The sequence below is a fragment of the Bacillus sp. B25(2016b) genome, assembly GCF_001679765.1.
GTDB classification, from domain to species: Bacteria; Bacillota; Bacilli; order Bacillales; family Bacillaceae_G; genus Bacillus_A; species Bacillus_A thuringiensis_K.
The window spans coordinates 357,639-415,309 of the sequence record NZ_CP016285.1; the positions used below are offsets into that span (position 1 = coordinate 357,639).

Sequence of the window (57,671 nt, forward strand, 5' to 3'; positions counted from 1 at the left end):
CCAACAAAATATTGAAGGAAACGCATTTTATCGTCTTATTAAAACAATGCTATTAATTGGGAAAGCACCAAATGTGAAGTGGAAAGTTGATTTCACACCAATTGATTTTGCTAGTAAATCAATTGTATCGTATTTACAAGATGCGCAAATTGTAGGAGAGACGTTACATATTTGTCATCCACATCAAATTGAGTTTGAACAATTTATACAGCTAATTGGAGAGTGTGGATACAATCTTGAAATGGTTCCACTTTCAGAATATGAAAATGCCGGACTGGAATTAGCAAAGGGAAATGAAGTAATAGCAGAGTTAATTGCTTCTCAAGTTGCAGGAGATGGAGCACAGCAATCTGAAATTGTAATGGGTACACGTAGAACGAATGAATGGATTAAGAAAAAAGAATTGAAAGTACCAGCAATTAATAAAGAATTTATACAGCAGTTATTAGCTTATGGTGAAAAAGTTGGATATTTTCCAAAAATAATGAAATGATTATGCATGCTTTTGTTTGTTCAATAAAATAAATCATGCTACAATGAAAACGAATTAAGGACCGGGGAGCCAATTGGCTGAGAGGATGTAAGTAAACATCGACCCTCAACCTGATCTGGATAATGCCAGCGTAGGGAGTTACTTAAAGTGATGTAGCATATGTTATTCTATAATAACTTGCATACAAGGCTTTCCTACGCAGTAGGAAAGCCTTTTCTTATTTTTGAAATTTAATTTTATAAGGGGGATTTTATTATGTCACAACAAGTTACAATGTCATTTTCAGTAGTACCACAAGCGAAAACGAAAGATGTATATTCTGTTGTCGATAAAGCAATTGAAGTTGTGCAACAATCGGGAGTTCGTTATGAAGTAGGGGCAATGGAAACAACTTTGGAAGGAGAATTAGATGTACTTCTTGATGTCGTTAAACGTGCACAACAAGCTTGCGTCGATGCTGGAGCAGAAGAAGTGATTACTTCTATTAAAATCCATTATCGTCCAAGCACTGGTGTAACGATAGATGAAAAGGTTTGGAAGTACCGTGATGAATATGCAAAACCAGAAGCAATCTAAACTTATTACAACTATTTGGCTTATCCTTCTCATTGCGATATGGGAAGGATCTGTTTCATTATTTAAAATCGAACCGTGGATTTTACCAAAGCCTTCTGCCATTGTTCAAGAATTAATTGGGATGAAAGATTTACTATTACCAAATACGATGCAAACACTGCAGGAAGTTATAATTGGACTATTCTTTGCAATTTTATTGGGGACGAGCATCGCAATTATTATGGACGTTATACCGTTATTTCGTATTTTAATAAATCCATTGCTCGTTATTTCGCAAACAATTCCAATTGTTGTACTTGCACCACTATTTATTATTTGGTTTGGATATGGGATGTTGCCGAAAGTAATGGTCGTAATACTCGTTTGTTTCTTCCCAATTGCGCTTAGTATTTTAGAAGGTTTTCAAACAGTAGATAAAAACATGTTGAAGCTGTTACAAACAATGAAGGCGACGAAATGGCAAGTTTACCAGAAAGTAAAATTTCCAGCAGTGCTTCCATACTTTTTCTCAGGCTTAAAAATTGCAGTTACATATAGCGTAATGGGGGCAATTATCGGAGAATGGCTCGGTGCAAGTGAAGGATTAGGCGTTATGCTTACGAGGGCTACAAAATCCTTTTTGACTGCCCGAGTATTTGGTGTTGCAGCAATCATCGTTATGGTGACATTGTGTCTGTATTTTATCGTAGAGTTTATGGCAAGAATAACAGCACCATGGATATATAGAAAGGACGGCAGAAAATGAAAAAAGGTTTGAAAGTTATGTTAGCTGCCTTAGTAGCGGTAGGCGTGGCTGGATGTAATCCGGCGAAGAAAGAAGAAAGTAAAAGTAAAGATCAAAAAGTAAAAGTAGTATTAGATTGGTTTCCAAATACGAATCATACTGGCTTATATGTAGCACAAACGAAAGATTATTACAAAAAGCAAGGATTAGATGTAGAAATTATTCAACCGGGTGACAATGTAACAGCAGAGCAAATGATAGCATCAGGAAAAGCTGACTTCGCAATAAGCGCACAAGAAAATGTAACGTTGGCTCGTGTGGAAGGGATTCCTGTTGTATCTGTCGGAGCGATTATTCAGCATAACACTTCAGCATTTGCATCAATTAAGAAAGATAATATGACGTCACCGAAAGATTTTGAAGGTAAACGTTACGGCGGCTGGGGAGGACCAGCAGAAGAAGCGACATTAAAGACGATTATGGATAAGCATCAAGCTGATTTTAATAAAGTTGAAAAAATCATCTTAGGACAAACCGATTTCTTTAAATCAATCGGCCGTGATGCAGACTTTGAATGGATTTATTACGGATGGGATGGAATTGAAGCGAAGCGCCAAGGAAAAGAGTTAAATACGATTATGGTAAAAGACTTAGACCCAGCGCTTGATTTCTATAGTCCTGTTATTATTACGAGTGAAAAACATACGAAGCAAGATAAAGACTTTGTGAAAAAGTTTATGAGTGCAACAACAGAAGGTTATAATTTTGCAATTAAGGAACCGAAAGAAGCTGCTGATATTTTAATTAAAGCTGTTCCAGATGTAAATAAAGATTTAGTTCAAGAAAGCCAAAAATGGTTAAGTACGAAGTATCAAGATGATGCTAAAGCATGGGGAGTACAGAAGGAAGAAATTTGGACGAATTACATGAATTTCTTATATGACAACAAAGTTATTAAAAAGAAAATCGATGTAAAAGATGCTTTTACAAATGAATTCCTTCCAAGTGAAAAATGAGCGGATTACAAATAAAAAATATAGTGAAATCTTTCGATGGAAAGAATGTACTAGAGAAGATTAGTGCCTCTATACAAGAGGGAGAGTTTGTCTCCTTTGTAGGCCCGAGTGGTTGCGGGAAAAGCACATTATTAAACATGATTGCAAATGTTGAAAAACCAACAAGCGGGAACGTAACGTATAACGATAAGCAAGTACAAGAGCAAGATGTTGTTAGTTATATGCCACAACAAGATTTATTACTACCGTGGCGATCAGCTTTGCAAAATATCGTTCTTCCGTTAGAAATTGAAGGAAAGCCGAAAAAACAAAGACTGACAGAAGGAATGGAAGCATTAAAGCAGTTCGAACTAGATGAATATGCAGACCATTATCCAGATGAATTGTCTGGTGGTATGCGTCAAAGAATTAGTTTTCTGCGCACCTATTTATGTGAAAAGCCAATTATGCTGCTTGATGAGCCTTTTGGAAAGTTAGATGCATTTACAAAAATGGAAGTACATAGCTGGCTTTTAAACTCTTGGCATCAAGAGAAGCAAACAATCGTTATGGTGACACATGACTTAGATGAGGCAATCTTGCTGTCTGACCGTGTATTTATTTTATCTCAAAGACCAGCGTCAATAGTTGGCGAGGTACAAGTGAAATTACCTAGGCCGAGAACGATGGATATGTTAACATCACTCGAATTAAAAAAGGATAAAGAAGAGATTTTAAGTGTGTTAGCTCCTTATATGAAAAAATAGAAAAAGCTGATGTTTTAATTTTAGACGAACCGACTAATCATTTGGATGTAGAAACTAAGATGGCTTTACAGGAAGCGTTACAACAATACAAAGGAACGGTTTTAATTGTCTCACATGAACCTTCTTTCTATGAATCGTGGATAACAAAAGTATGGAATATAGAAGATTGGAATGCTGAACAATATGAATAAAGAAAAGGCATTAGCTTTTATGGGCTAATGCCTTTTCTTTGTGATTAACATGATTTTCGAGAACTCTTACATGAGAATTGTATGAAGAAGCACTCTTATGGTGCGCTTATAAGCGTGCTTTTTCTTTTGTTATATTTATAATAATACGAAAGCCTTTCCCTAACAGGTGACTATCTTTCTTTATATATATAGATAGTTCAAAATGGAATAAAAATAATTCCTATATGTAAAGGATAATATGGATATTATAGGAAGACAATAGAAATTAAAGGGAATTCATTTAAAATTCAAATGAACTTCATATAAACTTCATATAGAAACTAAATATAATTATAATAGTTTATTTTATTTTTTGATTTTTCATAAAATTAAAAGTTTGAATTTAGGATGTATTGCTCAAACCTAAATTCAAACTTTAGTGAAAGAATTAATGGATATTACGTCTAGTTTTCGCTAATTACGGCATTTAAAAGTTCGGCAGGATTACCCGTTCCTGCACCGCCAATTGTAATAGATCCACTAGGAGGAATTTCGCCATTCCATCCTGCGTTCGTAATTACATAATGGTTATTTGTTTTACTACTAATTTTAGAATCCCAAACTTGTGTTAAATTGCCGCTATAATCAAATTCTAATTTCCAATTTTTAATAGGAGTCGTTCCATTATTTTTGATTATAATCGAGAAGTTATAACCGCTGCCCCAATTCGAAGTGACTGAAAATGTAGCAGTGCCATTTCCATCAGGAGGTGTCGTATTAGCTTCATCCGTTTTGACAGTAAGAGCGGTAGGTTGTGATTTATTTCCAGCAGCATCTTTGGCAATTACTGAAAATGTGTATTCTGTATTAGGTTTTAAGTTTTTAATTGTAATGCTATTTGTTGTTGTACTCCATTTCTCTTCTCCAGCAGTAATTTCATATTCCGTAACTCCTACGTTATCAGTAGATGCAGTCCAGTTTAATTGAACTGAATTTGAATTTTTATTCGTAACTACAATGTTTTTAACATTCGTTGGTGGCTCAGTATCTTTTTGACTAATAGGTCCACCAAGTAATTCTTTTACTAGCGTATCAAGTAATTTTGGACCACTGCAACTATATTTTGGACTTGTACGGCAATCTCCGCTTAGTTCCCAAAACATTGCTCCACTTAAACCTTTCGTCTTTATATAGTCTGTTTTGTATTTCATAGATTCATTGTCATCGTAGCTAATAAATGTGCCTGTAGTTGCATTATATAAATAAGGTACTTTAGCTGTGTCATTCCAGTAGCGTACAAAACCATTTTTATTAACGTAATTGGCTGCTAAATCACCGTAATCATACACACCCGTGTCACCGGTAGAATAATCATCCCAAGTACCTTTAGAAGCAAGTTTCCCATCACTACCTGGTTTGCAAGGTTGATATTGTCCGTTATTTTCCTTGCCACAACTTTTCCAGCCACGTCCGTAAAAGGGTACGCCTAATACTAGTTTATCGACTGGAACACCTTCATTTGTATAAACATTTATAGCACCATCTACGTAAAAATTCGTATTTGCTGCTGGGTCATTTGGATCCTTATATAGAGCTGCATTATGATTAGAAGTAGCTTCCCATCCGCCGTGGAAATCATATGTCATAATATTAATCCAATCGAGTATTTGAGAAATTTTCTTTAGCTCTGTATGATCAGCGTAGCGTTGGCTTGCGCCTGAAGCGATTGTTAGTAAATATTGTTTGCCATCTTCAGCACCTGCTTTATTCAAAGCATTTCGGACGTCTTGAAGAAGGAGAGTGAAATTTTGTTTATCTTCAGGACGATAACTACCACCAGGAATCGTTTCAACGCCCGGATATTCCCAGTCTAAATCTACGCCATCAAACCCATATGCGCGAAGAAAAGCTACTGTAGAGTCAGCAAATACTTTTCTTGTTTTTTCATCAGCGGCCATATCAGAAAAGCGGTTAGACCAAGTCCAGCCACCAACGGAAATAATTGTTTTTAAGTGAGGATATTTAGCTTTTAATCGTTTTAGTTCACCGAAATTTCCGCAACGGGCATATTTATCGCAATCTTCCCAAGTTGTCCCTGAGCCAGGATACGATTTGGTAACATCAGCCCATGGTTCCCCGAGTACGAGAGTACCATTAGGAACCTCTTTATTTTGCAATGGTACACCAGATTCTTTACAGTTCCACGTTTGTTTATTTGGATTATCAGGATGAGTAGAAGGGTTTCCATGTTTTCCATTCCAACAAATATCCGCGAAAGCATAGTTAAGGTGAGTAAGTTTTGATGCATCAATGTCAGCAACTTGATAATTACGTCCGTAAACCCCCCACGAAGGAAAGTACCCAACAATTTTTTGACTTTGCTTTGGTGAATCTGCTAATGCGAGATTTGGAGTAATAAAATTTGTGAGAAAAAGAGGTAAGAAAAGTAGTATGGATAGTAATAGCAGTGTGAATTTTTGAGACCTCATAGCCATTTCTCCTTTCAAAATAAAAGATATATTTAAAGGCATACGCCAATAAATCAAAATGAATCTAGACGTGTGAAACGTCTAGATAAAATGATCAGACATCACGAAGTCTATACAAGGGAGCTGGGGGTGATTAAATCGTAACAAATGTAAGATTTAGTGTAAACGCTTTATTAAGTTGAAAAAGACTTTCTCAATACAAAAAGGCTTGAATACAAACTATATATGAAAACGAAAAATCGGTATGGGAGGAAAAAGCTCATTATAAATAAATTTGAGAAAAAATTGTATAGAGCCAATTATTAAAGACGTAGAAAGATAAGGAAATATCATGTAAAATAATAGTAAAAATATGTAAAGGAGGGAATAGTGTGGATGTGTTTTTGAACATTGCTGAAGAAAAAATTCGACAAGCAATACGGAATGGTGATCTTGATTATCTTCCGGGAAAAGGAAAACCACTACAATTAGAAGATCTTTCAATGGTACCTCCAGAACTTAGAATGAGTTATAAAATTTTAAAAAATGCGGGAATGATTCCACCAGAAATGGAACTACAAAAAGATATATTAAAAATAGAGGATCTAATTGCTTGCTGTTATGATGAAGAAGAGAGAAAGAAATTACGAGAAGAGTTAACAGCAAAAACTCTGCGTTTTCAGCAGGCAATGGAAAAGAGAAAGATTAAAGATAGTTCAGCTTTTCGTATGTATTAAGACAAAGTATTTCGTAAATTACGCTGAGAGGGATAAGATGAATACATTTAAAACGATAGAAGAATTAGCGACCTATATCAAAGAACAACAATTGGTACTTCTGTTTATTAAAACGGAAAATTGTGGTGTTTGTGATGTTATGCTAAGAAAAGTAAATTGCGTATTAGAGAATTATGATTACGTAGAGAAAATAGAGATATTACTACAAGATATGCAAGAGATTGCGGGGCGATATGGAGTATTTACAGGGCCAACAATTTTATTATTTCATAATGGAAAAGAAATTCTTCGTGAATCACGCTTCATTTCACTTGAAAATCTAGAAAGAACCATTCAATTATTCGAGGAATAAGGGAGGCTTTTATATGGAATTTATTATTGTCATACTATTATTTGTTGTAGTTGGAATAATCGTAACAGCAGTTCGATCGAACAAAAAGAAGGTAAATCTTACAAAACAAAATAACATTCATAATTCATCTAACAGCTCATCACCATTATTTTTCTTTGCTGGATCTGATAATGATAGCTCGCATGATGGCGGCTCACATGATTGTGGAGGGTCTTTTGGGGGAGATAGCGGAGGAAGCTGCGGTGGCGGTGGTGATTGATGAAAATGCGCCTTATATAGGCGTATTTCTTTTTAAACAAACGTTTGATTAGTCGGCTTACATATGCATAAACACAGTTAAACAAACGTTTGATTAATATTTTTAACATACTAAGGGGAATGGAAATGAAAAGGGAACCGAAAGTGAAAAATAAGGGGAAAGTAGTGTTATTTTTATTAGCTGCGGGAGGCGTATTTCTTGTTAAATTAGCATTTAAATTTGGAACCATACATATGATTCGAACTTGGTTTGAAAGTACGTTTTCTTAAATAAGGAATATAGCCTCTTGCGATAGAGGTTTTTGATTTGTTATTATTAGACTGAACGGTCGGTTTAAAGAGGTGTGAATATGAGAAGAAGCGCAGAAGAGATAAAGAAAGAAATTGCATATAAAGCAGAAAGTCTATTTTCACAGAAGGGCTACGCAGCTACATCTATGGAAGAGATTTGTGAAATTACAGAGCGAAGTAAAGGAAGTATTTATTATCACTTTAAAAGTAAAGAAGAATTATTTTTATTTGTAGTGAAACAGCATACGTATGATTGGATTGAAAAATGGAATGAAAAAGAGAAGTTGTATAGCACTAGTACTGAAAAACTATATGGTCTCGCGGAATATCATGTAGAGGACATACAGCAACCAATTTCAAATGCAATAGAGGAATTCTCTATGAGCCAAGTTGTAAGTAAAGAGATTCTGGATGAACTGTTAGCTTTAACTAGAGAATCATATGTTATGTTTGAGAAATTAATTGAAGTAGGTATACAGTCTGGAGAGTTCCGTGAAGATAATACTCGTGATCTTATGTATATTGTGAACGGATTATTATCAGGACTTGGAGTGCTTTACTACGAATTAGATTATAAAGAGCTGAAACGTATTTATAAAAAGGCAATAGATGTATTGTTAAAAGGAATGGCAGCTGAATAATAGGTCAGTTGCTTTTCTTACAAAATAAATTAGACCGAACGGTCGGTTTGTGAAAGGGGAATGAAAATGAACGCTTTATTTAAAAACCGAGCATTTATGCTCGTTATGGCGTCTGATATTTTACAACAATTTGCAATTTGGATCAGAAATATGGCTCTTTTGTATTTTATAATGGAGCGAACGAATAATGATCCAGTTTCTGTTTCGTTGTTATCAGTTATGGAATATGCACCTATTTTTATTTTCTCGTTTATCGGTGGTGCGCTAGCTGATCGCTGGAATCCGAAAAGAACAATGGTCGCTGGAGATGTATTAAGTGTACTGTCTATTATAGGAATTGTCTTGTTGTTAAAAATGGATTATTGGCAGGCTATATTTTTTGCAACACTCATTTCCGCGATTGTAGGTCAGTTTTCTCAGCCCTCATCTTCGCGTATATTTAAGCGCTATGTAAAAGAAGAAGAGGTAGCAAATGCGATTGCATTTAACCAAACATTACAGTCATTATTTCTGATTTTTGGACCAGTGGTAGGATCGCTTGTGTATACACAACTTGGTTTATTTACGTCACTATATAGCTTAATCATTTTATTTTTGTTATCTGCTATCGCCCTTTCATTCTTACCAAAATGGGTTGAAAAAGAGCAAGTGGCGAGAGATTCATTAAAAAATGATATAAAAGAAGGTTGGAAGTATGTTCTTCATACGAAAAATTTACGTATGATTACGATCACTTTCACCATTATAGGCTTAGCTGTTGGATTAACAACTCCATTAGAGGTATTTCTTGTAATAGAGCGCCTTGGAATGGAAAAGGAAGCAGTTCAATATTTAGCTGCAGCTGATGGAATAGGTATGTTAATTGGTGGTATTGTTGCTGCAATTTTCGCTTCAAAAGTGAATCCGAAAAAGATGTTTGTATTCGGTATGGGCATATTAGCAATGTCATTTTTAGTAGAAGGGCTATCTACATCATTTTGGATTACTAGTTTCATGAGGTTTGGAACAGGTATTTGTTTAGCTTGTGTTAATATTGTTGTCGGTACGCTTATGATTCAACTTGCACCAGAAAATATGGTTGGAAGAGTAAATGGGACGATTTTACCACTGTTTATGGGGGCAATGCTAATTGGAACTTCACTAGCTGGAGGATTAAAGGAACTAACTTCACTAGTTACTGTGTTTTGTATAGCAATGGCACTTATTTTATTAGCGATAGGGCCAGTTCTACGTATGCAAATAAAAAAAGAAGATGTTGCTAATAAAGAGGCACTAACAAATTCGTTAGCTTCGAAATAACTATTGTAAGGGAGCAATATTGCTCCCTTTTTCTTTGAGGAACTTTTGACAACTATATGAGCCAATTATATACTGATGTTGTAAAAACGATTTTACAGGTTAGGAGCAATGGTGTGAAAAATCAAATCTATGAATTACGCACTGAAAATAATATTTCACAAGGCGCATTAGCTGATAAATGTAAGGTTTCTAGACAAACGATAAATGCAATTGAGAATAATAAATATGATCCAAGTTTAGCGTTAGCATTCCGTTTAGCTGAAGTATTAGGAACAACTGTTGATAAATTATTTTTGTACAAGCAGTAGAGTCGTTCATTATAAGGCGCACCTTTAAAAATAAAAAAGATTCTCTTCTTATGAGAAGAGGATCTTTTCTTATAGCGTTTTAGTCTTTTGACTAGGTGGTGTAACGGATGTGTTATTTTCTGGAACTCTAGTTAGTAAGAATCCTCCTATAATAAACAGAACAATAATACTAAGAACACCAGCGTTTGTTTTTCCTGTTAATTGCGTTGTAACACCGACTAATACCGGACCCATAATTGCGGCAAACTTCCCAAATATATTATAAAATCCGAAGAATTCATTAGCAGATTCTTTTGGTACTAGTTTTGCAAAGTATGAACGACTTAGTGCTTGAATACCACCTTGAGATGTAGCAACTAACATTGCTAAAATCCAAAAATCAAGTGTCGTTTTTAAGAAATAAGCATATATGCAAATGATGATATAAATAATGATACCGACATATAGCATTTTTTTACCTGTGAATGTTGCTGATAATTTTCCGTATAATAAAGCAAATGGACAAGCGACAATTTGTGTTACAAATAATATGATTAATAGATTAGTTGCACTAATACCGAGATCGGTTCCGTAAGCGGTAGACATAGTAATAATTGTATCGACTCCGTCAATATAGAAAAAGTAAGCGATTAGAAACATAAATACAGTTTTATATTCTTTAATATTTTTAAAAGTAGCAGCAAGGCGTTTGAAGCTCATTGTAATTGGTCTAGGGTGACGTTCAATATAGTGCGTTTGCTCTACGTTTTTTAGCATTGGAATTGTAAATAACCCCCACCAAAGAGCTGTTATCGCAAATGAAATTTGACTAGCAATACCAACAGATAAAGGGATAGTTCCTTTTTGAGAAAGAATAATAAGAGCGATACAACCGATAAAAGGAATTGTACTCCCGATATAACCTAATGCAAATCCTCTTGTAGAAATTCGGTCCATTCTATCTTCAGAAGTGACATCTACTAAAAATGCATCATAAAAAATGTTTGCTCCAGCAAAACCGACTAAGGCGAGCATATAGCATCCTAATAATAAGTACCACTGAGATGTTGGAACGACTGCTAACATACTTGTAAATACGATACCGAGTCCAAAGAAGAATGTGAAAAATCGTTTTTTAAATCCTTTATAATCAGCAACTGTGCCGAGAATAGGAGCAAGTATAGAAATTAAAAGTGTTGCGAACGAGTTTGCATATCCCCAATATGCTGTTGAAGTTGCCCCGGATAGTCCAGCTTCTTTTGCAGCTGCTTTAAAGTAAATTGGAAATAATGCAGTTGTAATGACGAGCGAATATACCGAGTTCGCCCAATCGTATAATATCCAGCTTTTTTCTTGTCTGGACATTTTTTTCATATAATGTTCCCCCTTAAATTTGTTTTACTAACAGTGTACAAAAATAAAAATTATAAAAAGAGAAACAGTGATGAATTTTACATAACTTTTACATATATACACAGTTCTTTACAATTGGAGTAAATCCTCTACAATTGCTCCGTCTGTTTCACCTAAGTGTAAACCGAGTAGTCTAGCGATAGTTGGACCTTCATCAATAAGTCTCATATACGGGACGGTAACGCCACTTTTTATTCCTTTCCCAGCAGCGATAAAAATTGTTTCATAGTTAGGTTTTGTTGGAGAGTATCCATGCGTACCAAATGTATATTTTTTACTAGGCGTAACATCTTTTTCAGTAATTTCTTTTATAAAATCTCCTGTATAGTTTTCAGTGAAATAATACCCTTCTCGTGCTTCTAACATGAATAAACAATTACCGTCTGCACCGCAGTCTTTGGCAGCTTCATCATGAAGTATAAATTCAATTCCGTTTTGTTTATTTTGAAGTAGTTCTTCAAGGAGTAGTTGTACCTCCCGAATTGTATCCGTATCATTTTTGTCCTTTACATATACATAGGCAGAGCCGTCGCAACTTTGGCAATAGGCTTTCCAGTCTACTAATTTTCCTTTTTTATTAAGAGATATAAGTCCTCTTTGATGGAATAGCACATTTAATTGGATGGATTTGTTTTCACTTAAAGCGCTATGATCACCAAGGGCAATAATTGTACTTTCTTCGTATAGGTCACTTTCTTTTAGTGCTTGAATAATTTTCCCTAGACGTCCGTCGTGCCTCTGGATAGCAGCTATTGTTTCGTTAGATTCAAAGCCGTGATAGTGTCTTTGCGTGTCTAGATCGGTGAAATGTACGAACATGACATTAGGCTTTTTCGTCTGGATTGTATGCACAGCAGAGGCGAGGACGAAATCATCCAGCTCTGGTTGTGATAAACCATTTCTTATATGGCCGAAACGACGATTTAAATCTAATTGATATAGCGGGCTACCGCTAAATAAGGAAACTAACACTTGATTTTGCCAAGGTCTATTTGGAAAAATTTCTGGTAAATTGTAATCGATGTTCGCTCTTCCAGTAACAGGCCATAGAAGGGCAGCTGTCGTTAAATTTGCTTTGCGCGCTTCATCATACAATGTTGTTCCTTTTATTGATTTTCGATACCAATGCCAATCAGGTGATTCACGCCCTGGTTGAAGTAACGTATTGCTAACAACACCGTGCTTGTTAGGGTAATTACCAGTTACGATTGTTGAGTGGCTTGGATATGTTACAGAAGGATAAATTGGTTCTACTTTTTCGACAATCGTGCCCTTTTTTATTAGAGATTGGAAATGAGGTAGTTTTTGTAGTATAGGAAAATCTAAAGCTGATAAACAGTCGAATGATAAAATAATGACGTGGTTTGTTAATGCTTTATCCATAAAGTTCCCTCCTGATTATATAAAACCTATTATCATATATTACTATTAATACCTAGTAATAAAAATATATTTTTAGGTGAAAATTTATTATTTATTTTCAGAAAAATTAAACATATAATTAAGTATAAGGGAATCTATGGAAGGAGGAAACACTATGGATTGGTTAGATGGATTTGGTATCTTTTACATCATTGGCGGAATCACAATTATCCTTGTATTTGCTATTTCATATTTACTAAAGAAACGGTTTCCAGACAAACAGTTTGATATTATATTTGCACTTAGTTTAATACTTCTTTGTTTAGCGTCCTTTCCTGTTACAATGATGGTCATTGGTGGGTGGGAAGGAATGGGATATGGATTTATTGGTTTCTTCGTCCTACTTGGTACACTTATCGGTATGATTGCACATCAACTTGTGAAAATTACGCGGAAAAGCTACGTATAAAACTGCAAAAAATGAAAAGAATATATAAAAATAAGAAAATTAGCTATTGTTTAAAAAAAGAATTTGTATTATGATAATCAACAAATTTATTTCGTTATAACGATGAAAAAGGATTAGTACATGTTCAACCTTTTTAGCAGAGAGAGAATCCGTCAGGCTGAAAGATTCTTAAAAAGGTAATATGGAACCTGCCTTTGAGTTCTGCATATGCAGCGGGAATTTCCCGTTATCAAAAAGAGAGCATGCGCAATTTTTGTGCATGAATCAGGGTGGTAACGCCGGCAAAGCTCGGTCCCTATTTAGGGATGCGGGCTTTTTTGTATTTTCTAGAAGGAGGAAGACTGACTATGGCAAAAGAACAAGTGCAAGCCATTACGAAGATGGAAGAGGACTTTGCGCAGTGGTATACCGATATTGTAAAAAAAGCCGAACTTGTTGATTATTCAAGTGTAAAAGGGTGCATGATTTTACGTCCGTATGGTTATGCCTTATGGGAGAATATGCAGAAGGTGATGGATGAGAAGTTAAAAGGAACTGGCCATGAAAATGTATATATGCCAATGTTTATCCCAGAGAGTTTATTGCAAAAAGAGAAGGATCATGTTGAAGGATTTGCTCCTGAAGTAGCATGGGTTACGCATGGTGGAGATGAAAAGTTAGCGGAAAGACTTTGTGTACGTCCTACATCTGAAACTTTATTCTGTGAGCACTTTTCAAAAATTGTGCAATCCTATAATGATTTGCCAAAGTTATATAATCAGTGGTGTTCAGTAGTTCGTTGGGAGAAGACAACTAGGCCGTTCCTTCGTACGACTGAATTTTTATGGCAAGAGGGTCATACAATCCATGAAACGGCAGAAGAATCGCAGGCTGAAACATTAAATATTTTAAACTTATATGCTTCTTTCTGTGAGGATTATTTAGCAATACCAGTTATTAAAGGACAAAAAACAGAAAAAGAGAAGTTTGCTGGAGCAAAGGCAACTTATACAATTGAAAGTTTAATGCATGATGGAAAAGCACTTCAAACAGGAACCTCTCATAACTTTGGGACGAATTTCTCAGAAGCATTTGATATTAAGTTTTTAGATCGTAACGGTAAGTGGCAATATGTGCACCAAACATCTTGGGGTGTATCAACAAGAATGATAGGCGGGCTAATAATGGTTCATAGTGATAATAATGGACTTGTAATGCCACCAAAAGTCGCTCCAGTGCAAGTTGTTATTGTACCAATTGCTCAGCATAAAGAAGGAGTTTTAGCAAAAGCAACAGAGTTACAAGCACATATTCAAAAGGTTGCACGAGTAAAAATAGATGCTAGTAATAAAACACCAGGCTGGAAATTTAATGAGTATGAAATGAAGGGGATTCCAATTCGATTAGAAGTTGGCCCTAAAGATATTGAAAAGAAACAAGTTGTACTTGTAAGAAGAGATACGAAGGAAAAAGAGTTTGTACCAATGGATCAATTAGAAGAACGTATTCCAGCATTACTTGAAGAAATTCATATTTCTTTATTTAATAAAGCAAAAGTATTTCGTGATGAAAATACGTATGTTGCGACAAATTTCGAAGAGATGAAAAAAATAGCTGACGAAAAACAAGGATTTATTAAGGCAATGTGGTGCGGAGAATTAACTTGTGAAGAGAAACTAAAAGAAGAAGTTGGAGTATCTTCACGTTGTATGCCTTTTGAGCAAGAGCATTTAGCTGAAGAATGTATTTGTTGTGGTAAAGACGCTAAACAAATGGTGTATTGGGGAAAAGCGTATTAATACTTTTTCTGATAGGTGATAAAAAGGACTTTGGACTGCATAATAAAATACAATCCAAAGTCCTTTTTAGTTTTATACATTATTTCATGTGTTATTTAGATGGAAGGATGTTGTTCTTATTTTACGTTTTTACGGCGAATAAATAGTAACATACCGATTAGGAATGTTGAAAGTCCCATTAAAATAGATGTAGGATAATGTGTTGCTGTATTCGGTAATTTATCACCTTGTTTTTTCGTATTATCTTTTACATTACCACCTTGAGAACCGTTGCCACCCTGAGAATTACTATCGCCTTTAACACGGTTGCCACCTTGAGAGCCACTGCCATCAGAACCGCTACCACTAGAACCATTGTCACCAGAGCCATTGCCACCAGAGCCATTGCTACCAGAACCATTGCCACCAGAGCTATTGCCACCAGAACCGTTGCCACCAGAGCTATTGCTACCATAACCATTGCCACCAGAGCTATTGCCACCAGAACCGTTACCACCAGAACCATTGCTACCAGAGCCATTGCCGCCAGAACCATTGCCACCAGAACCGTTACCACCAGAACCATTGCTATCAGAACCATTGCCGCCAGAACCGTTGTCACCAGAGTCACTGCCGCCAGAACCACTGCCACCAGAACTGTTACCACCAGAACCATTGCCGCCAGAGCCACTGCCGCCAGAACCGTTGTCACCAGAGTCATTGCCGCCAGAACCACTGCCACCAGAACTGTTACCACCAGAACCACTGCCACCAGAGCCGTTACCACCAGAACCGTTACCGCCGGAACCATTGTCGCTAGAGCTGTTGTCACCAGAACCATTGCCGCCAGAACCACTATCGTCCTGAGAACCACCGTTTCCTGGTGGTTTATTATTATCTTTCGAGTTACCTTCTACTAAATGATCGTTATTTTGTACAATTGCGTTTATTGCTGGAGAGAAGTTTTCTGTTGCTGCATTACCGATATTTAAACCGCTAAAAAAAGATAAAGAGAGTGTTGAGGCTAAAATGAAGATTTTCGTCATGGTTTTCCTCCTAAGAAATTAATATTCCATCTAAAATACATCCCTTTGTAATATTTCTTAGGAAAAAGAGTTTTATACAAAAAAAACTATATATAGAAAAAGGTGGAGTATTTCTAAAGAGAGAAAAGAGTTAGTGTAAATTTTTTATAATAAGTAGAGCGTGGGGAGTTTCAGACTCATTATAATAGAGGAAGTGACAGCAGATGAAAGAATATATTGCATTTGATGTTGGTGGTACACAAATTAAATATGGGATTGTTTCAGAAACAGGAACAGTACGAAAGCATCAAACAGTTCCAACAGAAATTCATTTAGGTGGAGAACAAATTATTCAAAAACTTATATATGTATCCAAAAAAATAATGAATGAACATACTATTGTAGGAATTGGTATTAGCACTGCGGGAATTGTTGATATTAACAAAGGAATTGTGACGGGAGGTGCGGATCATATTCCAGGATATAGTACTATTCCTATAATTGATAGATTGCAAGAGATATTAAAAGTTTCAGTATCGATTGACAATGATGTGAATTGTGCAGCGTTTGGAGAAAAATGGAATGGTAGTGGAAGAGAGAAAGAGAATTTTATTATGCTCACCCTCGGAACAGGGATTGGGGGAGCGATTTTTATAGATGGAGAATTGTACCGAGGAAATTCATTTAGTGCTGGTGAATGGGGGAATATGTTAATAGAAGGAAAAACGTTTGAAGAGGTTGCCTCGATTTCAGGATTAATTCGTCTTGTCAGAAAGTATAAAGGCAAAGGTGAGTGGAATGGGAGAACAATTTTTGAGTTGTATGATAAAGGAGATAGAGAAGTTGCTCAAGCAGTTGGGATTTTCTTTAGACATTTGGCAATCGGAATTAGTAATCTTGCTTATATTTTCAATCCAGAAACGATTATTATTGGTGGAGGAATTACCGATAGAGGAAATAAGTTTTTAAAAGAAGTAAAAGAAGAGGTCAGTAAATATTTAAATCAAGAGATTTATAATAATTGTGAGATTGAACTTGCACAAAACGGTAATTGTGCAGGAATGATTGGTGCTATTTACCACTTCTTACATCATCATAAGTAAATTATATGAATGTTTTCATATAACTGAGAATTTATCCTTTTTATCGCTAGGTAAATAATGCTACAATATAAGAGAAGAATACAATATTTTCCGATTTGGAAAATGCTTTGTAGAGAGGGAGAAACTTCATGCCTATTATTTTAGAAAAAGGTCAAAAGATCGATTTAACGAAAGGACAACCAAAAGTAGCAAAACTACAGGTTGGCTTAGGCTGGGATCCAATTGGGCAATCAGGTGGATTTCTGTCTTCATTATTTGGAAGTAAACCAAATGTAGATTGTGATGCATCTGTTGTTATGTTAGAAGGAGATCGTTTTTTAAACAAAAATGATTTAGTTTACTTCGGAAATAAACTTTCTACTTGTGGTAGTATTATTCATTCAGGAGATAATTTAACAGGCGAAGGCGCTGGTGATGACGAAACAATTTTCGTAGAATTACATAAAGTTCCGAGCCGTATTAATCGTTTAGTATTCGTTGTAAATATTTATGACTGTGTAAATCGTCGTCAAGATTTCGGGATGATTCGTAATGCATATATTCGTATTCAAAATCCGCAAACTGGTGAAGAATTAGCACGCTATAATTTATCGGATAATTATGCTGGCAAAACGACTCTAATTGCAGGTGAAATGTATCGCCACGGAAGTGAATGGAAATTCTCAGCTGTTGGAGAAGGTACACAAGATAAAAACTTAAGTGAGATTGTATCACGTTATCAATAAAATAAACCGAGGAGGAATTGTGTATGGCATCAATTTCATTGAAAAAAGGACAAAAGGTAGACTTAACAAAAACGAATCCAGGTCTTTCAAAAGTTCTTGTAGGACTTGGTTGGGATACGAATCGTTATGACGGACAAAACGATTTCGATTTAGATGTTAGTATTTTCTTAGTAGGTGCTAACGGTAAAGTTTCAGGTGCAGAGGATTTCGTCTTCTATAATAACCCAAAAGGTGCAAATGGTGCTGTAGAGCATTTAGGAGATAACCGAACTGGTGAAGGTGAAGGCGATGACGAATCGATTAAAGTAGATTTAAAAAATGTACCTGCACATATCGAACGTATTTGTTTCACTATCACAATTTACGATGGAGAAGGACGCAGCCAAAACTTCGGACAAGTTTCTAACTCTTTCGTACGTATTTTAGATGAAGAAAAGAATGCAGAATTAATTCGTTACGATTTAGGAGAAGATTTCTCTATTGAAACAGCGGTAGTAGTAGGTGAACTATACCGTCATGCAGGTGAATGGAAGTTCAATGCAATCGGAAGTGGATTCCAAGGTGGATTAGCGTCTCTATGTAATAATTTCGGTTTAGATGTAGAGTAATAGATTGATATATCCATCGATAAAACAGATGTTTACTGATGGATATATTTTTTAAGATTAAAATATAGAGGTGAATATAAATGGTTATTCAATTGCAAAAAGGACAGAAGATTGATTTAGGTAAGACAAGCCCTGGTTTAACAAAAGCAGTAATTGGTCTTGGGTGGGATATTAAATCTTACGACGGTGGATCAGATTTCGATTTAGATGCATCAGCATTCCTATTAGATGCGAACGGAAAATGTACGAAGGAAACTGATTTTATCTTCTATAATAATTTACAGTCTCCTTGTGGATCTGTTCTACATACAGGAGATAACCGCACAGGTGAAGGTGAAGGTGACGATGAGCAACTTGTTGTAGATTTGAAGAAAGTTCCAGCAGATGTGCACAAAATTGCTATTACAGTTACGATTTATGATGCAGAAGGCCGTAGTCAAAACTTTGGACAAGTAGGAAATGCGTTCGTTCGTTTAGCGAATGAAGAAACGAATGAAGAAGTTCTTCGTTTTGATTTAGGGGAAGATTTCTCCATCGAAACAGCAGTTGTCTTTTGTGAATTATACCGTCATAATGGACAGTGGAAGTTTAATGCAGTAGGAAGTGGATTCCAAGGTGGTTTAGGTGCGCTTGTAAGAGCGTATGGCTTGGATGCATAGAAAGGAAACGACATTCGTTTCCTTTTTTTGACCTTTCTATAAATCTAGCAAAGAATAGGGGATATAGGTAAGATGAGTATTTTGCAAGGAATCCTTGATACGTATGCTCAGTTTTTTGACTTGGACATGTGGATTAAAGTGTTGCAGGATCCAGTATCTTGGGGATTAATTGGTACACTTGTTGTACTTGAAGGGTTGTTATCTGCTGATAACGCACTTGTATTAGCAGTAATGGTAAAACACCTTCCGGAAGAGAAACGTAAAAAAGCATTATTCTATGGACTTATTGGAGCTTATGTATTCCGCTTTATTGCGATTGGAATCGGAATGTTCTTAATTAAATTATGGTGGGTAAAACTTCTTGGTGCACTTTACCTTGCTTGGTTATCAGTAAAATACTTTATTGATAAGCGTAAAGGTGCAAGTGAAGAAGACGAAGCTCACGGTATGAATCAAAATAGTATTCTCTTTAGAATGTTCGGTGTCTTCTGGGGAACAGTTGCGATGGTTGAATTAATGGATATCGCGTTCTCTGTAGATAGCGTACTTGCTGCATTTGGTGTATCTAATGAAGTTTGGATTCTATTATTAGGCGGAATGCTCGGTATTTTAATGATGCGTGGTATCGCTGGTGTATTCTTAAAATTGTTAGAGCGTATTCCAGAGCTTGAAACAACAGCATATATTTTAATCTTAATTATCGCATCGAAAATGCTATTGTCTCTAATTGATATTCATATTAGTCATACACTGTTCTTCATTATTTTAGTTGTAGCATTTGGAGCAACATTTATAATTCACTACATGAAGAATTCTGGACAAGCTAAAGAAGAAGTTGCAGCTACTAAAGAAGACAATAAATAATTGAAATGGGTTTGCTCGTTTTGCGAGCGCCCATTTTTTATAACCAAAAATAGTTTATAATATAAGAAGGACTTAGAAAAAACGTAAATGTTTTTGGAGGTGAACTGTTGTGTTTTCACGTTTTACACTTCAACCATATGCATTAAAAGATGAATCAGATTTAAAGCAATTTGAAATGCTTTTAGAAAAACGTCCACAATATGAGCTGACAGAGAATGAGATGAAATTTAGTTATATAGCATGTCGAATCCTTGGCGTTCCTAATGATGTAGATGAATATTTTAATGAATTGTTTGATTATAGTGAAGCGAAAGGAATCGAAGTTTTACACGAACAAAATTTAAACAAAGTGATTGATTCAGAAAAGCTTCGTCATATTCAAGAAGTGTTCGGATTACATCAAGAAGCACCCAATGGTCTGACAGTAAATAGGTTAGTTGCACACTTATCTGGGAAACAACTTTTACCGAAAGTAGACAATCCTGATTTACAGCATTACATACATACGACGTTTATTTCACTATTGAAATTATATGAGAAGCAACATAATCAGTCGTTAAAGACAGAAGGCTTCCGTCGTTTCTTAATCGACATAATTAAACTAAGTGAAAATTACGTAGCGAAGTGGTTTTCTACGATTAATTATAAGAAACAAATGCCGCGTATCGTTTGGTATGGTGATGCACAGGAAAGCCGTATATATTTCTTATATTTTCTTATTATGCTCGGTTGTGATGTGCTTTATTATCACCCCGAAGGAAAAGATGGATTTGAAAATATTGATGAAGAGGGAAGAACTTTTGTTGTATCTCATTCAAGTCGCATTTCGCTTGAACCGTTCCCTGATCGTCGACGTGAGCGTGTTGCAACAGTAGCATATCAAGCTTCGAAAGAAATTGAACAAGTACTTCACCACGATAATTCACTATTATATAAACCGTGGCAATTCCGTTCGTATACACCTGTAGCACGTACGTTAAAAACGACATATGATGAACTCTTTTTAATTACGAAAGAAAAGGCATTTGTACGTCCAACATTCTTTGTTGAAAATAAACATATTTATATCCCTTCTTTATTTGCGAAAATATCAGGTGTTTCAAAGAATGATAAAGAATATTTTCAACGATTAAAGGCTGTTACATCATTTGATAATAGTTTACTAATTAATACATTCCCATTTACGAAAGAGCAAAAAGCAAACTTCCAATATCATTATCGAGATGCATTGGACCGAGCTGGGAAATTACATCCTGATTTAATTATGAATAGCCATTGGTGGCCGCATAAGCGTTTACCGGAAGGTTTACAACATGGGATTGCAGAGGCGATTATCCATACGTGCGAAAGTGAAATGTGTAAACCAATTGCAAAAGAGACGAAACAAGATGTAGCGCTATATGTTTTCGCACAACTTTCTCAAATACCACCGAATATTTTAGAACAGCTTGAGAAATTTGATTATTCACAAGATGTACCAAAAATTGTTATATTTAATAATGAGAAGAGTGGAGAATTAACTCGTTCTGACGCTGTTTTATTACTATTTTTAAATCAAATAGGAGTAGATGTATTCCACTTCAATCCAACAGGAAGAAACGATATTGAACCGTATGTTGAAGCGGGAGCATTTGATTCTCATTGGCTTGAAGAAGTTAATTTCGATCTTGAGTTTCATGGTTCATCAGCCTATAAAAATTTATCACAAACAATAAAAGGACTATTTCGTCCATTTTTATAAGGAAAGGGAGAATACCATATGAATAACCCAGTCGTACTAGATTCGAAAACTGAATTGAATGAGCAAACCGCACAAGATGTTCGCTTGCAACTTAGACAAGATGCAGATGTGCAACGTATTTATAATGCAGTAGATATTAAAGACCAACTGGAATTAATTGAACTTGGAAAAGAACCTTCTATGGAAATTTCACGTTTTGCTGATCAAATTTTACATACAATGTCATTATCAAAAATAGAAGATTCTGGTGAATTGTTAAAGCAACTTGGTAAAATTATGGACAGATTTGATAGTAAAGACTTTGCGGAAGAGAAAAGTGGTTTCTTCTCACGTATGTTCAAAAAAGCGGATAAAATGATTGAACAAATCTTTAGCAAGTATCAAACGATGGGCCGTGAAATTGATAAAGTGTATGTCGAAATTACGAAGTATCAAGATGAAATGAAAAAATCAATTGGTACGTTAGATGGTTTATATGAGCAAAACTTAAAATATTATTTAGACTTAGAAAAATACGTAGTAGCAGGAGAAATGTTGTTAGAGCGTTTAAATACAGAGTTAGTTCCGATGTATGAAGAGCGCGTGCGTAATAATGATCAATTAGCAGGTATTGAATTAGAGTCGCTTAAAAACTCGGTTGAAATTTTAGAGCAACGTATTGATGATTTAGAAAAAGCTCGTATGGTTGCGTTACTTACAGCACCACAAATTCGTATGATTCAACGTGGTAATAATAAATTAATTGGTAAAATCAATACAGCATTTATTACGACGATTCCTATCTTTAAAAATGGTATCATTCAAGCGGTAAATGCCAAACGTCAAAAGCTTGTTGCAGATTCTATGGCTGAACTTGATCGCCGTACAAATGAATTACTTAAGAAAAATGCACAAAATATCGCAACGCAAAGTGTAGAAGTAGCGAGATTATCGGGTTCTTCTAGTATTAAGATGGAAACACTTGAGGAAACTTGGAACATTATTTCAAGAGGTATGCAAGAAACACAACAAATTGAAGAGCAAAACAAACGTGAGCGTGAAGAAAGCCGTAAGCGTATGGCTACATTAACAGAGAATATCAAAAAAGAATTACAAGGGTAAATGAAAAGGCAATGAGGAATAGTCCTCATTGCCTTTTAGTTTTTCTTCACTAATTTAATGATTTCATTCACAACAAGCGGAATGATACTTAATAAGAGAACAAATCCCCAATCTCGCATCGTTAATGCATGTACACCGAATATATTTGCAAGGGGCGGGATGGAGATGATACAAACTTGCATAAGAACACCGATAAGGAGGGAGAAGACTAAATATTTATTTGTAAAGATCCCAATTGAAAAAATCGATTTTGTTCTTGAACGCAAGTTAAATGAATGAACGAGCTGAGAAAAACTAAGAACGACAAATGCCATCGTTTGAGCATGTAATAGAGCATCGTCATCAATTTGCTCTGGGAAAAGAGGGAATAAATTTGTATCTCCAGTATAGAATTTTGCTCCGGCGATAAAAGCTATTAGCGTTAAAAGTCCAATGACAACTCCATTGAAAATTAGGAAAGGAACGCTGCCGCTAAATAAGCTTTCTTTCGCATGTCGTGGTTTTTCCTTCATCACATCTGGGTCTTCAGGATCAACCCCAAGTGATAATGCAGGCAGTGTATCTGTAATTAAATTCACCCACAAAATGTGAATAGGTCGTAGTGGTGTCGCCCAGCCGAGTAAAATGGCTAAAAATAAAGCGATAATTTCTCCGAAGTTACAAGAGAGTAGGAAGAGAATTGATTTTTTTATGTTGCGATAAATATTTCTACCTTCTTCAACGGCTTTCACGATAGATGAGAAATTATCATCTGTTAACACGACATCTGCTGCCCCTTTTGCAACGTCTGTTCCTGTAATGCCCATCGCTACGCCAACATCAGCTTGCTTTAAAGATGGTGCATCATTGACACCATCACCAGTCATAGAAACGATATTTCCTTTTGCGCGTAATGCCTTTACAATTTTCACTTTATGCTCTGGAGAGACTCTAGCGAATACATTTAAATGATTAATTTTGTTAGCTAGTTCTGTATCAGAAATGTTATCTAATTCAGTTCCAATCATAATTTCCGATATTTCTTCAGCAATGCCAAGTTCTTTGGCAATTGCAAAGGCGGTATCTTTATGGTCACCAGTAATCATAACTGTGCGAATACCGGCTTTTTTACATTCTTTAATTGAATCTTTCACTTCAGTTCGTGGTGGATCAATCATACCGACAAGACCAATAAAGATAAGATTTTCTTCAAGATGATTTATATCCACATCGTTTGAATCGTATTGTTTAAATGCGAATGAAAGTACTCTTAAAGCTTCTTGAGACATTGATCCGGCAGCTTCTAATATTTGATTTTTATCAGAATCAGTTAAAATCTCGATTTTGCCGTTTTTAAAAATATGGGTACATCGAGGTAAGAGTTTATCAATAGCGCCTTTCGTCATGCTATAGTAACTTTCATTGTACATATGTACGGTTGACATCATTTTACGATCTGAATCAAAAGGTACTTCGTTAACACGTTCATGTATTTTTTCTAAATGATCTTTTTGCATGTTAAAAGTGGTTCCAGCAACGAGAAGTGCAATTTCAGTCGGGTCTCCCGTTTGTGATTCGTTATTGTAAGACGCATCATTACATAGCACCATATTTTCTAACAATAGACGTTGCGCATCATTATTTACATTTAAACTTTCTAAGCGATCGTATGTGTTATCACTATAAAAGTGAGTAACGGTCATTTTATTTTGCGTTAACGTACCTGTTTTATCTGAACAAATAATTGTGACAGAACCGAGGGCTTCAACAGCTGGTAGTTTCCGAATGATAACGTTTTGTTTAATCATACGTTGCACACCAATTGCAAGAACGATGGAAACGATAGCTGGCAAGCCTTCTGGAATAGCTGCAACAGCTAAACTAATAGCAGTCATAAACATTTCTAATGTATCCCGGCCTTGTAAAAAACCGATGAGAAACATAACGATACAAATAGCTACAGCGACAAAGCCTAAATATTTTCCAACTTGTGCTAAGCTTTTTTGAAGTGGTGTCATATCATCGTCTGCTTCATGTAAAAGGGTAGCAATCTTACCAATTTGTGAGTTCATCCCAGTTTCAACAGCAACACCGACGCCTCTTCCGTATGTTACAAGAGTAGACATAAATGCCATGTTTTTTTGGTCGCCGAGTGGTACTTGCTCATCACTTTGCATGGAAGGGTGGTAGATTGCATCTTTATCAACAGGGACAGATTCACCAGTTAGAGCAGATTCTTCAACTTTTAAATTTGCGGTTTCGATAAGGCGTAAATCGCATGGGATATATCGTCCAGCGTCGAGCATAACGATATCCCCTGGAACGACGTGCTCAGATGGAATTTCTTTTAGTTCACCATTTCTCTTGACGATAGCTTTAGGTGTTGCCATCTTTTTCAATGCCTCTAAAGCTTGTTCTGCTTTCGATTCTTGGACAACACCGATAACAGCATTTAAAACTACAACGAGCGCGATAATACTGGCATCCGCCCATTCACCTACAAAGGCAGAAATAAGGGCAGCAATAATAAGGACATATACGAGGACGTCATTAATTTGGGCGAAAATACGCTGCCATAAAGTGCGTTTTTGTTTTGTAGCTAATTCATTAGAACCGTATTGCTTTAAACGTTCACTTACAATCTCATCTGTTAAACCGTGTTGTTCGTTTGTTTCTAGGTCAATTAATATTTGATTTTTCGTCTTACTGTACCAATTGCTCATAAGTAAGCACCTCCAGTAAAAACAGTTAGCAATGGTAGTGTTGCTATTATTTGTGAGTAGTATGTATGGAGAATAAATCTAAGATGAGGTTCTACTTCTATTGTACAATATTTTACAGTTGGTTGAGGGAAAGAGATGAGTTGTCATGAATTTGTTGGAAATAAAAAAGAGCCTCATATAAGAGAGGCTTTTTTACTTTTTAATTAATGTACCTAATTCTTCTGTAATAGCTTGCATTTCACTAATGCTGAATGTTTCACGTTTCATAACATGATCATAAATGTCACGTAAATCTTCGTACATTTCTTCGTTAAAACTAGCAGCTCTCATCGCTCCAGCATTAACCATACGTAATTTTTCTTTAATAGCTTCGACCATATATTCAACGTTTTCTTCTGACTTTACGGATAAATCCACCGAAGTGTCCCCCTTTAAAATAACATAAGGCTATCTTAACATTTTTTATCATTTTCGTTAATGAATCTTTTCAATCCCATTAAATTAGTAGGGATTTCCTTTATATTCACTAATTGGTTGTTTATACTATAAGTATATATAAACAAATGCACCAAGAAAGGAAGAAACAAAAATATGGTTCAAGTATTGTTTGTTTGTCTTGGGAACATTTGCCGTTCTCCGATGGCAGAAGCGATTTTTCGAGATCTTGTCGTAAAAGAGGGACTTAAAGAGAAAATTGTCATTGATTCTGCAGGAACTGGAGATTGGCATGTTGGCCATCCGCCACATAAAGGAACACAAAAAATTTTAAAAGAAAATGCAGTCACTTTTGAAGGAATTAAAGCAAGGCAAGTAGAAAAAGAAGACTTAACAAAGTTTGATTATATTATTGCCATGGACAACAAGAATATAGCAGATTTAAAAAGTTTAGGTAAAACTGGAGGCTATATTGGTAGGCTGTCCGACTTTGTTCCAGACGGTGGCTGGACAGACGTTCCTGACCCTTACTATACAGGGAATTTCCAAGAAGTATATGACCTTGTAACAGAAGGGTGTGCAAAGCTATTAGCTTTCATTCGAAATGAACAAGGAATATGAGGAAGCTTAGAAAGAAATACTTTCTAACATAAGAAATGAAAGGGTGAAGGAATATGGCAAAGAAAAATAATATTGCTCGAAACATTGCGATTGGTGTAGCGGCAGGTGTAGCTGTATCCATGTTAAAGAAAGAAAACCGTGAAAAAGTAAAAAATACAGCAGAAAAAGCAAAAACAAAGATGATTGAAATTGGTGAAAATGCAAAGATTAAAGAAAAAGTGCAAACTGTTACAGATAAAGGACGCGAACTTGCTGATTTCAATGTGGTAAAAGCGAAAGTAGCAGAAATTAAAAAATTAACGCCATCTGTTGTAGAGACGTTAAAAGAAACGAAAGAAATTTTTAGTAAGAAAAAAGTTGAGCCAGAAGAAAAGCCAGAAACGATTGAAATTCAAGCTGTATCTCCAAAGGTAGATGAGCTAAAAGCAGAAGAAGAGCCAGTAGTTGCTGAAGATGGTGGTATGAAAGAAGCGCGTGAATTATTTATGAAAGACTCAAATGCAGTGGAAAAAAAAACTGAAGCGTACATTGAGTTAAAGCAAGATAAAGAAGAGAAGAAAAGCGTTTAAACATATATGAGAAAAATTTTAGAAAAGGTGAGAAGAAATCGTACTTATTCGTTTGGTAAAGATTTATATGACCGGACGATGCGCGATGATGTAGCGGGCTTGGCAGCACAGCTCGCTTATTTCTTCTTGCTTGCGATTTTTCCTGGGCTCGTTTTCTTAATTACGCTTCTTGGATTTATTCCCATTCAAACAGAGGATGTGCTTAGTTTATTAGAGGTTTATGTACCAGATGATGCAATGAACTTAATTGAGGTAAATGTAGATAAAGTTGTAAACCAGCAAAATGGTGGTTTATTATCATTTGGTTTATTATCCATGTTATGGTTTGCCTCAAATGGTGTTAATGCGGTTATGAATGCTTTTAACCGCGCTTATGACGTGAAAGAAACACGTTCTTTTATTACAACAAGAGCGTTATCAATTGTGTTTACATTAGCTATTATTTTTATGATTGTCTTTGCGTTAATTGTTCCGGTATTCGGACAAGTTATTGGAGCAGCAGTGTTTAAAGCACTCGGTTTATCAGATAGTTTTTCTTTCGTATGGAGCATTACACGATTAGTAGCGAGTTTCTTCGTGCTATTTGCTTTGTTTAGTTTCTTATATACATTTGCCCCAGATCGAAAGTTAAAAAGAAGAGAAGTTATTTCAGGGGCGTTATTTGCTACTGTAGGATGGATTGTGGTATCGTACTCATTTGCTTATTATGTAGATAAGTTTGCGAATTACGCCAATACATATGGTGGTCTCGGTGGTATTATTATTTTAATGTTATGGTTTTACTTAACTGGATGGGTAATTTTACTTGGCGGTGAAATTAATGGTTTACTCCATCATTATAGAACGGGTGACAATAATTCCCGTAATGAAAAATGACCTCTTGTTCCATAATAATAGGGAATAGGGGGGATATTTCATGAGTAATAATAAAAAGAATCACAACAATAAAAATAACAATAAACAAAAGAGCAGTTCGCATCCTAAGCATAAAACGAGTAGTAGTGCGAACGGACATAATAGCTACCATTAAAAAAAACGGGTCCTCTATGAGGGACCCGTTTTTTTTAATGGGCAGTAAGACCCCCACCTCAAAATTCAGCGAAAGCAAAGAAGTTAGGTGGGGGTCGGGCTGCCCATAAAAGTCCGATTGGTGAGGGCTGATAATCAGTGGGGGATGAAGAAAACCCCCACTGATTAAAGTTTCACTTTATTTGCTTCCTTTTAATAATCGTAAGCCATTCAAAATGACAAGAATCGTACTTCCTTCATGGCCAATAACACCGAATGGAAGAGCTAAAAATTGCAAGAAGTTTGAACAAATTAGCATGGCAATAACGGCTAGCGAAAAGATTACGTTTTGCTTCACAATACGGTTCATTCGTTTTGATAGACGGATCGCTTGAGAAAGACGAGATAGTTCGTTTTTCATCAGTACAACATCCGCAGTTTCTAAAGCTACATCTGTTCCTTCTCCCATTGCGACACCAATGCTAGCAGTAGCTAGTGCAGGTGCATCATTTATACCGTCTCCGACCATTGCTACTGTACCGTATTTTTCTTTTAACTTTTTAATCGTTTCAACTTTTGTTTCTGGTAAACATGATGCGTAATATTCTTTTATATTACTTTCAGAGGCAATAGCTTTTGCCGTTTCTTCATTATCACCAGTAATCATAATTGCTTCGACACCAATGCTTTGCAATTCACGAATAGCAACTATTGTTTCTTGGCGAAGCGTATCTTTTAAAGCGATAAGTCCAAGAATGCCTCCTTCATCACTAATATAAACGACAGTTTTACCTTCCTTTTCAAGTGAGGCAGAAATACCATTATGAAATGTTTTGGTTTCTTCACCGATAAAATCAGCTTTACCTATTTTATAAGCAGTGTTTTCCAATATTCCTTTTAGCCCAAAACCAGTTACATCTTCAACCTTTTCTGGTTTTTTTAATGTAATGTCGTACGCATGTTGTGCATATTTAACAATAGATTCAGCTAAAGGATGTGTAGAGTGACTTTCAATGGATGCTGTAATAGAAAGTACTTCTTTTTCTGTTATATTTTCTCGAACATATATATCTGTTACGGTAGGTTTACCTTCCGTTAATGTACCTGTTTTATCAAAGGCGATTGCTTTTACTGAAGCGAGACGTTCTAAATGTACGCCACCTTTAAAGAGAATCCCATTTCTCGCTCCGTTAGAAATTGCAGATAACGTTGCTGGTGTAATGGCAGCAACGAGTGCACAAGGAGATGCGACTACAAGTAAGATCATAGCGCGATAAAACGTTTCATTCCAGCTCCAGTCAAGTAAGAAATGAGGAACGAACATCATAAGCGCAACAACGAGTAGTACACCTTTTACGTATGTTCCTTCAAACTTTTCGATGAATAGTTGTGATGGTGATTTTTCACTTTGTGCACTTTGGACGAGACGGATAATCTTTTGGAATAATGTTTGATCGCTCGGCTTCGTAATTTTAACTTCGATAGCACCACGTAAATTTACAGTACCGGCAAATACTTCATCGCCATGTCTTTTCTCATTTGGAATAGGTTCTCCTGTGATTGCTGCCTCATCGATATTTGTTTCACCGTTATGAATTGTACCGTCAGCAGGAACACGTTCACCTGGTTTAATTAAAATAATGTCGTTAATTTGTAACTCTCCAACAGGAACACGTTCCTCAGTTCCGGTGGAAATACGTAATGCTTCTTCAGGTTGTAAGTCAAGAAGAGCGGAAATTTCTTTTTGGCTCTTACTTAACGTATAAGATTCCATAGCACCGCTGAGCGCAAAGATGAAGATTAAAATAGCCCCTTCTGCCCAATAGCCAATAATTGCAGCACCAATAGCTGCAAAGAGCATTAGCATTTCAACATTTAGCTCTTTTTCTTCAATCGTATCTTCAATTCCTTCTTTCGCTTTTGCATATCCACCAACTATATAAGCAAGGATATAGCAAGTAATACCTACATTCATTGCATCGTTCTTTGTGAATAACCAACCAACTAAAATAAAAATACCAGATGCTACTGCAAATACAAGTTCATAATGTTTTTTTAATGTGTCCCATAGAGAGGGATGAGAAATTGTTTCTTTTGCGTGTAACGTTTTTACTTCTGAGTTCATTACTACTCGCTCCTTCCGAATTCTTATTGAGAAAAATAATCAAAATCGAAACCCCTATAAAACGACGAAAGCTGCCATCCATAATGGATAGCAGCATTTCTGTTGAATCTGTTTTTAATAGTTATTATGTTGTAATTATTCTATAGTATATCATATGTTTTTATGAGATGGTACGGTTTTGTTTCAAGTATAAACGGAAAACTTGTGTTTTCGCAATTCCTCTGGTATATATGAATATTGTTCATAAAAGATCGGAAAGGAAGACAACAAGTGAAGACAGAGAAATTTTTTACCCATCCGATTGGCGTATTTATTGCTGCGATAGTAGCAACTTTTTTATGGGGAAGCGCATTTCCTTTTATTAAATTAAGTTATGTTGAACTTGGAATTCAACCACAAGAAGTTGGAGAGCAAATATTATTTGCCGGTTATCGTTTCCTTTTATCTGGAGTCATGCTCTTATTATTCTTTAAAATGTTAGGAAAAGATATGAGCTTCAAAAAAGGAACGGGGAAACAGTTAATACAAATTGGTTTATTCCAAACGTTTCTTCAATATATCTGTTTTTATATTGGAATGAGTTATAGTTCGGGAATTGAAGGAGCTATCATTTCAGGGACATCATCATTCTTTCAAATTTTACTCGCCCATTTTTTATATAAAGATGATGCCCTCAATATGAGAAAAATAATTGGGGTATCGATTGGTTTTTGTGGCGTCATTTTAGTAAATGTGCCGAGTGATGGTAGCTTATCATTTCATTTTGGAATCGGAAGCTTGTTACTTCTTAGTGCAGCAATGCTGTATTCATATGGAAACATATTAGCAAAAGAAGGTAGTAAAACATTAGATGTTGGCTATATGACAGCATACCAAATGATGTTTGGTTCTATAGGATTATTATGTATAGGGGCTTTACAAGTTGGAGTAATGCCATTTACATTTAGTCTACATGCACTACTTATGCTGATTTATTTATCTTTCTTATCTGCAGCTGGTTTTTGCATTTGGAATACAATTATGAAATACAACAAGGTTGGAAAAGTATCTATGTATATGTTCTTTATACCCGTATTTGGTGTATTATTATCGAGCATGATTTTAGGTGAAGCAATTCATTCATTTGTGCTATTCGGTTTAGCGTGTGTAGCCGCGGGAATTATTGTGGTAAATCGAACGCCAGCTAAGCAAAAAATGGAGCAAGAAAAACAAGTGGCATAGAGAGCAGAAAAGCGATTACAATGGAAGAACAGTACTGTTCTTCTTTTTTTTTGTAGAAAAAGGATAATAGACTAAGTGTAACGAAAAAAGATACAAAAAGCATTTATTGAGGAGAACATATTATGAATCTACTTTACGTGTTGTTAATTGGGCAAATACTTCTTTTTTTAATTGGTGCAATTTATGCAATACGGCAGACAAAAAGAACAAAAGATAATATGCCGTTACCTTTAGCAATCCGTCTTATTCTTAGTTTTTCTTTAACAGGTAGTGCAATTTGGATATGGGTACAAGATCCATCTGTAGAGTATAGTACGTGGGTTGCACTTGGTATGACTTTATCCACTGTGGGAGATTTGTTTATGGCTGGGCTGATTCCAATTGGTCACAGGTTAATTGGTGGGATGGTTACTTTCGCTCTTGCTCATTGTTTTTATGTAAAAGCATTTTTGCAAACAGGAATTTCGTGGAATGGTTTTTGGATTGGCTTACTCGTATATGGGCTCTTTCTAATTGTAGGATGGTTCTTCTTTATCCGAAATGATAAACAGGATAAATTGTTTACGATAGGAGCTCTAATTTACGGATTGTGGGTTGGAGGAATGGCTTGCTTTGCATTCGCCTTATATTATGAAAATACAGGAATATGGTGGATACCAGCGTTTGGTGGTTTACTGTTTGTGATTTCTGATTTCATTATTGGCGTGACAGATATCGGAGGGCGTAAATTGAAGTATGAGCCACTTTGGATTTGGTTTACATATGTAGCTGCTCAAATGTGTATTGTATATGTGGGATTATAAAAAGATACTCTCAAAATAGTGGATAGACTATTTTGAGGGTATCTTTTTTGCTTGTTTAATTTGATCAGTATTATTATTTTAAAATTTATAATTTTACAATTAATAATTTTGTAGAAAATCATCAGTTGTATTATTTATAATAAAAGTAAAAAGATGATGAGATGGTGAAATGATGCAAAAGAAAAAACGTTGGCGTGAATTCTTTGGAACTATTGCAATTGCATGTTTATTGGTGTTTTTGGCGAAAATTTTTGTGTTTTTCCCTACGACTGTAAAAGGAGCATCTATGAGGCCAACGTTGAAAGATGGAGATAAGGTGATTGTTAATAAGTTAGCAAAACAATTTGAAAGCTATGGGAGAGAAGACATTATTGTTGTGAAAACAGATAATTTTTATGTCAAAAGAGTGATTGGATTGCCTGGAGATATAATTGAGATGAGAAATGATCAATTATATGTAAATTCTGAAGTAGAAGATGAAGAGTATTTGGATAGTAATAAAAAACAAGCAGAAAAAAAACTTATGAATTTAACAGAGGACTTTGGACCGATTACAGTTCCTAAAAATAAGATTTTTGTTATGGGAGATAATCGCTTAATAAGTAAAGATAGTAGAAATGGTTTAGGTTTTATTGATAGAGAAGATGTGTTAGGAAAGTTAGCAGGCGTTTATTATCCGTTTGAACATATGAAAATAATAAAGTAAAAAAACCAAGCAAATTTTAGTTTGCTTGGTTTTTTTGTTAAACAGTAGGAGATTCGTTAGATACAAAGGTATCTTCATATTTCTTTGTAGTACTTAAAACGAATTTATGTTGTAGCAATTGTAGTTTAAATAACGCCAAAGGATCATGATATGTTTCTGGATTGCTTCTTAGCGTTGCTAATGTTTGCTCGTCTTCCTTTATCTCAAGTTGAGCTGCATCTACATTTTGTTTCAATATGTTAAGTGGATCTTTGAAGAACATCATGATATCACGTTCTAATGCACCTTCAAATACTTCAAATTGAAGGAAGAATTGTTTTGAAATTGTGTGAGCAATTTCTGTATAGTCTTCTGTTTCAATATATTGTTTATATTTGTTGGCGAGCATAGATTGGTTTTTTTGCATATTACCAAATAATTTTCCGGCACTTTTTAAGAAAAACTGTGTCGGTGTAAAGCGTAATAAAATATTGATGTTCGTTACTGTAATTCGATTTGTCATTCGTACAACATCTCGATTCCAATCATCTAATAATTTGAAATCGCAAGGAAGTTTCATACGTTCTTCTTTATATAATTTATTAAATGTTTCACTCATTTCATCTAAATAAGCTTGAGCTTGAATAAATTCATTATGTGCTGTTTCAATCCATTCTTGAATAGAACCAGTAAATTTAGGAAGAAGTACCTGTTGTACATGCTTTTGAACTCGTTCATTCATTGCAGCATTTAATTCTTCATGAACTAGTTTGAAATCACTATCTTCTTGAACAAGATCAGAGCAGCTCTGTAATAATTCAGGAATTTGAGAATGTATATCTCGTGTAATTTCTTCTTTCATTAAAAGATAGGATTCGGTAATAGAGCGAATTTTATCTTTTTCAAGAGCAGTAAGGTTATTAATAAATCCAGTAAGTTTCACTGAGATGTGTTTATTCCAGCGTACGGATTTTACTAATGTATTTTCTAATTCCACACGTTCATTTATGAGATAAGCAATTGTCTTTTGCGTAAACCATATTAGCTTTTCTATACGTTCTTTTTCTATATCGCGTTTTGCAAGATTAGAGAGAATAGATTCTGTTACATCTCCAAGTTGCTGGCTACTCTCTTGCGAAGGAGAGTATGGGAAGAATTGTGCATCTGGAAAATGTGCTTTAAGTTTATTAATTAGTTTTTCATTAGTAGTCGTATTATTTGTATGTAATACGAAGTGAATTTGTAAGTTTGGTACTTGTTCACGTAAATAAATTAACGTATCAATTTCTTCACTATGCAATGGTGAAGAAGAATTTAATACGTAAACAAGGCTATCTGCTGCTTGTAAGTATTCAAAGTATGCATTGTTTTTATCCAATTGTTCTTGAATGGATGGTGTAATAAGAAATGTAAACTTATTTTTTCTTAAAAACCTACTTGGTAGCTTAATTTCTATACATTTTTTCTCAAGTTCTGACTGAGCAGATGTAGACGTTATTTGATGGAATTCATCAAGGTTAGAGATATTTCGTATATCTAACTCGGTAAATTCTGTAATTTCAGTTTGACTAGCGTCTTTAAATAGAATAGGAGTTGTTAAAGTTTCAGTTAAGATGTTCTCTCCCAATATTGAATTAACAAATGATGTTTTATCATGGTCGCTAGTTCCAGCTATTAGTAGTGGTGTGACATTTAAATCACATAGTTCATGGACGAGTAGCGTAAATTGATGACTTAAATCTACATCATTTTTCTCAGCCCATACAGCGATTGTTTCGAATAAATGAGAAACTGTTTCCATATTTACATCTGCTTCAGCTGATGTATTAGAAAGTAAGGAACCAGCACTTTTTACAAGTAATGATTCTAAAGTTGTAGGTGAGACTTCATTCCATGCTAACACTGCTGCAGAGACAACTAGAGAATCTTTTGCTTTTGTTAAACTGAACCAATTTGTTAATAAATTTGGTACAAGTCCGTTTAATTCATGCATAAAGTGATTTCCGGTAATTAATGCAAAGTATGTTTCTTGATAGCGAGTACAAATTTCATTCCAATCGTCATTATTGTCTGTTTCAATATGCAAGAATAAATGATTAATACTTTGAATCCAAGGAAGGTATAAGGATTCATGTTGATAGCTATTCCAAAGAGCAATAACAAGTTCTTTAAATTGGGCTTGATCAATAGCATATAGAGCTTTTAAAGACTCATAGAAATATTCAGGCTTAATATTTTTTGTAAATCCTTTGTTTATGTAATTTATTAACGTATCAAACCAGTGTAAAGATTGTGTTCGAATACCTTCTTGAACAGCTAGTTCGATAGCGTTGTTCCAATCTTCTTGTTTTTCATAGAAAGAACGTGCAATTGCAGTAATATTTGGGTAATCCGGTTGGAATGCAACAGCTTCACTAATCGTCTTAAAAGCGAGTCCTAAACGATCTTGTTCGATATAAAGAGAAAGAAGTTGTAAGGAAACCTCCATCGTAAGAGTTGTATCTTCCGTTTGAATAGATTGATAAATTTCTTCTGCCTTTGATAAGAATCCTAGTTCAAAATAAGCATCTGCAATATTTTTTGTCGCCCAAAGTGCAAGAGCATTATTTACTTTTTCCCATTTAAATATAGCTGCTTCAAAATCTTTATTTTGATAATAAAATTCACCTTGAGCAAATCGAATATTAGAAATGTTGGAGAATTCATTTTTAGATTCATTTATATATGCTTCACCGAGTACTTCCGATGCAGGAGTAGAAGTTTCTTCTGTTAAAAATGTTTTATAGTAAACTTTTTGAATAAATTGATTTTCAATGGTCATGTTCGTTCCCCCCTGTATAATTTAGAAAAATGATGTTGTATGTAAAAGGGTGTATGTTCTTTTAATAGGTAGAAGTTGCATTATATAGACCAAACTATGTTTTTGCTAGATATATCATTTTTCTTGAGAGTTAAACCGTTGCGAAAAGTAACTTTCCTTTATTGTAACAAAAAAACACGCATATGAATTTTTATTTTTTATCGGGTCATTTGCGTGCAGTAAGAATCTAATCTCAAAATTGGTGAATGTAAGTGAGTTATGTGGGAGTCGGGATGTCTGTAGAAGCAAGATTGGCATAGGTTAATAATTAGTAGAGGATGAACAAAACTCCCACTGATTAAAGTTTCACTTTATCTCTGTTAAAGGAAAGAATAGAAGTAGAGTTCATTATAAAAACAATGTATAGTGAATATGTATACCATGTTTGCCTTAAAGATAGAAAGGGTACAATGTGGAATAACGATCGTGCATAGGATGTGTCTTCCGAATGGAACAACATATTGGCGAGTTAATCGCGCATTATGGCTATTTTGGAATTGTTATAGCTTTGGCTGGTGGGATTGTCGGATTACCGATACCAGACGAGTTTTTATTGACCTTTGTTGGTTATAATGTTTCAAAAGGAGTTATGTCAGGAACTGCTGCTTTTTTAAGTGGGATGGCTGGTGCGATGTTAGGGATCACGTTAAGCTACATATTAGGTTTAAAACTTGGGCTCCCTGTTTTAAAGAAATATGGGCCGAAAATTAGAATTAAAGAACATCACATTGAAAAAACACATATTTTATTTGAAAAATATGGGCCATTTCTTTTAATGATTGGTTATTTTATACCGGGAGTACGTCATTTAACAGCATATTTTGCTGGGGTATCAAATTTGACACTTTGGCGTTTTTGTTTATACGCTTACGGTGGTGCGCTCATTTGGATAAGTGTTTTTATTGGGCTTGGCTGGAAGTTAGGCGAGAAGTGGCGCTTCGTTGAGTATAGTTTACATCATTATGGAATATGGATTTTATTAATTTCAGCAGTTGTTACATGTGTTGTATGGTTGTACATAAAGAAAAAGAAAAACCGCTAATAGCGGTTTTTTAGCTGAAAGCAATAAATAATACACCAGCTGTAATAAAGACTACACCAACACCGGTCATAAAGTTTAACTTTTCACCGAGGATAATCATAGCGAGAATGATAGAAAATACGACGCTTAATTTATCGACAGGAGCTACTTGTGAAACCTTTCCTGTTTTGAGGGCAAGAAAATAAAATAGCCATGACGAAGCACCTGCAACCCCACTTAATGTGATAAATAGCAGTGCTTTTTTATTTAGCAGTACGTCGCCGATATTTTGAAATTTACCTTGTATGATAATAACGCCTATCATAAATAATGCCATAATAATAGATCGAATTGTTGTTGCAACGTTTGCATCGATGCCGTCTAAACCAAACTTTCCAAAAATCGATACAAGGGCAGCAGCAATTGCTGATAATAGGGCAAATAAGAGCCACGAACTCATAGTAAAATTCCTCCAATCTTACAGTATTATACATGAAAATGATTCTCATGTATAAGGTTGAAGCAATTGAGGTTTATAGGAAGCACGACTTCAACTTAACTTCTTGCTCCACCTGAATTTTAAGGTGGGAGTTTTACTGTCTGTAAATAGTGGGCTAAATAACGAAATAACCCCCACCTTATATTTTTAATAAGGTGGGGGTTATTATACTACTCTGCAATTTCCTCATATAAAAAGTACGTTACATTATAAATATGTTCTACTTCATCGTCTGTCATAAACAGTAATTCGTCACGCTCAATCCCTTTTTTCTTTTCAATAAACTCAATCATGTTTTTGCGTTCTTCTCTCTTCATCAATTTTATTTCTCCTCTCAATCTGTTTTAATACAGTTTATTTAAGTTACTGCTATTATATAACAGAATCTTTAGAAAGTTCCACCTATTTTATTGTTTTTTTCAAAAGAACTTTTCGACAAAACAAGCCCACCTAAGGGGGCTTGTTTTATTTTATAGTCGTAAAAACTCAGGCTCCGTCGTACCGGCACCATCGATGTAATAAATTGTGTCGGGATTGATTTTGATCAGTACGTAATTAGGGTCTTCAGGGCCGAGTAACCAACGTTTTAAGCTATTATTCCAAAACTTGTTTTTTAATGTCGAGTCTTCCTCGATTGAAGCCAATCCTTCAACTTCAATATAATCTTCATCTAATTTTTTCCCTTCTCGTCCGAGTAGTACATGGACATTAGGATTTTGTTCAATATCTGTTATCTTTTTTGATTGTCGATCTGTTGCAACATACAGTACAAAATCTTCATGGAAAAACATCATAAAGGCGCTATGAGGTTTCTCATTTCGTACTGTAGATAATACACCAGTACGTTGACCTTGAATAATAGTTGCGATTTTTTCTTTTAAGTGCATAATTTTAACCCCTTTTCACAATTTATAATTCTGTCTGTTTAAACAAGATAATTTAAATATCTTTCATACTGTTTTCTTCAATCCGATTTTTTAAACGTAATTGTGATGAAATCGGACAAGTTAGGAGAATAATAATAATAATATTGAGGAGAAATACATACGATGGAAGGATGAAAAAGCATGTTTAATAAAATATTTCTTATAGTAGCGCTTATAGGTGTACCACTGTCTGTGCTTGGAAAAACACTTCATTGGCCAGAAACAATTATGTTTGCTGTGTATTGTATTACGATTATCGCATTAGCTGGTTTTATGGGGAGAGCAACAGAGAGTTTAGCAATTGTTTCTGGTCCTAGAATAGGCGGGTTATTAAATGCTACTTTCGGTAATGCTGTTGAACTTATCATTTCAATTTTTGCACTTCAAGCAGGGTTAATTGAAGTGGTGTTAGCTTCTTTAACGGGTTCTGTACTTGGAAATTTATTATTAGTAGGAGGGTTATCTTTCTTTGTTGGAGGTCTTAAATACAAAAGACAAAGTTTTAATGTATATGATGCAAGGCATAATTCAGCTTTATTAATATTTGCTGTTGTTGTGGCCTTTGTTATTCCAGAGATCTTTTCAATGAAGATGGACGCTGGCAAGACGTATCAATTAAGTATAGGTGTTTCTATTATTATGATTATCATGTACCTTGCTGCATTACTATTTAAGTTAGTTACGCACCGTGGTGTATATCAACATAAAAGTGACGAAGTAGCGCATGAAGAAGAGCCAGAGTGGTCGAAAGGGAAGGCGCTCCTTATTTTAGCGATAGCAACACTGGCAGTAGCTTATGTGTCAGAGGCACTCGTGCATACTTTTGAAACTGTTGCAAAGTCATTTGGCTGGTCAGAGTTATTTATAGGGGTTATTATCGTTGCAATTGTTGGGAATGCAGCGGAACATGCGTCTGCAATTATTATGGCTTATAAAAATAAAGTAAATATTGCAGTCGAAATTGCAATAGGCTCTACATTACAAATCGCTATGTTTGTTGCTCCTGTATTAGTATTGCTATCTATGTTCTTCGCACAAAGGATGCCTTTAGTATTTACCATACCAGAACTTGTGTCTATGATTACAGCCGTTTTCTTAACGATTGCGATTTCCAATGATGGAGATACAAACTGGTTTGAAGGTGGCACTTTACTAGCGGCGTATGTCATTATGGGAATTGGTTTTTATTTATTATGAAAAATAGGCATAACAATTGCGCTCAGAGAAAACAATAAACGAAGTAGTATATATACCTACATAGGAAGGAGCCAGACAGGTGAAACGAGTATACAGCATATGCCTTTCAACTATGGTCTCGTTTATTTTATTATTTCCTAACATGAGTTTTGCAAAGACAACAGTAGGAACAAAAATGCCTTCATCTGTTTTAAATATTTCAAAAGACAATACATTTCCAAATGATGCGCAAGATTTGCCACGTTTACAACCAAGTAAATTTGCTCAAGAGCTATTGAAAACGGCTAATATTAAAATTGAAAATCCAGACTTAATTCGGATGTTTAATGAAACGACAATTTCAAATGCGCCGCTTGCAGTAGGGTATCGGGCAAAAATTTATTTAGGTCAATGGGCTTTACGTTATGAATCAGTAGACACATCGATTAATTGGGAATATAAACAAGTGAATCGAAATGTGTATGATAATCGCGGAGGAGACCGTTTATATCCACTTCGCTATAAGCAAGAAACACAAAAGACGGTTGAAGGCGATTTAACAGCAGATATGAAAGATGCTGCAGATGTGAAAAAAATGATGCTTCTCAAAGCACTTGAAAAAGTACAATTACCCCTTTCGTTTAAAACGACCATTGGTTATGGTACTGGGCATGAGCGTGTGTATAATATTAGCCCGAGTCAACTCGGATATTTATACGCTTATACACCAGCAGTAAATGAAAAAGGAAAAGTAACATTTGGAGAAGTGTATCTTGTATTAAAGGGAAATCAAAAAAGACTTGTTGTGAAAAATATTACTTCTCAAGGAATTGGAGCTGCTATTCCAATTCATGATCATTTGTATTTTAAATTCATTTCTTCTTCCCACTCGCAATAACATGAAAAAACGTCAGCTTATGAGCTGACGTTTTTTTATAATGTAATGTTTGCTGTTTTTGATAAGAAATCTTCTGTCGGATAGTAGCTGTTTTTTACAAGAACATTTGGTCCAAGACATTTTACTGCAGGACAGTGACAGCTTAATGATTTTGCTGTTTTTGAAGCGCTCCATTTTTCATACGCTTCTTGTAATGTGTTTGTTTGTATGTTTCCTAGAAGTGGAACATCACCAAAATCAGTAACGATAATATTGCCATCAAAAATATTTACATTTAAGCGTGAACGACCATCTGGATCGTTACGAACAGTTACATTTTTGCTCTCTTGTAACTTTTTAAATGTGGCAATGTCTCGCTCGTCATCGCTACAAGCATAGAAAGGTAAAGTTCCAAATAGCATCCATACATTTTCATCGCGAATTTCTAGTAAATGTTCAATCGCATCACGAATTTCAGCTTTTGTTAAAATTTCTAGATTACTCGCGAAGTCACTTGGATACATTGGATGAACTTCATGACGTTTACAGCCCATCTCTTCGACGATTTGGCGGTGAATATGTTCAATATGTGGTAGAGTTCTTTTGTTTAGCATTGTTTCGGCCGATACAAGTACACCTGCATCTGATAAAGCCTTACTATTTGTAATCATTCTTTCGAATAATTTTGCACGTTGTTCGTAAGTAGGCTTACGCTCCATCATTGCAAATCCGCCTTCAACGAAGTCATCAATTGTTCCCCAGTTATGAGAGATATGCAATACGTCTAAATAAGGAATAATCTGTTCATAACGTGCTAAATCTATAGTTAAGTTAGAGTTGATTTGAGTGCGAACGCCTCGTTCATGGGCATATTTTAAGAGTGGTGTTACATAGTTGTCGACGGATTTTTTGGAAAGCATAGGTTCTCCGCCAGTAATACTTAAAGAACGTAAATGAGGAATCTCATCTAATCGTTTTAATAAAAGATCCATCGGAAGCGGATTTGGGTCTTTCGGCTGTAACGTGTAACCAACAGCGCAATGCTCACAGCGCATATTGCATAACGTCGTCGTTGTAAATTCAACATTTGTTAATAGTAGTTTGCCGTACTCTTCAAGGTCCATATACGCTTCCCATGGATCGTAAGAAGGAGTAATCGGCTTCATTTTTTGTGATATCGTCATATGAAATACTCCTTTGACTATTGAAATAACAATTTGTCCATTCTCTATAATAGAAGAATATGTGCTTTTTATAAAGTGAAACTTTTTAGCATGAAAAGAGAGAGGGCTTACATTATAGTGGATGACTGTGACAAAATTGATGAAATTTCATGCCCATAGCAATCGTTTTTGCGGTATAATAAAAGCAACTCGAATTAAAAGGAGAGTGCCTTCATGGGAAAAGCAATTCAAGATAAAGATACACAATTAGTATATTTAAAAGAACGTTTAAATATGTTCATTGAAGTAATTGATACAATTGAACCTGAAGAAGTAGAATTAGAAGATGTAGATCGTCTTCTTGCAATGTTAGATGAATTAGAATTAAAATGTGAGCAATTTAAAAAAGACGAATAATATATTAAAAAGGCTACCAATTCCAATTTGGTAGCCTTTTTCTGTTCGGGTAATAGAAGGACGATAGAAAAAGAGGTATAATCAAGTTGTGAAAAATTTCATTTATGCTCTAATAGCGTGAAACAAATAAATAGCTAAAGAGCATAACAATTGAATTTTCAGCTCATAACGTTTTGGTAGCGTTCACAATTGAGGGGGAAGTAACAATGGAAAAGCTTCAAGAAAGCATGTATCAACTAATTGTTGAAACGTCAACGAACTTACCGAAAGATGTTCGTCGTGCGATTCAACAAGCGAAAGAGCGAGAAAATGCAGGGACTCGTTCTGCGATGGCACTTGGCACAATTACAAATAATATTAAAATGGCTGATGATAACATCTCGCCGATTTGCCAAGATACAGGGATGCCAACGTTTAAAATTTATACACCAGTTGGTGTGAATCAATTAAAGTTGAAGGAAGCTATCTATAATGCGCTTGAGCGGGCGACAAAAGATGGTAAACTTCGTCCCAATTCTGTTGATTCTCTTTTTGGAGATAATAGTGGAAATAATTTAGGACCAGGTACACCGGTGATTAAGTTTGAACAATGGGAAAAAGATTATATTGATGCACGTTTAATCCTAAAAGGTGGTGGCTGTGAGAATAAAAATATTCAATATAGCTTACCGTGTGAACTAGAAGGACTTGGACGAGCTGGCCGTGATTTAGAAGGGATTCGTAAATGCCTTCTTCATGCAGTATATCAAGCACAAGGGCAAGGATGTAGCGCTGGTGTAATTGGTGTTGGTATCGGGGGAGACCGCACATCAGGTTATGAATTAGCAAAAAATCAATTATTCCGTACATTAGATGATGTCAATCCAGTACCAGAGTTACAACATCTTGAAGAGTACGTATTAGAAAATGCGAATAAGCTTGGCATTGGTACGATGGGATTTGGCGGAGAAACAACTTTACTTGGTTGTAAAATTGGCGTCTATAATCGTTTGCCAGCTAGTTTCTATGTATCTGTTGCGTATAATTGCTGGGCATATCGTCGCCTTGGTGTGAAAATCCATCCTGAAACAGGAGACATTATGGATTGGTTATATCAAGAAGGGGAAGATACACTTCAGCATGAAGTACAAGAAAAAACAGAGCAACGTGAGATTGTATTACAAGCACCAATTACAGAAGAGCAAATTCGTGAACTTCGCGTTGGTGATGTTGTAACAATTAATGGCATGATGTATACAGGTCGTGACGCAATCCATAAGCATTTAATGGATAATGATTGTCCAGTAGATTTAAACGGACAAATTATTTACCACTGTGGTCCAGTTGTTGTGAAAGATGAAAATGACAATTGGCAAATTAAAGCGGCAGGTCCAACGACAAGTATTCGTGAAGAACCGTACCAAGGCGATATTATGAAGAAATTCGGTATTCGCGCTGTCATTGGAAAAGGCGGTATGGGTGCGAAAACATTAACGGCTTTAGAAGAACACGGCGGTGTATATTTAAACGCAATCGGTGGTGCAGCGCAATATTATGCTGAATGTATTAAAGAAGTGAAAGATGTTGATTTCTTACAATTTGGTATTCCAGAAGCAATGTGGCATTTACGTATCGACGGGTTTAAAGCAGTTGTAACGATGGACTCTCATGGTAATAGCTTACATGCAGATGTTGATAAAACATCACTTGAAAAATTAGCTAGCTTTAAAGAGCCAGTATTTAAGTAAATAAAAAATGCATCTCGAATGATTCGAGATGCATTTTTTTGGTATATATAGAAAAACATGTTCAGCATGAAAGAATGCGTAGCAACAGAAACTACAAGTACGATTATATATGGAAAGGAGACTATTTATGAAATATAAATGGTTATATATCGGTCTCATTTTTTCAATTATGATGGCACTTGTTCCAGTTTCAGCACTGGCTTATACAAATACTCCACATAACTGGGGAATCCCGCGTCCTAAAAATGAAACAGTACCAGATGCAGGAAAGTTATATACAGATTTACTACAAAAAAATGGCGGGTTTTATTTAGGAGATACGAAGAAAAAAGATATTTATTTAACATTTGATAATGGATATGAGAATGGATACACCGGGAAAATATTAGATGTATTAAAAGAGAAAAAAGTACCAGCAACTTTCTTTGTAACGGGGCATTACATTAAAACACAAAAAGATTTATTGTTAAGAATGAAGGATGAAGGACACATTATTGGAAACCATTCTTGGAGTCATCCTGATTTTACAGCGGTAAATGATGAGAAACTTCGTGAAGAATTAACGAGTGTAACGGAAGAAATTAAAAAAGTAACTGGGCAAAAAGAAGTGAAATATGTACGTCCTCCGCGCGGTGTATTTAGTGAAAGAACGTTAGCTCTTACGAAAGAAATGGGCTATTATAATGTATTTTGGTCACTTGCATTTTTGGATTGGAAAGTGGATCAGCAAAGAGGATGGCAATATGCGCATAATAATGTTATGACGATGATTCATCCAGGATCTATTTTATTACTTCATGCAATATCAAAAGATAATGCAGAAGCACTTGCGAAAATCATTGATGATTTGCGCGAGAAAGGGTATCATTTTAAAAGTCTAGATGACTTAGTAAAAAGCAATCAACCGTAAGCATGTATGCTTACGGTTTTCTCATGCTATAATGATGTGTAAAAAGGATGGGGAAACGTATGTGGAGCGAACATGTTACGTTAGAGTATCCGTATCATTTTGAAGAAGTATTAAAACGTTTATCTTTTGATCCTCTTAACGTCATTCAATTAGATGAGAAAGTTATTTATATCCCGCTTTGTATAGACGAGGAACAGGTTGTTGTTCGCTTACAAGGGATTGGTACTGTTCAAAATCCACAGTTTTGGATTTCTAGTCAGACAGGAGATCCAGAGAAAGTCATGAAACGAATGAGGGCCATTTTTCATTGGAATGAACCGTTTCAAGATATACAAAATCATTTTTTAAACACATCATTACGTCCACTATTTGAAACATATGCTTATACTCCAATTATTTTAGAATTTGATTATTTTGCTTGTCTTCTTCGCTGTATCATTCACCAACAAATAAATTTGAAATTTGCTACTGTGTTAACAGAACAATTTGTGAAACGGTATGGAACAGAGAAGAACGGTGTATTCTTTTTCCCCACTCCGGAAATAGTAGCAAATATTTCAATAGAAGAATTGAGAGAGCAGAAGTTTAGTCAGCGAAAGGCTGAATATATAGTAGGATTAGGTCGAAGTATTGTCAGTGGTACATTAAATTTAGCGAGTATAGAAAATGGGACGGAAGAAGAAGTTTCAGCACAATTGTTGCCAATTAGGGGAATTGGTGCATGGACAGTGCAAAACTTTTTAATGTTTGGGCTTGGACGGAAAAATATGTTCCCGAAAGCGGACATTGGGATTCAGCGTGCAGTGCAAGGTATATTTCAATTAGATGATAAACCTGATGATGCATTTTTAGAAAAAGTGAAACAAGAGTGTGAACCATACTGCAGTTATGCAGCGTTATATTTATGGAAAAGTATAGAGTAGAGGTGTAATAATGATACAAAAGCAACATGAGAGTAAGTTGGAAGTTGGTCAAACGTTTCCTGTGACAATTAAACGTCTTGGGATTAACGGAGAAGGCGTTGGTTATTTTAAGAGACAAGTTGTTTTCATTCCAGGGGCATTACCAGGAGAAGAAGTTGTTGCAGAAACAACGAAAATTCAGCGTGGCTTCGCTGAAGCGAAAGTGAAAAAAGTTCGTAAAGCTTCACCGCATCGTGTGAAAGCACCGTGTCCAGTATATGAGGAGTGCGGCGGTTGCCAATTGCAACATTTAGACTATAAAGAACAACTAAATCAAAAGCGTGATATCGTTGTACAAGCATTCCAGAAGTATATGAACAACGGTTTGGAAGAGAAAATTCGTCCGACGCTTGGCATGGAAAATCCATGGCATTATCGTAATAAGAGTCAACTACAAGTGGGGCGTAAAGACGAAAAGGTTATTACAGGGCTGTATAAACAAAACTCACATCAGTTAATTGATATTGCTCATTGTATGATTCAACATAAAGCAACGAATGAAGCGACAAAAGTTGTAAGACGTATATTAGAAAAGTTAAATGTTTCTATTTATAATGAGAAAAAGCAAAAAGGTTTAGTACGTACAATTGTGACACGTACTGCAGTGCAAACAGGGGAAGTACAAGTTACACTTATTACAACAAAAGAAGAATTGCCAAATAAAGAGCAATTTATCGCAGAAGTACAAAAACAGATGCCAGCTGTTAAATCAATTATGCAAAATGTAAACTGGCGTAAAACATCTGTTATTTTCGGTGATAAAACATTTAAATTGGCTGGAAAAGAAGTAATTCAAGAAACACTTGGTGATTTATCATTTGAATTATCAGCACGTGCATTCTTCCAGTTGAATCCAGAACAAACGGTTGTTTTATACAATGAAGCGAAAAAAGCCGCTGCTTTAACAGGCAATGAGAAAATTGTAGATGCGTATTGTGGCGTTGGTACAATCGGACTTTGGCTTGCAAATGATGCAGCGGAAGTACGTGGTATGGATGTAATTCCAGAAGCGATTGCAGATGCAAGAAAAAATGCGAAGCGTCACGGATTTACAAATACGAAATATGAAGCAGGTAAAGCTGAACAATGGTTACCGAAATGGGTAAAAGAAGGATGGCGTCCAGATGTAATTGTTGTCGATCCACCACGTACAGGTTGCGATGATAAATTACTGGAAACAATTTTAAAAGTGAAGCCGAAACAAGTTGTGTATGTGTCTTGTAATCCTTCATCATTAGCACGTGATGTACAAGTATTAATGAAGAGCTATGAAGTGGAGTATGTGCAACCAGTTGATATGTTCCCGCATACAGCTCACGTAGAAAATGTAGTGAAGCTTGTTAGAAAGTAAAGTTTATTAATATTCCCTCATGGTATGAGGGAATATTTTCTATGAAGGAGAATGAAATGTACAATTATAAATTAACGATTCAGTACGATGGTGCACGTTTTAAAGGATGGCAACGTCTCGGTAATAACGATAATACGATTCAAGGAAAAATCGAAAGTGTCATCTCTGAAATGGTCGGAAAAGAAATTGAAATTATCGGTTGTAGTAGAACAGACGCTGGTGTACATGCTTTGAATCAAGTTGCTAACTTTCAAAGTGATGAGAAGTTAGTGGAACATAAAGTGAAAAAATATTTAAATCAATATTTACCTAATGATATTAGCATTACGAATGTGGAAGAAGTACATGATCGCTTCCATGCTCGTTACAATTCTAAAGCAAAAACATATCTGTATAAAATTTGGAATGAAGAGCATACAAATCCATTTATGCGTAAATATAGCATGCATGTGAATAAAAAATTAAATGTGAAAAGCATGAAAGCAGCTGCAAAACATTTAGTTGGTTCACATGATTTTACTGCTTTTTCAAATGCGAAATCAAAGAAAAAATCTATGGTTCGAGAAGTATATACACTTGATGTGATGGAAGAGGCAGGGTTTGTACAAATTAGAGTAAGTGGTAACGGCTTCCTTCATAATATGGTAAGAAAAATTGTCGGGGCATTAATTGAAGTTGGATTAGGACAATTAGACGCTGAAGCAATTCCAAACATTTTAGAGGAAAAGCAGCGCAATCAAATTAATTGTCTTGCTGAGGCAAGTGGGTTGTATTTAGAGAATGTTGAGTTTTAATGGCAAATAAAAAAATCGGGCTAAGTAGCTCGATTTTTTTAGTATTACGAAGATTTTTCGTTTTTTATACGTAGCTTCAAATTCCAAAAAGCAGCAAGCATAATAGCTGCAAAGGAGCCAAAAATTGTTCCTAATAGCTTTGCATAAGGAGAGCTGCTTACATCGGCATTAATGAATAACATCATACAGAGCATGGCAGGGAAAAAGTATAAGTATTGTAATAACTTTAATTTTTTATCATTACTCATATATATAGCCCCTTTCTAGCATGTTATATGTTTATTGTAACATATTTTACCAAGTTGTTTTTACACTTGGAGACATGTTTATTTTATATGTGTAAACGCAGTTTTTTAATTCGATATTGTAAGTTTTGCCTACTTAATCCTAAAAATTTTGCAGCTTGTGAGATGTTTCCATGATTCTCTTTAAGAATTTGGTTAATGTAGTTCTTTTCCATTTTTTCTATTGTGTGTTTTAAAGTTTTAGGTGTATCAGCATTGTGATTAGTTAGTGCATGTTGCATATTGAATTCTGTTTTTATTCGTTCGCGAAAGCGAGTAGGCAGCTGAAACGCTGTAATGATGGTTTCAGCTTCTATCAAGTTCATGGAACCTTCAATTATATGTTCCAACTCCCGTACGTTTCCAGGCCAATCGTATGCATAGAAAAATTCTCTTACATTTACATCTACATCGGTTACATTGAGCCCGAATTGAGTATTATATTTTTCAATAAAGTGCTGAACAAGAGCTGAAATATCTTCTTTTCTTTCACGTAAAGGCGGAAGACATAAAGTAACGACGCTTAATCGGTAATATAAGTCTTCTCTTAATCGATTATGTGCGATGGCTTCAAAGGGATCTTCATTGATAGTTGCTATAATACGAACATCAATTTCTTTTTCGTGTGTACCTCCGATTCTTCGTATTGTTTTCTCTTGTATAGCCCGCAGCAACTTAGCTTGAAGTATTGGGCTTAATGAATTGATTTCATCTAATAATAAAGTTCCTCCGTTTGCTTCTTCGAATAAGCCTGATTTATCTATTGCTCCTGTAAAGGCACCTCGATTTGTTCCAAATAGTAGGCTTTCCATTAATGTATCAGGTATAGCGGCACAGTTTTGTGAAATAAAGGGTTTGCCTGAACGCTGACTTTCATTATGGATGCTTTGTGCAAATAGTTCTTTACCAGTGCCTGTTTCTCCTACTAGAAGTATGGAGGAAGATGTACGAATTACTCTTTTTCCTTCTGTAATGATTGATTGAATGGCTTCAGAATCACCAATTATGTGATCAAAGGTAAATTTAGTGCTTTGTTTTCGAGAAGGGCTCATTTTTATTGTTTGCTTTAAGTTACTAATTTCTTTTGATACTTCAATAGCGCCTTTGATTTTTCCATTTTCTGTTATAGGGAAAGTATCGTTAATCGTTGTAATTTCTTGTCCTTTATTATTAAAATACGTTTGTTTTATATTTTTCTTTGTTTTTCCAAATTTTAATGCCTCTATAAGAGTACTATTTTTATTTTCTTCAAATGCAAACACCTCTAAAGGGCTTTTATATAGCACATCTAAGCGATCCATTGATTCAATTTCCATCATTTTGCGGTTATAGACAATCGTTTTACTTTCCTCATTAATAATATGAATCCCGATATCGAGTTCATTGAGTAAAGTTTCATATAGCATATTCATTTCAATAATTTGTTTAAAATTAATTTCTTCTGTATGCATGTAACATCTTCTCCTCATTTTACCCTATGAAGACTGACTTTTTATAATTTTATTAAAATTCTCATAAAATCGCAAAAATTTTTTGCTATTTTTCTCTTAAAACTTTTCAAATGATAGAAAAATTTTGCGGTTATAAACATTTTTTTTTGAGAAACCTTCATTTTAAATAGGAATTGGAGATTGGTACGCATTTTGCATAAATAATAGTTGAAATCTCTAAAGGAGGGATATGCAACGTTTCAGTACCAATTAAAAAGAAGGAGGAGTTTATAAAGTGAAGACGGTTATAGAAGGCGTGTATAGTCCTTGTTACGGGAAAGTTGAGAAGTTATTTGTTACGGAAAGTTCTTACGTATACGAATGGGAGAAATTAGCATTAATTGAAACGATAGATAAACAGAAAGTAGAAATTAAGATAGGGATCAGTGGTTATATTGAATCATTAGAAGTAGTAGAAGGACAAGATATTGCTGATCAAAAGTTATTAATAACAGTAAGGGATGACCTTTTAGTAACAGGCAGTGATTAATGTAAGTGACGTGTATTTTTGCTCTTTTAAATCATTATTTTTAAGGTGAGGAATTTTAAAAACGCTTACATTAAATGGGTTGGCAAAGTGAAAAGGGGGGATTTATATGATGGATCAAAACCAAGGATTAAAAAGAGAATTGAAAAGTAGGCACATATTTATGATTGCACTCGGTGGAGTTATTGGTACAGGACTTTTTTTAGGGTCAGGTTATACGATTCATGAGGCTGGACCTGGAGGAGCAATTGTAGCGTATCTTGTCGGTGGATTTGTAATGTATTTAACGATGCTCTGTCTTGGAGAATTAGCTGTTGCGATGCCTGACGCAGGGTCTTATCAAACGTATGCGACAAAGCATATTTCCCCTGCAGCAGGTTATGTAGTGGGATGGATGTCATGGTTAAACTGGTCTGCTACGATAGGTATTGAATTAATTGCAGTTAGTATTTTGATGAAACGTTGGTTTCCTGATGTACCGTCATGGATTTGGTGTGTAGTGTTCGCGGTACTGCTCTTTGCTATTAATGCGTTATCTTCAAGAAGTTTTGCGGAAGTGGAATTTTGGTTTGCAAGTATTAAAGTAATTACAATTATTGCATTTATTATTTTAGGCGGGGCGGCAATGTTTGGTTTTCTAGATATGAAAGGAAATGAACCAGCGCCAATGTTCTCTAGCTTTACTGATTATGGTGGGTTGTTCCCCAATGGATTATCAGCCATTTTAATTACGATGATCGCAGTTAATTTTTCTTTCCAAGGAACAGAATTAGTTGGTATTGCAGCAGGTGAGAGTGAAAATCCAGAGAAAACAATCCCGAAGGCAATTAACAATACAGTTTGGCGTATACTTGTTTTCTTTGTACTATCTATTTTTATTCTTGCTGGACTATTCCCTTGGCAGCAAGCAGGAGTAATTGAAAGTCCATTTGTAGTTGTATTTGATAAAATTGGTATTCCTTATGCAGCAGATATTATAAATTTCGTTATTATTACAGCAGTGCTATCCGTTGCAAATTCAGGATTATATGCAACTTCTCGTATGCTATGGTCTATGTCTAATCAAGGAATGATTAGTCCGATTTTTGGTAAGTTATCTAAAAACGGTGTTCCTATTTATGCATTGATTGTAAGCACAATTGTAGGTTGTCTCTCATTATTATCAGGTATTTATGCGGAAGATACAGTTTATTTATGGCTGCTTTCTATCGCTGGATTCGGAGCGATACTAGTTTGGGCATCTATTGCTCTATCTAACTTATTAGCTAGAAGGACATATGTTAAGCAGGGCGGGGATGTGAAGGACTTGAAATTTAAAACACCATTGTATCCATTTGTACCACTTCTTGCGTTAGTATTAAATTTAACAGTAATCGTTGGAATGGCCTTTATTCCAGAACAAAGAATGGCATTATATTGTGGTATTCCATTTATGATTGTTTGTTTACTGTTTTATCGTGCTACAAGAAATAAGGGAAGTAATGTAGAGCATATTGAAAAGACAAATACAACGGAAGTAGAGAGTTTATAATAGTGATTAATTAGGAGACTGTAAAATTGTAAACAGTCTCTTTTTTTGTGAAAATAAAGCTGGAAACATACTATGTATGCAAAGGGGAATTAGCGATGAATCCAGAAGTTTCGCAGTTATTAAAACAAATAGATTCAAGGAAAGAGGAATTGTTAGAACTTACAAAAACATTAATTCGTTTTGAAACACCAGCACCGCCAGCGAGAAATACAAATGAAGCGCAAGAATTTGTTGCAGAGTTTCTAAGAAAACGAAATTTTAGTATTGATAAATGGGATGTATATCCGAATGACCCAAACGTTGTCGGGGTTAAAAAAGGAATAAAAAGTGATTCATATAAAAGTCTTATCATTAATGGTCATATGGATGTAGCTGAAGTGTCAGCAGATGAGGCGTGGGAAACAAATCCGTTTGAGCCATTTATAAAAGATGGTTGGTTAGTTGGACGTGGCGCAGCTGATATGAAAGGGGGACTAGCTGGAGCGCTATTTGCTATTCAGCTATTACAAGAAGCTGGTATTGAATTACCTGGAGATTTAATCTTTCAATCCGTAATTGGAGAAGAAGTTGGAGAAGCTGGCACACTTCAATGCTGCAGGCGAGGTTACGATGCTGATTTTGCAGTCGTAGTGGATACGAGTAATTTACATATGCAAGGACAGGGCGGCGTAATTACTGGCTGGATTACTGTGAAAAGCCCTCAAACGTTTCATGATGCAACGCGTAGGCAAATAATCCATGCTGGAGGACGTTTATTTGGAGCGAGTGCAATTGAAAAAATGATGAAAATTGTGCAAAGTTTACAAGAATTAGAGCGTCATTGGGCAGTTATGAAAACATATGAAGGCTATCCGTCTGGAACAACAACAATTAATCCAGCTGTTATTGAGGGAGGAAGGCATGCGGCGTTTATTGCGGATGAGTGCCGATTATGGATAACAGTGCACTTCTATCCGAATGAAACACATGAACAAATAATAAAAGAAATTGAAGAGTATATTGGAAAGGTGGCAGCTGCCGATCCATGGTTAAGTGAAAATCCGCCACAATTTAAGTGGGGCGGAGAATCAATGATCGTAGATCGTGGTGAAATTTTCCCTTCATTAGAAGTCGATAGGGAACATGCAGCTGTAAAAAAACTTAGCTCAGTACACGAGTCTATTTTATCAAAAAATGCAATTTTAGATATGTCTGCAACGGTAACTGATGGCGGTTGGTTTAGTGAGTTTCACATTCCAGCCATTATATATGGACCAGGTACATTAGAAGAAGCACATTCTGTAAATGAGAAAGTTGAAGTTCAACAGTTAATTGAATTTACAAAAGTGATAACAGCATTTATATATGAATGGTGCCACACGAAAAAATAGATTTGTATAGTAAAATCGTACGAGTATGTATACTTGTACGATTTTTTATTGAACTATTTCAGAGTTGAATATAAACAACTGAAATAGTTCTTTATTTTGCTATGTCTTTCGTTTCATTTCAATTAATTTCTCTTTCGCTAATTCAACGGCAATCGCATCATCTAAATAGCCAATTGGAAAGAGATAGTCGGGAATAATATCTGTCGATAATATGAAATAAAGTAATGCGCTCCCAAGAACTGCACGTTCTTCTTTTGAAATGGTTTCATTACAAAATTGTTGATACATATCTGTTAATTGTTCAATAAAAGGACCAGCACTATCAATTTGCTCTAATTTGCTTGCAAAACTGTCATGAATACGTTTTTCGCCTTCTGTTGTCTGGGCATAGCGTTCGTAATTTTCAAGTTCTTGTTTTACGCGAGTTGTAGTGTAATCGAAATCGAATGAGTTAGAGGATTGTAAAGTTTGCTGAATGGTATCAAGAGATGTGTACATATCCGTTTTTTCTTTATTAATGTGAGGAGAATCAGGGTACATTTCATCAAATAACAATTGGGGTGGAACTTGAAGACATTCTGCAAATTTTTGTAGATGTTTTTGTTTTGGCGGTTGTTTGCCATTAATAATTCTTGAAACTGTTGCAGGATCAATATTTGTAAGTATTCCTAGTTGGCGCATAGATAAGGCGCGTTCTTTTAAAAGTTTTTTTATTAATTTGCCAAGCCGATCATTCGGGTTTTCATTAGCCATAGTGTAGGCACTCCTTTTTTAGTATTGAAAAAATATTGAGCATTTATTACAAGTATATGAAACAGACAGGCACAGTTGCTCAACATTTTCATAATATGCATTGAAAAGTGAGAAAAAGGGGTGACTATTTATGAGTACAGTAGGCTTATTTTCAATTTTTTTAATCGGGATCGCTTCTAATTTAGATAATGCAGGTGTTGGAATTGCATATGGCATTCGTAAAATTCGTATTTCGTGGTTTAACAATTTTATCATCGCATTCTTTGGATTTTTATTTACTTTACTAGCTGGATTTTTTGGAAACTGGATTGCGTTATTTATTTCAGAGTTTACAGCAAATCTGATTGGAGCAATCGTTTTAGGGGTAATCGGTGTGTTTATTTTGTGCCAGCCTTTCTTGGGTCAAAAAAATACTGCAGGTTCTAAAGATGGTAATGTACTTATGGGCATTTTACGTAATCCGGAAAAAGCAGATTTTGATGGTTCTAAAACAATTAGTTTCTCAGAAGCAATTGTTTTAGGAGTTGCGTTGTCTATTAATAATATTGCAGGTGGATTTGATGCAGGGGTAACAAATTTAAATCTTTGGCTTACAGCGACTATTTCTGGGGTGTTTAGTTTTATTTGTATTAGTGGTTTTGCGTATGTAGGAAAACGATTTTTAGCAGAATACTTAGGGAAATGGGCGACAGTTATCGCAGGACTATTATTAATTCTTATTGGGATCGATCAGTTGTTGTAAGGAGAGTAGAAAACAAGGTTCGAGTATTTCCTTGGAAATACAGCAAGAGATTGCATATATCGACGTACTTTTCTCCATACTAATACGGATTTCTTTTAAGAAAGGGGGATTTGTATGGGACGCGGGAAAGCATTTGATCATAAGAAAAAAGGGCATGATCATCAACCACCTAAAGGTGCGTTCATTCATAAAGATGTAAATGAACATACTTTGGAAGAGGAAGAGCTACCAGTAAATATTGAGGCGTATAAAAATAGTTTAAAAAAACATTAAAAGCACCTACATAGGTGCTTTTTTACCGTATATCTTCAATTAATTGTTCGGATTCTTCATGCATACTGTACTCACTTAATACTTGAATGCAAAGCCACTTTAATTCCTCAATCGTATGCTCAAGTTCTTCAGGAAGCACATGATAAATGTCTTCAAGTCCCATCCCGAAATGAATAAGTTCAAGTACTTGATCATCGATGTTCCGATCCATTAATAATTCAAGTACTTCTAAATTGAATATGTATCGGTGAGCTTCGTCGAGTGAAACAACTTTTAACTTCAAGCTTTCTACAATACTCAATATAAAAAGAAGGATTGTTTTTTCAAGAACAGGTTGTTTTCCCATTTGAAATATTAGTTTCATCTTTCACACCTCCACATATAGCGCTAGGTTGTACTATATTATTCAGGAGGGGGGAACAAATATGCATGATATAGAGAAACTTTCAGCACTGTTTTTGTAAGAGGATTGATAACTGACAAAAGTGAGGTTTTGGCGAAATAAAAAATCCTGCTAGTATAGCAGGATAACTCGCGATTAAAAAATGCTCCAACCTTCTTGAGCAGAAAGAAGTTCAAGAATTTTAAAACCGGCAATACTATTTCCGTTTGCATCTAAAGCTGGTCCGAAAATACCGATTCCCATGTCTCCTTTTACGCAGCCAAAAATACCACCGGCTACACCACTTTTTGCAGGAATACCAACACGAATTGCAAATTCACCAGATTCGTTATACATACCACATGTGACCATAAATGTTTTGCAAATTTTTGTAATATGCTTAGGGATAATTTGTTTTTTCTTATATGGATCATATCCATCCATTGCAAAAATTAAGCCGATACGTGCTAAATCGATGCAGTTTACTTCAACTGCGCATTGACGAGTATATAAATCCATAAGTTCTTCAATATCACAATCGATAATTCCGTTTTGTTTCATATAATAACAAAGTGAACGGTTTAGGTAAGCTGTCTCTAGTTCTGAATCGGCAACTTTAGAGGAATAATTAATAGTAGGATTATCTGTTATTTCACGTACAAAATGAAGAATACGTTCCATTTTTTCCTCGTTATCTTTTCCTGCTAGCATGCTTGTAATAGCTAAAGCCCCTGCATTTATCATTGGATTAAGGGGTTTGGATGGACTTGTCGTTTCTAACTTAATAATAGAATTAAATGGGTCACCCGTTGGTTCCATTCCAACTTTAGAAAATACATATTCTTCACCACGGTCTAAAAGGGCAAGGGCAAGTGTAATTACTTTGGAAATACTTTGAAGAGTAAATAGTGTTTGTGAGTTGCCTGCATGGATATATTCTGTTTCTTTATGGAAAATGGCAATCCCTAAATCGTCTGGATTTGCATTTCCTAGTTCGGGGATATAAGTAGCAAGTTTTCCTTTTTTCGTATATGGTTTTACTTGTTCTAACAACTGTTGTAAGTTGTTTGTTTCAATGCACTGCATAGTACCAACGCTCCTATTTTGAATTAACTAAGTTTACTTTTCCCGATATGCTCGGAAATAAATAATAACATGAAAAAGTGGAATGATAAAACGAAAGTTCAATGTGCTATAATAGGTCTTTCGTTTCGAGTATTCTGTATTTTAAAAAGGAGAATTTTCCTTTTATATAACAGTTTGGAAATAGGAGATTTATCCATAAAAAGTTCAGAAATAAAAACTACACATCTATACAACTATATGTTATTATGGTTATGTAATAGAAAGCGTTTTCTAAAGCGTACTTATAATGATAACGATTTCATAAATTTGATTAGGGGGAATTAAAATGTTGCAGTTTTTACAACGTATTGGTAAAGCTTTAATGCTTCCGATCGCAGTACTACCAGCAGCAGGATTATTGCTTCGTTTAGGGCAACCAGATGTATTTGATATTCCTGTTATGGCACAGGCCGGCGCAGCAGTTTTTGATAACTTAGCACTTATTTTTGCAATTGGTATTGCAATCGGTCTTTCAGTGGATGGTAGTGGTGCAGCAGGTCTTGCAGGTGCAATTGGTTATCTTGTTATGAAAAATAGTATTGATGCGCTTAGCAAAGGGTATTCAACTGCTGAATTACAAGATAAATTGGGTAAAGTCCAAGATTTAATAGGTAATAGCGCAAATGTAGATCCATCTAAGCTTGCGGATACAATGACACAAGTATCTAAGGCTGCTGAATTATCGACTAAAGTAGATATGAAGGTTTTAGGTGGTATTATTGTCGGTGTTATAGCGGGACTTCTTTATAATAAATTCCATAAGATTAAACTTCCAGAATGGTTAGGTTTCTTTGCTGGAAAACGTTTCGTCCCAATTGTTACATCAGTTGTGATGCTGATATTAGGAATTCTATTTGCACAAATTTGGCCAACAATTCAAAATGGTATTGATGCATTAGCTCATGGAATTGTTAATTTAGGTGCAATTGGTTCAGGATTGTTTGGTTTATTAAACCGTTTATTAATCCCAATTGGTTTACACCACGTAATGAACACATACTTCTGGTTTGTATTTGGGGACTTTACAAATGCAGCAGGTAATGTTGTTAATGGTGATATTGCTCGTTTCCTTGCCGGAGATAAAACAGCGGGTATGTTTATGACTGGTTTCTTCCCAGTTATGATGTTCGGTTTACCAGCAGCATGTTTCGCGATGATTGCAGCTGCTAAACCAGAAAAGCGTAAAGCAGTTACTGGTATGTTAGCTGGTCTAGCATTAACTTCATTCTTAACTGGTATTACAGAGCCTATTGAATTCTCATTCATGTTCTTATCACCAGTATTATATGGTATTCATGCTGTACTAACAGGTCTTTCTTTATTTATTACAACATCACTTGGCATTCATGATGGTTTCTCATTTAGTGCCGGTGCAATCGATTACGCTTTAAACTTCGGTATTGCAACAAAACCAGTCTTACTAGCAGGTATCGGTTTAATTTACGCAGCAATTTATTTCATAGTATTCTACTTCTTAATTAAGAAGTTCGATTTAAA

The 57,671-nt window shown here is 35.3% G+C and carries 59 protein-coding genes, 2 pseudogenes, 1 riboswitch and 1 other annotated feature (2 of these 63 cut by a window edge); of the genes and pseudogenes, 44 read left to right on the forward strand and 17 right to left on the reverse strand.

Annotated features, from left to right (window positions below; translation table 11 throughout):
• The 6 genes and pseudogenes from BAQ53_RS01920 to BAQ53_RS01945 form a co-directional block, all read left to right on the forward strand.
• Positions 1-493, forward strand: partial view of a non-ribosomal peptide synthetase family protein gene (locus BAQ53_RS01920; protein ID WP_000761455.1) — the end only. Its footprint begins 3,089 nt before the window's first position; only the last 493 of its 3,582 coding nucleotides appear in the window; the start codon falls outside the window, past its left edge; its stop codon occupies positions 491-493.
• A gap of 52 nt (positions 494-545) precedes the next feature.
• Positions 546-647: riboswitch (TPP riboswitch) on the forward strand.
• A gap of 101 nt (positions 648-748) precedes the next feature.
• Positions 749-1,069 carry an MTH1187 family thiamine-binding protein gene (locus tag BAQ53_RS01925; protein ID WP_000082906.1) on the forward strand — a complete coding sequence of 107 codons (321 nt, stop codon included), beginning with the start codon at positions 749-751 and terminating at the stop codon, positions 1,067-1,069.
• Positions 1,041-1,814 (forward strand): ABC transporter permease, encoded by a 774-nt coding sequence (locus BAQ53_RS01930; protein ID WP_001057166.1) that lies wholly within the window; start codon positions 1,041-1,043, stop codon positions 1,812-1,814. Before BAQ53_RS01925 ends, BAQ53_RS01930 begins: the two co-directional genes overlap by 29 nt.
• Positions 1,811-2,809 (forward strand): ABC transporter substrate-binding protein, encoded by a 999-nt coding sequence (locus tag BAQ53_RS01935; RefSeq protein WP_208906449.1) that lies wholly within the window; start codon positions 1,811-1,813, stop codon positions 2,807-2,809. Before BAQ53_RS01930 ends, BAQ53_RS01935 begins: the two co-directional genes overlap by 4 nt.
• Positions 2,806-3,555: an ABC transporter ATP-binding protein gene (locus BAQ53_RS01940; RefSeq protein WP_000016076.1), complete on the forward strand. Its 750-nt coding sequence runs from the start codon at positions 2,806-2,808 to the stop codon at positions 3,553-3,555. Before BAQ53_RS01935 ends, BAQ53_RS01940 begins: the two co-directional genes overlap by 4 nt.
• Positions 3,552-3,746: pseudogene (locus tag BAQ53_RS01945) on the forward strand (P-loop NTPase family protein); the annotation flags it as partial. The gene BAQ53_RS01940 and the pseudogene BAQ53_RS01945, both read left to right, overlap by 4 nt.
• Before the next feature lie 443 nt (positions 3,747-4,189).
• On the opposite strand, the gene BAQ53_RS01950 reads toward BAQ53_RS01945, so the two are convergent.
• Entirely contained in the window at positions 4,190-6,214 is a 2,025-nt protein-coding gene (locus BAQ53_RS01950; protein WP_001257470.1) for a glycosyl hydrolase family 18 protein, read from the reverse strand.
• 371 nt (positions 6,215-6,585) lie between these two features.
• Here BAQ53_RS01950 and BAQ53_RS01955 point away from each other — a divergent pair, with 371 nt between their 5' ends.
• The 7 genes from BAQ53_RS01955 to BAQ53_RS01985 all read left to right on the forward strand — a co-directional run bounded on the left by BAQ53_RS01955 (position 6,586) and on the right by BAQ53_RS01985 (position 10,079).
• Complete coding sequence (locus tag BAQ53_RS01955; protein WP_000382373.1) at positions 6,586-6,930, forward strand: DnaJ family domain-containing protein; 345 nt, start codon at positions 6,586-6,588, stop codon at positions 6,928-6,930.
• A 37-nt stretch (positions 6,931-6,967) separates the two neighbouring features.
• The gene (locus BAQ53_RS01960) at positions 6,968-7,282 is read left to right on the forward strand and encodes a thioredoxin family protein (protein ID WP_001091339.1); all 315 of its coding nucleotides are present in this window, start codon (positions 6,968-6,970) and stop codon (positions 7,280-7,282) included.
• Positions 7,283-7,295: 13 nt separating this feature from the next.
• A complete protein-coding gene (locus BAQ53_RS01965) occupies positions 7,296-7,541 on the forward strand; it encodes a hypothetical protein (protein WP_000394364.1) in 246 nt (81 codons plus the stop codon).
• A gap of 125 nt (positions 7,542-7,666) precedes the next feature.
• Positions 7,667-7,810 carry a hypothetical protein gene (locus BAQ53_RS01970; protein WP_000817981.1) on the forward strand — a complete coding sequence of 48 codons (144 nt, stop codon included), beginning with the start codon at positions 7,667-7,669 and terminating at the stop codon, positions 7,808-7,810.
• Between the two features lie 80 nt (positions 7,811-7,890).
• Positions 7,891-8,472, forward strand: a complete 582-nt coding sequence (locus BAQ53_RS01975; RefSeq protein WP_001254434.1) for a TetR/AcrR family transcriptional regulator — start codon at positions 7,891-7,893, stop codon at positions 8,470-8,472.
• 66 nt (positions 8,473-8,538) lie between these two features.
• On the forward strand, positions 8,539-9,771 hold the full coding sequence (locus BAQ53_RS01980) for an MFS transporter (RefSeq protein ID WP_208906450.1): 1,233 nt from the start codon (positions 8,539-8,541) through the stop codon (positions 9,769-9,771).
• Positions 9,772-9,827: 56 nt separating this feature from the next.
• Positions 9,828-10,079: a helix-turn-helix transcriptional regulator gene (locus BAQ53_RS01985; RefSeq protein ID WP_002023181.1), complete on the forward strand. Its 252-nt coding sequence runs from the start codon at positions 9,828-9,830 to the stop codon at positions 10,077-10,079.
• A 69-nt stretch (positions 10,080-10,148) separates the two neighbouring features.
• On the opposite strand, the gene BAQ53_RS01990 is transcribed toward BAQ53_RS01985, so the two are convergent.
• Positions 10,149-11,432, reverse strand: coding sequence for an MFS transporter (locus BAQ53_RS01990; protein ID WP_000738827.1), 1,284 nt, complete (start codon positions 11,430-11,432; stop codon positions 10,149-10,151).
• A gap of 108 nt (positions 11,433-11,540) precedes the next feature.
• Positions 11,541-12,854, reverse strand: a complete 1,314-nt coding sequence (locus tag BAQ53_RS01995; protein WP_074593395.1) for an alkaline phosphatase family protein — start codon at positions 12,852-12,854, stop codon at positions 11,541-11,543.
• A 154-nt stretch (positions 12,855-13,008) separates the two neighbouring features.
• Between BAQ53_RS01995 and BAQ53_RS02000 the strand changes: the two genes are divergently transcribed.
• Together BAQ53_RS02000 and proS are read left to right on the forward strand one after the other, a co-directional pair.
• A complete protein-coding gene (locus BAQ53_RS02000; protein WP_000383853.1) occupies positions 13,009-13,302 on the forward strand; it encodes a YesK-like family protein in 294 nt (97 codons plus the stop codon).
• Between the two features lie 93 nt (positions 13,303-13,395).
• Positions 13,396-13,602 (forward strand) — a binding site (T-box leader).
• 47 nt (positions 13,603-13,649) lie between these two features.
• On the forward strand, positions 13,650-15,080 hold the full coding sequence (gene proS, locus BAQ53_RS02005; protein WP_001040993.1) for a proline--tRNA ligase: 1,431 nt from the start codon (positions 13,650-13,652) through the stop codon (positions 15,078-15,080).
• A gap of 116 nt (positions 15,081-15,196) precedes the next feature.
• On the opposite strand, the gene BAQ53_RS02010 is transcribed toward proS, so the two are convergent.
• On the reverse strand, positions 15,197-16,105 hold the full coding sequence (locus BAQ53_RS02010; RefSeq protein ID WP_208906451.1) for an LPXTG cell wall anchor domain-containing protein: 909 nt from the start codon (positions 16,103-16,105) through the stop codon (positions 15,197-15,199).
• A gap of 203 nt (positions 16,106-16,308) precedes the next feature.
• Here BAQ53_RS02010 and BAQ53_RS02015 point away from each other — a divergent pair, with 203 nt between their 5' ends.
• From BAQ53_RS02015 to BAQ53_RS02045, 7 genes are all read left to right on the forward strand, one after another.
• Positions 16,309-17,187 (forward strand): ROK family protein, encoded by an 879-nt coding sequence (locus BAQ53_RS02015; RefSeq protein WP_000666141.1) that lies wholly within the window; start codon positions 16,309-16,311, stop codon positions 17,185-17,187.
• 128 nt (positions 17,188-17,315) lie between these two features.
• Positions 17,316-17,912 carry a TerD family protein gene (locus BAQ53_RS02020; RefSeq protein WP_001121586.1) on the forward strand — a complete coding sequence of 199 codons (597 nt, stop codon included), beginning with the start codon at positions 17,316-17,318 and terminating at the stop codon, positions 17,910-17,912.
• A gap of 23 nt (positions 17,913-17,935) precedes the next feature.
• On the forward strand, positions 17,936-18,520 hold the full coding sequence (locus BAQ53_RS02025) for a TerD family protein (RefSeq protein WP_000146731.1): 585 nt from the start codon (positions 17,936-17,938) through the stop codon (positions 18,518-18,520).
• Between the two features lie 80 nt (positions 18,521-18,600).
• Positions 18,601-19,179 carry a TerD family protein gene (locus BAQ53_RS02030; protein ID WP_000236649.1) on the forward strand — a complete coding sequence of 193 codons (579 nt, stop codon included), beginning with the start codon at positions 18,601-18,603 and terminating at the stop codon, positions 19,177-19,179.
• Positions 19,180-19,251: 72 nt separating this feature from the next.
• Complete coding sequence (locus tag BAQ53_RS02035) at positions 19,252-20,043, forward strand: TerC family protein (RefSeq protein ID WP_000025705.1); 792 nt, start codon at positions 19,252-19,254, stop codon at positions 20,041-20,043.
• A 109-nt stretch (positions 20,044-20,152) separates the two neighbouring features.
• Positions 20,153-21,784: a YceG family protein gene (locus BAQ53_RS02040; protein WP_000492849.1), complete on the forward strand. Its 1,632-nt coding sequence runs from the start codon at positions 20,153-20,155 to the stop codon at positions 21,782-21,784.
• Between the two features lie 18 nt (positions 21,785-21,802).
• Positions 21,803-22,885: a toxic anion resistance protein gene (locus BAQ53_RS02045; protein ID WP_001064413.1), complete on the forward strand. Its 1,083-nt coding sequence runs from the start codon at positions 21,803-21,805 to the stop codon at positions 22,883-22,885.
• Between the two features lie 35 nt (positions 22,886-22,920).
• Here the strand turns inward: BAQ53_RS02045 and BAQ53_RS02050 are convergent, their stop codons facing one another.
• Both BAQ53_RS02050 and BAQ53_RS02055 read right to left on the reverse strand, forming a co-directional pair.
• Positions 22,921-25,587: a cation-translocating P-type ATPase gene (locus BAQ53_RS02050; protein ID WP_000073728.1), complete on the reverse strand. Its 2,667-nt coding sequence runs from the start codon at positions 25,585-25,587 to the stop codon at positions 22,921-22,923.
• A gap of 192 nt (positions 25,588-25,779) precedes the next feature.
• Positions 25,780-26,004, reverse strand: a complete 225-nt coding sequence (locus tag BAQ53_RS02055) for a DUF1128 domain-containing protein (RefSeq protein ID WP_000366196.1) — start codon at positions 26,002-26,004, stop codon at positions 25,780-25,782.
• Positions 26,005-26,178: 174 nt separating this feature from the next.
• On the opposite strand from BAQ53_RS02055, the gene BAQ53_RS02060 reads away from it, so the two are divergent.
• The 3 genes from BAQ53_RS02060 to BAQ53_RS02070 are packed head-to-tail and all read left to right on the forward strand — an operon-like array spanning position 26,179 to position 28,088.
• A complete protein-coding gene (locus BAQ53_RS02060; protein ID WP_000250913.1) occupies positions 26,179-26,643 on the forward strand; it encodes a low molecular weight protein-tyrosine-phosphatase in 465 nt (154 codons plus the stop codon).
• 53 nt (positions 26,644-26,696) lie between these two features.
• Complete coding sequence (locus tag BAQ53_RS02065) at positions 26,697-27,212, forward strand: DUF4075 domain-containing protein (RefSeq protein ID WP_001085388.1); 516 nt, start codon at positions 26,697-26,699, stop codon at positions 27,210-27,212.
• A gap of 6 nt (positions 27,213-27,218) precedes the next feature.
• Positions 27,219-28,088 carry a YihY/virulence factor BrkB family protein gene (locus tag BAQ53_RS02070; protein ID WP_001226537.1) on the forward strand — a complete coding sequence of 290 codons (870 nt, stop codon included), beginning with the start codon at positions 27,219-27,221 and terminating at the stop codon, positions 28,086-28,088.
• A gap of 331 nt (positions 28,089-28,419) precedes the next feature.
• On the opposite strand, the gene BAQ53_RS02075 is transcribed toward BAQ53_RS02070, so the two are convergent.
• The gene (locus BAQ53_RS02075) at positions 28,420-30,345 is read right to left on the reverse strand and encodes a heavy metal translocating P-type ATPase (RefSeq protein WP_001083756.1); all 1,926 of its coding nucleotides are present in this window, start codon (positions 30,343-30,345) and stop codon (positions 28,420-28,422) included.
• A 270-nt stretch (positions 30,346-30,615) separates the two neighbouring features.
• On the opposite strand from BAQ53_RS02075, the gene BAQ53_RS02080 reads away from it, so the two are divergent.
• From BAQ53_RS02080 to lepB, 3 genes are all read left to right on the forward strand, one after another.
• On the forward strand, positions 30,616-31,566 hold the full coding sequence (locus BAQ53_RS02080) for a DMT family transporter (protein WP_000845712.1): 951 nt from the start codon (positions 30,616-30,618) through the stop codon (positions 31,564-31,566).
• Positions 31,567-31,688: 122 nt separating this feature from the next.
• The gene (locus BAQ53_RS02085; RefSeq protein ID WP_001051069.1) at positions 31,689-32,369 is read left to right on the forward strand and encodes a lysoplasmalogenase; all 681 of its coding nucleotides are present in this window, start codon (positions 31,689-31,691) and stop codon (positions 32,367-32,369) included.
• A 169-nt stretch (positions 32,370-32,538) separates the two neighbouring features.
• Positions 32,539-33,075 (forward strand): signal peptidase I, encoded by a 537-nt coding sequence (gene lepB / locus BAQ53_RS02090; RefSeq protein ID WP_002163834.1) that lies wholly within the window; start codon positions 32,539-32,541, stop codon positions 33,073-33,075.
• A 37-nt stretch (positions 33,076-33,112) separates the two neighbouring features.
• Here lepB and BAQ53_RS02095 read toward each other — a convergent pair whose 3' ends face one another.
• Entirely contained in the window at positions 33,113-35,875 is a 2,763-nt protein-coding gene (locus BAQ53_RS02095) for a tetratricopeptide repeat protein (protein ID WP_208906452.1), read from the reverse strand.
• A 487-nt stretch (positions 35,876-36,362) separates the two neighbouring features.
• On the opposite strand from BAQ53_RS02095, the gene BAQ53_RS02100 reads away from it, so the two are divergent.
• The gene (locus BAQ53_RS02100; protein WP_000434878.1) at positions 36,363-36,956 is read left to right on the forward strand and encodes a DedA family protein; all 594 of its coding nucleotides are present in this window, start codon (positions 36,363-36,365) and stop codon (positions 36,954-36,956) included.
• A 10-nt stretch (positions 36,957-36,966) separates the two neighbouring features.
• Here BAQ53_RS02100 and BAQ53_RS02105 read toward each other — a convergent pair whose 3' ends face one another.
• The 3 genes from BAQ53_RS02105 to BAQ53_RS02115 form a co-directional block, all read right to left on the reverse strand.
• A complete protein-coding gene (locus BAQ53_RS02105) occupies positions 36,967-37,395 on the reverse strand; it encodes an EamA family transporter (protein ID WP_000100296.1) in 429 nt (142 codons plus the stop codon).
• 209 nt (positions 37,396-37,604) lie between these two features.
• Positions 37,605-37,751: a BH0509 family protein gene (locus tag BAQ53_RS02110; protein WP_000817786.1), complete on the reverse strand. Its 147-nt coding sequence runs from the start codon at positions 37,749-37,751 to the stop codon at positions 37,605-37,607.
• Positions 37,752-37,904: 153 nt separating this feature from the next.
• Positions 37,905-38,321, reverse strand: coding sequence for a pyridoxamine 5'-phosphate oxidase family protein (locus BAQ53_RS02115; RefSeq protein WP_000550220.1), 417 nt, complete (start codon positions 38,319-38,321; stop codon positions 37,905-37,907).
• A gap of 180 nt (positions 38,322-38,501) precedes the next feature.
• Between BAQ53_RS02115 and cax the strand changes: the two genes are divergently transcribed.
• Both cax and BAQ53_RS02125 read left to right on the forward strand, forming a co-directional pair.
• On the forward strand, positions 38,502-39,557 hold the full coding sequence (gene cax, locus BAQ53_RS02120) for a calcium/proton exchanger (protein WP_000482133.1): 1,056 nt from the start codon (positions 38,502-38,504) through the stop codon (positions 39,555-39,557).
• 79 nt (positions 39,558-39,636) lie between these two features.
• On the forward strand, positions 39,637-40,434 hold the full coding sequence (locus BAQ53_RS02125) for a YfkD famly protein (RefSeq protein WP_002163835.1): 798 nt from the start codon (positions 39,637-39,639) through the stop codon (positions 40,432-40,434).
• A gap of 35 nt (positions 40,435-40,469) precedes the next feature.
• On the opposite strand, the gene yfkAB is transcribed toward BAQ53_RS02125, so the two are convergent.
• Positions 40,470-41,597 carry a radical SAM/CxCxxxxC motif protein YfkAB gene (gene yfkAB / locus BAQ53_RS02130; protein WP_000156023.1) on the reverse strand — a complete coding sequence of 376 codons (1,128 nt, stop codon included), beginning with the start codon at positions 41,595-41,597 and terminating at the stop codon, positions 40,470-40,472.
• 213 nt (positions 41,598-41,810) lie between these two features.
• Between yfkAB and BAQ53_RS02135 the strand changes: the two genes are divergently transcribed.
• From BAQ53_RS02135 to truA, 6 genes are all read left to right on the forward strand, one after another.
• Complete coding sequence (locus BAQ53_RS02135; RefSeq protein WP_000513558.1) at positions 41,811-41,993, forward strand: SE1561 family protein; 183 nt, start codon at positions 41,811-41,813, stop codon at positions 41,991-41,993.
• 206 nt (positions 41,994-42,199) lie between these two features.
• A complete protein-coding gene (gene fumA, locus BAQ53_RS02140) occupies positions 42,200-43,720 on the forward strand; it encodes a class I fumarate hydratase (RefSeq protein ID WP_000413524.1) in 1,521 nt (506 codons plus the stop codon).
• A 127-nt stretch (positions 43,721-43,847) separates the two neighbouring features.
• Entirely contained in the window at positions 43,848-44,630 is a 783-nt protein-coding gene (gene pdaA, locus BAQ53_RS02145) for a delta-lactam-biosynthetic de-N-acetylase (RefSeq protein WP_000875957.1), read from the forward strand.
• Between the two features lie 59 nt (positions 44,631-44,689).
• Entirely contained in the window at positions 44,690-45,553 is an 864-nt protein-coding gene (locus tag BAQ53_RS02150; protein WP_000269424.1) for a DNA-3-methyladenine glycosylase family protein, read from the forward strand.
• A gap of 10 nt (positions 45,554-45,563) precedes the next feature.
• Positions 45,564-46,943 (forward strand): 23S rRNA (uracil(1939)-C(5))-methyltransferase RlmD, encoded by a 1,380-nt coding sequence (gene rlmD, locus BAQ53_RS02155; RefSeq protein ID WP_000615224.1) that lies wholly within the window; start codon positions 45,564-45,566, stop codon positions 46,941-46,943.
• Between the two features lie 56 nt (positions 46,944-46,999).
• The gene (truA, locus tag BAQ53_RS02160; RefSeq protein ID WP_002181877.1) at positions 47,000-47,737 is read left to right on the forward strand and encodes a tRNA pseudouridine(38-40) synthase TruA; all 738 of its coding nucleotides are present in this window, start codon (positions 47,000-47,002) and stop codon (positions 47,735-47,737) included.
• A 44-nt stretch (positions 47,738-47,781) separates the two neighbouring features.
• Here truA and BAQ53_RS02165 read toward each other — a convergent pair whose 3' ends face one another.
• Positions 47,782-47,985: a hypothetical protein gene (locus BAQ53_RS02165; RefSeq protein WP_000063861.1), complete on the reverse strand. Its 204-nt coding sequence runs from the start codon at positions 47,983-47,985 to the stop codon at positions 47,782-47,784.
• Positions 47,986-48,068: 83 nt separating this feature from the next.
• Positions 48,069-49,472 (reverse strand): sigma-54 interaction domain-containing protein, encoded by a 1,404-nt coding sequence (locus BAQ53_RS02170; RefSeq protein WP_000556691.1) that lies wholly within the window; start codon positions 49,470-49,472, stop codon positions 48,069-48,071.
• Positions 49,473-49,746: 274 nt separating this feature from the next.
• Here BAQ53_RS02170 and BAQ53_RS02175 point away from each other — a divergent pair, with 274 nt between their 5' ends.
• The 3 genes from BAQ53_RS02175 (at position 49,747) to BAQ53_RS02185 (ending at position 52,899) form a co-directional block, all read left to right on the forward strand.
• Complete coding sequence (locus BAQ53_RS02175) at positions 49,747-50,001, forward strand: biotin/lipoyl attachment domain-containing protein (protein ID WP_000859490.1); 255 nt, start codon at positions 49,747-49,749, stop codon at positions 49,999-50,001.
• A gap of 106 nt (positions 50,002-50,107) precedes the next feature.
• Entirely contained in the window at positions 50,108-51,529 is a 1,422-nt protein-coding gene (locus tag BAQ53_RS02180; RefSeq protein ID WP_000969256.1) for an amino acid permease, read from the forward strand.
• A 95-nt stretch (positions 51,530-51,624) separates the two neighbouring features.
• On the forward strand, positions 51,625-52,899 hold the full coding sequence (locus BAQ53_RS02185; protein ID WP_001067763.1) for an acetylornithine deacetylase: 1,275 nt from the start codon (positions 51,625-51,627) through the stop codon (positions 52,897-52,899).
• Between the two features lie 99 nt (positions 52,900-52,998).
• Here BAQ53_RS02185 and BAQ53_RS02190 read toward each other — a convergent pair whose 3' ends face one another.
• Positions 52,999-53,652 (reverse strand): DUF1232 domain-containing protein, encoded by a 654-nt coding sequence (locus BAQ53_RS02190; RefSeq protein ID WP_001262778.1) that lies wholly within the window; start codon positions 53,650-53,652, stop codon positions 52,999-53,001.
• A gap of 130 nt (positions 53,653-53,782) precedes the next feature.
• On the opposite strand from BAQ53_RS02190, the gene ytaF reads away from it, so the two are divergent.
• Complete coding sequence (gene ytaF, locus BAQ53_RS02195) at positions 53,783-54,394, forward strand: sporulation membrane protein YtaF (protein WP_000108731.1); 612 nt, start codon at positions 53,783-53,785, stop codon at positions 54,392-54,394.
• A 114-nt stretch (positions 54,395-54,508) separates the two neighbouring features.
• A complete protein-coding gene (locus tag BAQ53_RS02200) occupies positions 54,509-54,667 on the forward strand; it encodes a hypothetical protein (protein ID WP_000532409.1) in 159 nt (52 codons plus the stop codon).
• Positions 54,668-54,689: 22 nt separating this feature from the next.
• Here the strand turns inward: BAQ53_RS02200 and BAQ53_RS02205 are convergent, their stop codons facing one another.
• Positions 54,690-55,031: a DUF3969 family protein gene (locus BAQ53_RS02205; protein WP_000766604.1), complete on the reverse strand. Its 342-nt coding sequence runs from the start codon at positions 55,029-55,031 to the stop codon at positions 54,690-54,692.
• Positions 55,032-55,205: 174 nt separating this feature from the next.
• Complete coding sequence (gene glsA, locus BAQ53_RS02210; RefSeq protein WP_001149850.1) at positions 55,206-56,135, reverse strand: glutaminase A; 930 nt, start codon at positions 56,133-56,135, stop codon at positions 55,206-55,208.
• A gap of 69 nt (positions 56,136-56,204) precedes the next feature.
• Between glsA and BAQ53_RS26410 the strand changes: the two are divergent.
• Together BAQ53_RS26410 and nagE are read left to right on the forward strand one after the other, a co-directional pair.
• A pseudogene (locus tag BAQ53_RS26410) lies at positions 56,205-56,319 on the forward strand (transcriptional regulator).
• Between the two features lie 141 nt (positions 56,320-56,460).
• Positions 56,461-57,671, forward strand: partial view of an N-acetylglucosamine-specific PTS transporter subunit IIBC gene (gene nagE, locus BAQ53_RS02215; RefSeq protein ID WP_000938892.1) — the 5' portion only. It continues 292 nt past the right edge of the window; the window shows 1,211 of its 1,503 coding nt (coding positions 1-1,211); its start codon is at positions 56,461-56,463; its stop codon lies off the right edge, out of view.

Bases quoted from the DNA above. Each gene is read 5' to 3' on its own strand.
- BAQ53_RS02020 (WP_001121586.1), top strand. From the start codon at position 17,316: ATGCCTATTATTTTAGAAAAAGGTCAAAAGATCGATTTAACGAAAGGA.
- BAQ53_RS02075 (WP_001083756.1), bottom strand. From the start codon at position 30,345: ATGAACTCAGAAGTAAAAACGTTACACGCAAAAGAAACAATTTCTCAT.
- BAQ53_RS02200 (WP_000532409.1), top strand. From the start codon at position 54,509: ATGGGACGCGGGAAAGCATTTGATCATAAGAAAAAAGGGCATGATCAT.
- BAQ53_RS02185 (WP_001067763.1), top strand. From the start codon at position 51,625: ATGAATCCAGAAGTTTCGCAGTTATTAAAACAAATAGATTCAAGGAAA.
- glsA (WP_001149850.1), bottom strand. From the start codon at position 56,135: ATGCAGTGCATTGAAACAAACAACTTACAACAGTTGTTAGAACAAGTA.
- BAQ53_RS02045 (WP_001064413.1), top strand. From the start codon at position 21,803: ATGAATAACCCAGTCGTACTAGATTCGAAAACTGAATTGAATGAGCAA.
- fumA (WP_000413524.1), top strand. From the start codon at position 42,200: ATGGAAAAGCTTCAAGAAAGCATGTATCAACTAATTGTTGAAACGTCA.
- BAQ53_RS02035 (WP_000025705.1), top strand. From the start codon at position 19,252: ATGAGTATTTTGCAAGGAATCCTTGATACGTATGCTCAGTTTTTTGAC.
- BAQ53_RS02180 (WP_000969256.1), top strand. From the start codon at position 50,108: ATGATGGATCAAAACCAAGGATTAAAAAGAGAATTGAAAAGTAGGCAC.
- BAQ53_RS02060 (WP_000250913.1), top strand. From the start codon at position 26,179: ATGGTTCAAGTATTGTTTGTTTGTCTTGGGAACATTTGCCGTTCTCCG.
- BAQ53_RS01995 (WP_074593395.1), bottom strand. From the start codon at position 12,854: ATGGATAAAGCATTAACAAACCACGTCATTATTTTATCATTCGACTGT.
- BAQ53_RS02085 (WP_001051069.1), top strand. From the start codon at position 31,689: ATGAATCTACTTTACGTGTTGTTAATTGGGCAAATACTTCTTTTTTTA.
- BAQ53_RS02150 (WP_000269424.1), top strand. From the start codon at position 44,690: ATGTGGAGCGAACATGTTACGTTAGAGTATCCGTATCATTTTGAAGAA.
- BAQ53_RS01950 (WP_001257470.1), bottom strand. From the start codon at position 6,214: ATGAGGTCTCAAAAATTCACACTGCTATTACTATCCATACTACTTTTC.
- BAQ53_RS02170 (WP_000556691.1), bottom strand. From the start codon at position 49,472: ATGCATACAGAAGAAATTAATTTTAAACAAATTATTGAAATGAATATG.
- BAQ53_RS02105 (WP_000100296.1), bottom strand. From the start codon at position 37,395: ATGAGTTCGTGGCTCTTATTTGCCCTATTATCAGCAATTGCTGCTGCC.
- truA (WP_002181877.1), top strand. From the start codon at position 47,000: ATGTACAATTATAAATTAACGATTCAGTACGATGGTGCACGTTTTAAA.
- BAQ53_RS01980 (WP_208906450.1), top strand. From the start codon at position 8,539: ATGAACGCTTTATTTAAAAACCGAGCATTTATGCTCGTTATGGCGTCT.
- BAQ53_RS02190 (WP_001262778.1), bottom strand. From the start codon at position 53,652: ATGGCTAATGAAAACCCGAATGATCGGCTTGGCAAATTAATAAAAAAA.
- BAQ53_RS01965 (WP_000394364.1), top strand. From the start codon at position 7,296: ATGGAATTTATTATTGTCATACTATTATTTGTTGTAGTTGGAATAATC.
- yfkAB (WP_000156023.1), bottom strand. From the start codon at position 41,597: ATGACGATATCACAAAAAATGAAGCCGATTACTCCTTCTTACGATCCA.
- BAQ53_RS01960 (WP_001091339.1), top strand. From the start codon at position 6,968: ATGAATACATTTAAAACGATAGAAGAATTAGCGACCTATATCAAAGAA.
- BAQ53_RS02095 (WP_208906452.1), bottom strand. From the start codon at position 35,875: ATGACCATTGAAAATCAATTTATTCAAAAAGTTTACTATAAAACATTT.
- BAQ53_RS02135 (WP_000513558.1), top strand. From the start codon at position 41,811: ATGGGAAAAGCAATTCAAGATAAAGATACACAATTAGTATATTTAAAA.
- BAQ53_RS02050 (WP_000073728.1), bottom strand. From the start codon at position 25,587: ATGAGCAATTGGTACAGTAAGACGAAAAATCAAATATTAATTGACCTA.
- proS (WP_001040993.1), top strand. From the start codon at position 13,650: ATGGCAAAAGAACAAGTGCAAGCCATTACGAAGATGGAAGAGGACTTT.
- BAQ53_RS02100 (WP_000434878.1), top strand. From the start codon at position 36,363: ATGGAACAACATATTGGCGAGTTAATCGCGCATTATGGCTATTTTGGA.
- cax (WP_000482133.1), top strand. From the start codon at position 38,502: ATGTTTAATAAAATATTTCTTATAGTAGCGCTTATAGGTGTACCACTG.
- BAQ53_RS02115 (WP_000550220.1), bottom strand. From the start codon at position 38,321: ATGCACTTAAAAGAAAAAATCGCAACTATTATTCAAGGTCAACGTACT.
- BAQ53_RS02015 (WP_000666141.1), top strand. From the start codon at position 16,309: ATGAAAGAATATATTGCATTTGATGTTGGTGGTACACAAATTAAATAT.
- lepB (WP_002163834.1), top strand. From the start codon at position 32,539: ATGATGCAAAAGAAAAAACGTTGGCGTGAATTCTTTGGAACTATTGCA.
- BAQ53_RS02010 (WP_208906451.1), bottom strand. From the start codon at position 16,105: ATGACGAAAATCTTCATTTTAGCCTCAACACTCTCTTTATCTTTTTTT.
- BAQ53_RS01985 (WP_002023181.1), top strand. From the start codon at position 9,828: ATGAGCCAATTATATACTGATGTTGTAAAAACGATTTTACAGGTTAGG.
- BAQ53_RS02030 (WP_000236649.1), top strand. From the start codon at position 18,601: ATGGTTATTCAATTGCAAAAAGGACAGAAGATTGATTTAGGTAAGACA.
- BAQ53_RS01970 (WP_000817981.1), top strand. From the start codon at position 7,667: ATGAAAAGGGAACCGAAAGTGAAAAATAAGGGGAAAGTAGTGTTATTT.
- BAQ53_RS01940 (WP_000016076.1), top strand. From the start codon at position 2,806: ATGAGCGGATTACAAATAAAAAATATAGTGAAATCTTTCGATGGAAAG.
- BAQ53_RS02070 (WP_001226537.1), top strand. From the start codon at position 27,219: ATGAGAAAAATTTTAGAAAAGGTGAGAAGAAATCGTACTTATTCGTTT.
- pdaA (WP_000875957.1), top strand. From the start codon at position 43,848: ATGAAATATAAATGGTTATATATCGGTCTCATTTTTTCAATTATGATG.
- rlmD (WP_000615224.1), top strand. From the start codon at position 45,564: ATGATACAAAAGCAACATGAGAGTAAGTTGGAAGTTGGTCAAACGTTT.
- BAQ53_RS01930 (WP_001057166.1), top strand. From the start codon at position 1,041: ATGAATATGCAAAACCAGAAGCAATCTAAACTTATTACAACTATTTGG.
- BAQ53_RS02000 (WP_000383853.1), top strand. From the start codon at position 13,009: ATGGATTGGTTAGATGGATTTGGTATCTTTTACATCATTGGCGGAATC.
- BAQ53_RS01990 (WP_000738827.1), bottom strand. From the start codon at position 11,432: ATGAAAAAAATGTCCAGACAAGAAAAAAGCTGGATATTATACGATTGG.
- BAQ53_RS02205 (WP_000766604.1), bottom strand. From the start codon at position 55,031: ATGAAACTAATATTTCAAATGGGAAAACAACCTGTTCTTGAAAAAACA.
- BAQ53_RS02110 (WP_000817786.1), bottom strand. From the start codon at position 37,751: ATGAAGAGAGAAGAACGCAAAAACATGATTGAGTTTATTGAAAAGAAA.
- ytaF (WP_000108731.1), top strand. From the start codon at position 53,783: ATGAGTACAGTAGGCTTATTTTCAATTTTTTTAATCGGGATCGCTTCT.
- BAQ53_RS02025 (WP_000146731.1), top strand. From the start codon at position 17,936: ATGGCATCAATTTCATTGAAAAAAGGACAAAAGGTAGACTTAACAAAA.
- BAQ53_RS02165 (WP_000063861.1), bottom strand. From the start codon at position 47,985: ATGAGTAATGATAAAAAATTAAAGTTATTACAATACTTATACTTTTTC.
- BAQ53_RS01925 (WP_000082906.1), top strand. From the start codon at position 749: ATGTCACAACAAGTTACAATGTCATTTTCAGTAGTACCACAAGCGAAA.
- BAQ53_RS01935 (WP_208906449.1), top strand. From the start codon at position 1,811: ATGAAAAAAGGTTTGAAAGTTATGTTAGCTGCCTTAGTAGCGGTAGGC.
- BAQ53_RS01975 (WP_001254434.1), top strand. From the start codon at position 7,891: ATGAGAAGAAGCGCAGAAGAGATAAAGAAAGAAATTGCATATAAAGCA.
- BAQ53_RS02065 (WP_001085388.1), top strand. From the start codon at position 26,697: ATGGCAAAGAAAAATAATATTGCTCGAAACATTGCGATTGGTGTAGCG.